This is a genomic window from Sphingomonas lacusdianchii, from assembly GCF_022664395.1.
GTDB classification, from domain to species: Bacteria; Pseudomonadota; Alphaproteobacteria; order Sphingomonadales; family Sphingomonadaceae; genus Sphingomonas; species Sphingomonas lacusdianchii.
On sequence record NZ_JAKRET010000002.1, the window covers coordinates 113,779 to 167,659 of the forward strand.

The 53,881-nt window shown below is 65.3% G+C and carries 66 protein-coding genes and 2 tRNA genes (2 of these 68 running past the window's edge); 51 read left to right on the forward strand and 17 right to left on the reverse strand.

The window, feature by feature from the left end:
* The 3 genes from MF607_RS03125 to MF607_RS03135 form a co-directional block, all read left to right on the forward strand.
* A protein-coding gene (locus MF607_RS03125; RefSeq protein ID WP_242116443.1) for a DUF1013 domain-containing protein crosses the window boundary here: on the forward strand, nt 1–481 show its 3' portion. Its footprint begins 182 nt before the window's first position; 481 of the gene's 663 nt are visible here — the last part of the coding sequence; the start codon falls outside the window, past its left edge; the stop codon is at nt 479–481.
* Nucleotides 482–589: 108 nt separating this feature from the next.
* Entirely contained in the window at nt 590–1,468 is an 879-nt protein-coding gene (locus MF607_RS03130) for a dienelactone hydrolase family protein (protein ID WP_242116010.1), read from the forward strand.
* Between the two features lie 41 nt (nt 1,469–1,509).
* Nucleotides 1,510–2,133, forward strand: a complete 624-nt coding sequence (locus MF607_RS03135; RefSeq protein ID WP_242116011.1) for a glutathione S-transferase family protein — start codon at nt 1,510–1,512, stop codon at nt 2,131–2,133.
* A gap of 25 nt (nt 2,134–2,158) precedes the next feature.
* Here MF607_RS03135 and MF607_RS03140 read toward each other — a convergent pair whose 3' ends face one another.
* Nucleotides 2,159–2,806 carry a peptidylprolyl isomerase gene (locus tag MF607_RS03140; protein WP_242116012.1) on the reverse strand — a complete coding sequence of 216 codons (648 nt, stop codon included), beginning with the start codon at nt 2,804–2,806 and terminating at the stop codon, nt 2,159–2,161.
* 40 nt (nt 2,807–2,846) lie between these two features.
* The gene (locus MF607_RS03145; RefSeq protein ID WP_242116013.1) at nt 2,847–3,305 is read right to left on the reverse strand and encodes a GFA family protein; all 459 of its coding nucleotides are present in this window, start codon (nt 3,303–3,305) and stop codon (nt 2,847–2,849) included.
* An 85-nt stretch (nt 3,306–3,390) separates the two neighbouring features.
* Between MF607_RS03145 and MF607_RS03150 the strand changes: the two genes are divergently transcribed.
* From MF607_RS03150 to guaA, 35 genes are all read left to right on the forward strand, one after another.
* A complete protein-coding gene (locus tag MF607_RS03150; RefSeq protein ID WP_242116014.1) occupies nt 3,391–3,822 on the forward strand; it encodes an MAPEG family protein in 432 nt (143 codons plus the stop codon).
* A gap of 64 nt (nt 3,823–3,886) precedes the next feature.
* Nucleotides 3,887–4,159: a hypothetical protein gene (locus MF607_RS03155; protein WP_242116015.1), complete on the forward strand. Its 273-nt coding sequence runs from the start codon at nt 3,887–3,889 to the stop codon at nt 4,157–4,159.
* Between the two features lie 272 nt (nt 4,160–4,431).
* Nucleotides 4,432–4,803, forward strand: a complete 372-nt coding sequence (gene rpsL, locus MF607_RS03160) for a 30S ribosomal protein S12 (RefSeq protein WP_055757399.1) — start codon at nt 4,432–4,434, stop codon at nt 4,801–4,803.
* Nucleotides 4,804–4,900: 97 nt separating this feature from the next.
* Nucleotides 4,901–5,371 (forward strand): 30S ribosomal protein S7, encoded by a 471-nt coding sequence (rpsG, locus tag MF607_RS03165; RefSeq protein ID WP_055763657.1) that lies wholly within the window; start codon nt 4,901–4,903, stop codon nt 5,369–5,371.
* A 95-nt stretch (nt 5,372–5,466) separates the two neighbouring features.
* Nucleotides 5,467–7,560, forward strand: a complete 2,094-nt coding sequence (gene fusA, locus MF607_RS03170; RefSeq protein WP_242116016.1) for an elongation factor G — start codon at nt 5,467–5,469, stop codon at nt 7,558–7,560.
* 201 nt (nt 7,561–7,761) lie between these two features.
* A complete protein-coding gene (tuf, locus tag MF607_RS03175) occupies nt 7,762–8,955 on the forward strand; it encodes an elongation factor Tu (RefSeq protein WP_242116017.1) in 1,194 nt (397 codons plus the stop codon).
* A 153-nt stretch (nt 8,956–9,108) separates the two neighbouring features.
* Nucleotides 9,109–9,417, forward strand: a complete 309-nt coding sequence (gene rpsJ, locus MF607_RS03180; RefSeq protein ID WP_033921125.1) for a 30S ribosomal protein S10 — start codon at nt 9,109–9,111, stop codon at nt 9,415–9,417.
* A 324-nt stretch (nt 9,418–9,741) separates the two neighbouring features.
* The gene (rplC, locus tag MF607_RS03185) at nt 9,742–10,467 is read left to right on the forward strand and encodes a 50S ribosomal protein L3 (RefSeq protein ID WP_242116018.1); all 726 of its coding nucleotides are present in this window, start codon (nt 9,742–9,744) and stop codon (nt 10,465–10,467) included.
* Between the two features lie 2 nt (nt 10,468–10,469).
* Nucleotides 10,470–11,096 (forward strand): 50S ribosomal protein L4, encoded by a 627-nt coding sequence (rplD, locus tag MF607_RS03190; protein WP_242116019.1) that lies wholly within the window; start codon nt 10,470–10,472, stop codon nt 11,094–11,096.
* Nucleotides 11,089–11,403, forward strand: coding sequence for a 50S ribosomal protein L23 (locus MF607_RS03195; protein ID WP_242116020.1), 315 nt, complete (start codon nt 11,089–11,091; stop codon nt 11,401–11,403). The genes rplD and MF607_RS03195 overlap by 8 nt, the downstream gene beginning before the upstream one ends.
* A gap of 1 nt (nt 11,404) precedes the next feature.
* Nucleotides 11,405–12,253 (forward strand): 50S ribosomal protein L2, encoded by an 849-nt coding sequence (rplB, locus tag MF607_RS03200; protein ID WP_242116021.1) that lies wholly within the window; start codon nt 11,405–11,407, stop codon nt 12,251–12,253.
* Nucleotides 12,254–12,256: 3 nt separating this feature from the next.
* A complete protein-coding gene (gene rpsS, locus MF607_RS03205; RefSeq protein ID WP_055996110.1) occupies nt 12,257–12,535 on the forward strand; it encodes a 30S ribosomal protein S19 in 279 nt (92 codons plus the stop codon).
* Nucleotides 12,535–12,912 carry a 50S ribosomal protein L22 gene (gene rplV, locus MF607_RS03210; protein ID WP_242116022.1) on the forward strand — a complete coding sequence of 126 codons (378 nt, stop codon included), beginning with the start codon at nt 12,535–12,537 and terminating at the stop codon, nt 12,910–12,912. Before rpsS ends, rplV begins: the two co-directional genes overlap by 1 nt.
* Nucleotides 12,912–13,622: a 30S ribosomal protein S3 gene (gene rpsC, locus MF607_RS03215; RefSeq protein WP_242116023.1), complete on the forward strand. Its 711-nt coding sequence runs from the start codon at nt 12,912–12,914 to the stop codon at nt 13,620–13,622. Before rplV ends, rpsC begins: the two co-directional genes overlap by 1 nt.
* 12 nt (nt 13,623–13,634) lie before the next feature.
* Complete coding sequence (rplP, locus tag MF607_RS03220; RefSeq protein WP_055790394.1) at nt 13,635–14,066, forward strand: 50S ribosomal protein L16; 432 nt, start codon at nt 13,635–13,637, stop codon at nt 14,064–14,066.
* 2 nt (nt 14,067–14,068) lie between these two features.
* On the forward strand, nt 14,069–14,272 hold the full coding sequence (gene rpmC, locus MF607_RS03225) for a 50S ribosomal protein L29 (protein WP_056456258.1): 204 nt from the start codon (nt 14,069–14,071) through the stop codon (nt 14,270–14,272).
* 11 nt (nt 14,273–14,283) lie between these two features.
* On the forward strand, nt 14,284–14,556 hold the full coding sequence (gene rpsQ / locus MF607_RS03230) for a 30S ribosomal protein S17 (protein WP_055763313.1): 273 nt from the start codon (nt 14,284–14,286) through the stop codon (nt 14,554–14,556).
* Nucleotides 14,557–14,889: 333 nt separating this feature from the next.
* Entirely contained in the window at nt 14,890–15,258 is a 369-nt protein-coding gene (gene rplN, locus MF607_RS03235) for a 50S ribosomal protein L14 (protein ID WP_055996097.1), read from the forward strand.
* Nucleotides 15,258–15,572 (forward strand): 50S ribosomal protein L24, encoded by a 315-nt coding sequence (gene rplX / locus MF607_RS03240; RefSeq protein ID WP_242116024.1) that lies wholly within the window; start codon nt 15,258–15,260, stop codon nt 15,570–15,572. The genes rplN and rplX overlap by 1 nt, the downstream gene beginning before the upstream one ends.
* Nucleotides 15,565–16,149: a 50S ribosomal protein L5 gene (rplE, locus tag MF607_RS03245; protein ID WP_066689621.1), complete on the forward strand. Its 585-nt coding sequence runs from the start codon at nt 15,565–15,567 to the stop codon at nt 16,147–16,149. Before rplX ends, rplE begins: the two co-directional genes overlap by 8 nt.
* A gap of 59 nt (nt 16,150–16,208) precedes the next feature.
* Nucleotides 16,209–16,514: a 30S ribosomal protein S14 gene (gene rpsN, locus MF607_RS03250; protein ID WP_055756896.1), complete on the forward strand. Its 306-nt coding sequence runs from the start codon at nt 16,209–16,211 to the stop codon at nt 16,512–16,514.
* 11 nt (nt 16,515–16,525) lie between these two features.
* Entirely contained in the window at nt 16,526–16,921 is a 396-nt protein-coding gene (gene rpsH / locus MF607_RS03255; RefSeq protein ID WP_033921102.1) for a 30S ribosomal protein S8, read from the forward strand.
* Entirely contained in the window at nt 16,921–17,454 is a 534-nt protein-coding gene (rplF, locus tag MF607_RS03260) for a 50S ribosomal protein L6 (RefSeq protein WP_055763327.1), read from the forward strand. The genes rpsH and rplF overlap by 1 nt, the downstream gene beginning before the upstream one ends.
* Nucleotides 17,454–17,810, forward strand: coding sequence for a 50S ribosomal protein L18 (gene rplR / locus MF607_RS03265; protein ID WP_242116025.1), 357 nt, complete (start codon nt 17,454–17,456; stop codon nt 17,808–17,810). Before rplF ends, rplR begins: the two co-directional genes overlap by 1 nt.
* Before the next feature lie 3 nt (nt 17,811–17,813).
* Entirely contained in the window at nt 17,814–18,527 is a 714-nt protein-coding gene (gene rpsE / locus MF607_RS03270; RefSeq protein ID WP_242116026.1) for a 30S ribosomal protein S5, read from the forward strand.
* Between the two features lie 6 nt (nt 18,528–18,533).
* Nucleotides 18,534–18,710, forward strand: coding sequence for a 50S ribosomal protein L30 (gene rpmD, locus MF607_RS03275; protein ID WP_055790366.1), 177 nt, complete (start codon nt 18,534–18,536; stop codon nt 18,708–18,710).
* A 98-nt stretch (nt 18,711–18,808) separates the two neighbouring features.
* Nucleotides 18,809–19,339: a 50S ribosomal protein L15 gene (gene rplO, locus MF607_RS03280; protein ID WP_242116027.1), complete on the forward strand. Its 531-nt coding sequence runs from the start codon at nt 18,809–18,811 to the stop codon at nt 19,337–19,339.
* Nucleotides 19,340–19,574: 235 nt separating this feature from the next.
* Complete coding sequence (gene secY / locus MF607_RS03285) at nt 19,575–20,942, forward strand: preprotein translocase subunit SecY (RefSeq protein WP_242116028.1); 1,368 nt, start codon at nt 19,575–19,577, stop codon at nt 20,940–20,942.
* A gap of 25 nt (nt 20,943–20,967) precedes the next feature.
* On the forward strand, nt 20,968–21,612 hold the full coding sequence (locus tag MF607_RS03290; protein ID WP_242116029.1) for an adenylate kinase: 645 nt from the start codon (nt 20,968–20,970) through the stop codon (nt 21,610–21,612).
* A gap of 347 nt (nt 21,613–21,959) precedes the next feature.
* Nucleotides 21,960–22,328, forward strand: a complete 369-nt coding sequence (gene rpsM, locus MF607_RS03295; RefSeq protein WP_242116030.1) for a 30S ribosomal protein S13 — start codon at nt 21,960–21,962, stop codon at nt 22,326–22,328.
* A 111-nt stretch (nt 22,329–22,439) separates the two neighbouring features.
* A complete protein-coding gene (rpsK, locus tag MF607_RS03300) occupies nt 22,440–22,829 on the forward strand; it encodes a 30S ribosomal protein S11 (RefSeq protein WP_055763349.1) in 390 nt (129 codons plus the stop codon).
* Between the two features lie 93 nt (nt 22,830–22,922).
* The gene (locus MF607_RS03305) at nt 22,923–23,987 is read left to right on the forward strand and encodes a DNA-directed RNA polymerase subunit alpha (RefSeq protein ID WP_242116031.1); all 1,065 of its coding nucleotides are present in this window, start codon (nt 22,923–22,925) and stop codon (nt 23,985–23,987) included.
* Nucleotides 23,988–24,203: 216 nt separating this feature from the next.
* Nucleotides 24,204–24,626 carry a 50S ribosomal protein L17 gene (rplQ, locus tag MF607_RS03310; RefSeq protein WP_242116032.1) on the forward strand — a complete coding sequence of 141 codons (423 nt, stop codon included), beginning with the start codon at nt 24,204–24,206 and terminating at the stop codon, nt 24,624–24,626.
* Nucleotides 24,627–24,828: 202 nt separating this feature from the next.
* Nucleotides 24,829–26,916 (forward strand): prolyl oligopeptidase family serine peptidase, encoded by a 2,088-nt coding sequence (locus MF607_RS03315; protein WP_242116033.1) that lies wholly within the window; start codon nt 24,829–24,831, stop codon nt 26,914–26,916.
* 329 nt (nt 26,917–27,245) lie between these two features.
* Nucleotides 27,246–28,802 carry a glutamine-hydrolyzing GMP synthase gene (guaA, locus tag MF607_RS03320; protein WP_242116034.1) on the forward strand — a complete coding sequence of 519 codons (1,557 nt, stop codon included), beginning with the start codon at nt 27,246–27,248 and terminating at the stop codon, nt 28,800–28,802.
* Between the two features lie 295 nt (nt 28,803–29,097).
* Here guaA and epsC read toward each other — a convergent pair whose 3' ends face one another.
* The 3 genes from epsC to MF607_RS03335 form a co-directional block, all read right to left on the reverse strand.
* Nucleotides 29,098–30,015, reverse strand: a complete 918-nt coding sequence (epsC, locus tag MF607_RS03325) for a serine O-acetyltransferase EpsC (RefSeq protein ID WP_242116035.1) — start codon at nt 30,013–30,015, stop codon at nt 29,098–29,100.
* Nucleotides 30,016–30,126: 111 nt separating this feature from the next.
* Nucleotides 30,127–30,378, reverse strand: coding sequence for a hypothetical protein (locus MF607_RS03330; protein ID WP_242116036.1), 252 nt, complete (start codon nt 30,376–30,378; stop codon nt 30,127–30,129).
* A gap of 203 nt (nt 30,379–30,581) precedes the next feature.
* Nucleotides 30,582–30,657: transfer RNA gene (locus MF607_RS03335), tRNA-Ala, on the reverse strand.
* 214 nt (nt 30,658–30,871) lie between these two features.
* Here MF607_RS03335 and MF607_RS03340 point away from each other — a divergent pair.
* Nucleotides 30,872–32,164, forward strand: a complete 1,293-nt coding sequence (locus MF607_RS03340; protein ID WP_242116037.1) for a DUF2171 domain-containing protein — start codon at nt 30,872–30,874, stop codon at nt 32,162–32,164.
* A 105-nt stretch (nt 32,165–32,269) separates the two neighbouring features.
* On the forward strand, nt 32,270–33,259 hold the full coding sequence (locus MF607_RS03345) for an NADP-dependent oxidoreductase (protein ID WP_242116038.1): 990 nt from the start codon (nt 32,270–32,272) through the stop codon (nt 33,257–33,259).
* 141 nt (nt 33,260–33,400) lie between these two features.
* On the opposite strand, the gene MF607_RS03350 is transcribed toward MF607_RS03345, so the two are convergent.
* Genes MF607_RS03350 through ypfJ form a run of 4 tightly spaced genes read right to left on the reverse strand, consistent with a single transcriptional unit; the run spans nt 33,401 to nt 35,379 of the window.
* The gene (locus MF607_RS03350) at nt 33,401–33,580 is read right to left on the reverse strand and encodes a hypothetical protein (RefSeq protein WP_242116039.1); all 180 of its coding nucleotides are present in this window, start codon (nt 33,578–33,580) and stop codon (nt 33,401–33,403) included.
* Nucleotides 33,581–33,590: 10 nt separating this feature from the next.
* Nucleotides 33,591–34,043, reverse strand: coding sequence for a YaiI/YqxD family protein (locus MF607_RS03355; RefSeq protein ID WP_242116040.1), 453 nt, complete (start codon nt 34,041–34,043; stop codon nt 33,591–33,593).
* Nucleotides 34,040–34,507 (reverse strand): GreA/GreB family elongation factor, encoded by a 468-nt coding sequence (locus tag MF607_RS03360; RefSeq protein ID WP_242116041.1) that lies wholly within the window; start codon nt 34,505–34,507, stop codon nt 34,040–34,042. Before MF607_RS03360 ends, MF607_RS03355 begins: the two co-directional genes overlap by 4 nt.
* Nucleotides 34,507–35,379 (reverse strand): KPN_02809 family neutral zinc metallopeptidase, encoded by an 873-nt coding sequence (gene ypfJ / locus MF607_RS03365; protein ID WP_242116042.1) that lies wholly within the window; start codon nt 35,377–35,379, stop codon nt 34,507–34,509. The genes MF607_RS03360 and ypfJ overlap by 1 nt, the downstream gene beginning before the upstream one ends.
* Nucleotides 35,380–35,507: 128 nt before the next feature.
* Here ypfJ and MF607_RS03370 point away from each other — a divergent pair, with 128 nt between their 5' ends.
* From MF607_RS03370 to MF607_RS03380, 3 genes are read left to right on the forward strand one after another with little or no spacing between them, the layout of a single operon-like run.
* Nucleotides 35,508–36,668: a patatin-like phospholipase family protein gene (locus MF607_RS03370; RefSeq protein WP_242116043.1), complete on the forward strand. Its 1,161-nt coding sequence runs from the start codon at nt 35,508–35,510 to the stop codon at nt 36,666–36,668.
* A gap of 2 nt (nt 36,669–36,670) precedes the next feature.
* A complete protein-coding gene (locus MF607_RS03375) occupies nt 36,671–37,456 on the forward strand; it encodes a 3-hydroxybutyrate dehydrogenase (RefSeq protein WP_242116044.1) in 786 nt (261 codons plus the stop codon).
* Nucleotides 37,457–37,463: 7 nt separating this feature from the next.
* Nucleotides 37,464–38,105, forward strand: coding sequence for a DUF4893 domain-containing protein (locus MF607_RS03380; RefSeq protein WP_242116045.1), 642 nt, complete (start codon nt 37,464–37,466; stop codon nt 38,103–38,105).
* A gap of 196 nt (nt 38,106–38,301) precedes the next feature.
* On the opposite strand, the gene MF607_RS03385 is transcribed toward MF607_RS03380, so the two are convergent.
* A complete protein-coding gene (locus MF607_RS03385) occupies nt 38,302–38,766 on the reverse strand; it encodes a hypothetical protein (RefSeq protein WP_242116046.1) in 465 nt (154 codons plus the stop codon).
* A gap of 101 nt (nt 38,767–38,867) precedes the next feature.
* Between MF607_RS03385 and MF607_RS03390 the strand changes: the two genes are divergently transcribed.
* Nucleotides 38,868–41,009, forward strand: coding sequence for a M3 family metallopeptidase (locus MF607_RS03390; RefSeq protein ID WP_242116047.1), 2,142 nt, complete (start codon nt 38,868–38,870; stop codon nt 41,007–41,009).
* Between the two features lie 137 nt (nt 41,010–41,146).
* Here the strand turns inward: MF607_RS03390 and MF607_RS03395 are convergent, their stop codons facing one another.
* The gene (locus tag MF607_RS03395) at nt 41,147–41,707 is read right to left on the reverse strand and encodes a PRC-barrel domain containing protein (RefSeq protein WP_242116048.1); all 561 of its coding nucleotides are present in this window, start codon (nt 41,705–41,707) and stop codon (nt 41,147–41,149) included.
* Between the two features lie 181 nt (nt 41,708–41,888).
* Between MF607_RS03395 and MF607_RS03400 the strand changes: the two genes are divergently transcribed.
* From MF607_RS03400 to MF607_RS03415, 4 genes are read left to right on the forward strand one after another with little or no spacing between them, the layout of a single operon-like run.
* Nucleotides 41,889–43,181: a 3-methyl-2-oxobutanoate dehydrogenase (2-methylpropanoyl-transferring) subunit alpha gene (locus MF607_RS03400; protein ID WP_242116049.1), complete on the forward strand. Its 1,293-nt coding sequence runs from the start codon at nt 41,889–41,891 to the stop codon at nt 43,179–43,181.
* A gap of 10 nt (nt 43,182–43,191) precedes the next feature.
* Nucleotides 43,192–44,196, forward strand: coding sequence for an alpha-ketoacid dehydrogenase subunit beta (locus MF607_RS03405; RefSeq protein WP_277925697.1), 1,005 nt, complete (start codon nt 43,192–43,194; stop codon nt 44,194–44,196).
* Nucleotides 44,197–44,201: 5 nt separating this feature from the next.
* Nucleotides 44,202–45,554, forward strand: coding sequence for a dihydrolipoamide acetyltransferase family protein (locus MF607_RS03410; protein ID WP_242116051.1), 1,353 nt, complete (start codon nt 44,202–44,204; stop codon nt 45,552–45,554).
* Nucleotides 45,555–45,613: 59 nt separating this feature from the next.
* Nucleotides 45,614–46,315, forward strand: coding sequence for a DUF4163 domain-containing protein (locus MF607_RS03415; protein ID WP_242116052.1), 702 nt, complete (start codon nt 45,614–45,616; stop codon nt 46,313–46,315).
* 136 nt (nt 46,316–46,451) lie between these two features.
* Here MF607_RS03415 and MF607_RS03420 read toward each other — a convergent pair whose 3' ends face one another.
* Both MF607_RS03420 and MF607_RS03425 read right to left on the reverse strand, forming a co-directional pair.
* Nucleotides 46,452–48,221: a DUF885 domain-containing protein gene (locus tag MF607_RS03420; protein ID WP_242116053.1), complete on the reverse strand. Its 1,770-nt coding sequence runs from the start codon at nt 48,219–48,221 to the stop codon at nt 46,452–46,454.
* A gap of 64 nt (nt 48,222–48,285) precedes the next feature.
* Entirely contained in the window at nt 48,286–48,972 is a 687-nt protein-coding gene (locus MF607_RS03425) for a uracil-DNA glycosylase (protein ID WP_242116054.1), read from the reverse strand.
* A 22-nt stretch (nt 48,973–48,994) separates the two neighbouring features.
* On the opposite strand from MF607_RS03425, the gene folK reads away from it, so the two are divergent.
* Complete coding sequence (gene folK, locus MF607_RS03430; protein ID WP_242116055.1) at nt 48,995–49,471, forward strand: 2-amino-4-hydroxy-6-hydroxymethyldihydropteridine diphosphokinase; 477 nt, start codon at nt 48,995–48,997, stop codon at nt 49,469–49,471.
* A gap of 15 nt (nt 49,472–49,486) precedes the next feature.
* Nucleotides 49,487–49,562: transfer RNA gene (locus MF607_RS03435), tRNA-Lys, on the forward strand.
* Nucleotides 49,563–49,575: 13 nt separating this feature from the next.
* Here MF607_RS03435 and MF607_RS03440 read toward each other — a convergent pair.
* Nucleotides 49,576–49,836 (reverse strand): hypothetical protein, encoded by a 261-nt coding sequence (locus MF607_RS03440; RefSeq protein WP_242116056.1) that lies wholly within the window; start codon nt 49,834–49,836, stop codon nt 49,576–49,578.
* Between MF607_RS03440 and MF607_RS03445 the strand changes: the two genes are divergently transcribed.
* Nucleotides 49,823–51,595 (forward strand): methyl-accepting chemotaxis protein, encoded by a 1,773-nt coding sequence (locus MF607_RS03445; protein WP_242116057.1) that lies wholly within the window; start codon nt 49,823–49,825, stop codon nt 51,593–51,595. The genes MF607_RS03440 and MF607_RS03445 overlap by 14 nt on opposite strands.
* Before the next feature lie 109 nt (nt 51,596–51,704).
* Here MF607_RS03445 and MF607_RS03450 read toward each other — a convergent pair whose 3' ends face one another.
* The 3 genes from MF607_RS03450 to aceA all read right to left on the reverse strand — a co-directional run.
* Nucleotides 51,705–52,487: an SDR family oxidoreductase gene (locus MF607_RS03450; RefSeq protein WP_242116058.1), complete on the reverse strand. Its 783-nt coding sequence runs from the start codon at nt 52,485–52,487 to the stop codon at nt 51,705–51,707.
* Between the two features lie 126 nt (nt 52,488–52,613).
* Nucleotides 52,614–52,763: a hypothetical protein gene (locus MF607_RS03455; protein WP_200909444.1), complete on the reverse strand. Its 150-nt coding sequence runs from the start codon at nt 52,761–52,763 to the stop codon at nt 52,614–52,616.
* Nucleotides 52,764–52,786: 23 nt separating this feature from the next.
* Nucleotides 52,787–53,881: the 3' portion of an isocitrate lyase gene (aceA, locus tag MF607_RS03460; RefSeq protein WP_242116059.1), read on the reverse strand. The gene runs 186 nt beyond the window's last position; the window shows 1,095 of its 1,281 coding nt (coding positions 187–1,281); the start codon falls outside the window, past its right edge — the gene reads right to left on this strand; its stop codon occupies nt 52,787–52,789.

Below are 53,881 nucleotides of genomic sequence, written 5' to 3' on the forward strand. Positions count from 1 at the left end.
GGGGCAGAAGAACCCCGATTACCGCCTGGTGATGATGAAGGGCCCGGAACAGGTCCGCCGGACCAAGGGGCCGCGCTACACCCCGGTCAGCAAGCGGCAGGACAAGCCCGACGGCATCGCGTGGATCATCCGCAACCATCCGGAAATCAGCGACGGCGCGATCGGCAAGCTGATCGGCACCACCCGCACGACCATTGCCGCGATCCGCGACCGTACCCATTGGAACATCGGCAACATCGTGCCGAAGGACCCGGTCACGCTGGGTCTCTGCTCGCAGCGCGAACTCGACGCGCTGGTCGGCAAGGCGGCGAAGGCCGCCGGGATCGAGGCTCCGACCGACACCCGACTGGAGGGCGATCGCGAGGCGCTGATCGAACAGCTGCGCAACGAACGGACCCAGGCGGCGCGCGATGCCGAACTGGCCGAGCGCGGCGAATTGCCGGAATCGTCGACCTCGTTCTTCGATCCGTTCAAGCGCTGAGCCGCACCCGACCGTACCGGACGGCCCGGTCGCTCCCATCGAGCGGCCGGGCCGTTTGCGTATCGGGGTCAATCGGTTAGGCTGCCGCCGTCCATCGGGAGAGCAGCCATGTCCGACCTTCGTGCCCGCGCGATCGCGCTCTACGACGCCTTTACCCACGAGCATCGCGACCGCCGCGCCTTCATGGCGGAGATGGTGGCGCTGGCCGGATCGGCCGCCGCTGCCGAAGCGCTGATCGCGGGCATCGCCGCCTCGCCGGCTGCCGCGCAACAGATCGCACCGGCCGACCCCCGGCTCGACACTGCGAAGCGCAGCGGCACCGAAGCCGGCAAATCGGCCACCGCCTATTTCGCTGCGCCCAAGGGCATGCAGCAACCATTGCCGGTCGTGCTGGTCATCCATGAAAATCGCGGGCTGAACGCGCATATCGAGGATGTCGCGCGCCGCGTGGCACTGGCCGGCTTCCGCGCGATCGCGCCCGATTTCCTTGCGCCGCAGGGCGGGACGCCCGCCGATGAGGATCGGGCCCGCGAACTGATCGGCACGATCGACTATGACCTCGCGCTGGCGCAGGCGAAGTCGTTCCTTGCCAAGGCGCGGGGCCAGCGCGGCGGTGCGCAGACCGGCGCGGTCGGCTTCTGCTGGGGCGGGGCGTTCGTCAACCGGCTGGCGGTGGCCGATCCGGCGCTGACCGCCGGGGTCAGCTATTATGGTCCGGCGCCCGATCCGGCCGAGGCGACCAAGGTCCGTGCCGCGCTGCTGCTGCAACTCGCCGAAAAGGATGCGCGGGTGAATGCGACCGCGCTTCCCTGGGGCGAGGCGCTGCGCAAGGCGGGCAAGGACGCGACGACCCATGTCTATCCGGGCGTCGATCATGCGTTCAACAACGACACCTCGGCAATGCGTTACGATGCTGCCGCGGCGAAGCTGGCATGGGAGCGGACGACCGCCTTCCTGCATCGCGAACTTGACGCGAAACGCGGCTAGGTTCCATCTTTGTTCCTGACGAATCGCAGGGGAGACATGAGATGGCCGGACTGACGCTGTACACCAATCCGATGTCGCGCGGACGGATTGCGCGCTGGATGCTGGAGGAAGTCGGCGCCGCTTATGCCGTCGAAATGCTCGGCTATGGCGGGACGATGAAGGCCGACGCCTATCTGGCGATCAATCCGATGGGGAAGGTGCCGGCGATCGTCCATGACGGTCGCATCGTCACCGAATGCGCCGCGATCTGCGCCTATCTCGCCGACGCTTTTCCCGATGCCGGCCTCGCTCCGACCGCGAATGAGCGCGCCGATTATCATCGCTGGATGTTCTTCGCCGCCGGACCGCTCGAACAGGCGATCACCAACCGCTCGCTGGGCGTGACGCCGACCGACGATCAGCAGCGCATGGTCGGCTATGGTGATTACGACCGCGTCGTGTCGGTCCTCGAAGCCGCGGTGTCGGCGCATCGCTATATCGCGAGCGATCGCTTCACGGCGGCCGATGTCTATGTCGGATCGCATGTGATGTGGGGCACGCAGTTCGGGACGCTGCCGAAGCGCGACGCGTTCACGGCCTATGTCGGACGGCTCGCCGATCGACCGGCGCATGTGCGGGCGAGCGAACTGGACGATGCGGCAATGGCGGAGATGCAGGCGGCTTGAGCCGTCCTGCCGGGTCGGACCACCCCTACCGCTTGATGTCGATCAGCCACGGCTTCGGTCCGCCGGTCGGTTTCGGCGTTCCGTCCAGCCGCCTTGCGCGCACGATGCGGACCGGGTCGAGGATCATCTGCCCCTTCATCGCGTCCGATCCGCCGCCGGTCGGTTTGGCGAGGATGCGCTTGACCGTCGCCATGCCGCCGACCACCCGGCCGAACGCGGCATAGCCGGGAAAGTCGCCCTTGGCGTCCATGCTCGGCATCGCGCCGACCAGCAGCACGAAATTGCCGCCCGCCGAATTGGGTTCGGGCCGCCGCGCCATCGAGATCGCGCCGTCGACATGTTTGACTCCGGTCCGGTCGGTGCGCTCGTGCGGGAAAGGTGGCAGGATGCGCCGCGCATCGGTGCGGATGCCGCCCTGTACGAAGCCGAGCGACGGTTCGGCCTTGCGCCGCGCCGACCGGTAGAAGACCGTACCGTCGAACCGTCCGTCATCGACATAGGCTAGGAAGTTTCTCGACGTGGCCGGCGCGCGCTTCACGTCGAGCGCGACGATGATCGGCCCGGCCGAGGTGTCGAACCGGACCCGGACATAGCCGGGGGTCGCGCGGATGGCGGACTGGGCGGATGCCGGCGCGGCAGAGACCAGCAGCAACAGGGCAAGCAGGATACGCATCGCCGCTTCCTATCGTCCGACGCCGCGCGGCGAAAGCGCCTCAGCCGGATTGACGTGCGGCAAACTCCGCCAGCAACGGTCCGAATGCCTCGGGCGGCGGGGATTGCGGATAGCGATGGCGGGCGGGCGTGGTCGCCCATGCCAGTGCCTCGTCGGTCCATGTCTCGATGAACGACGCGAAGGGCGCGGGGTCGTCGAGCGCGCCGACCCGGACGTTGGCAAAACCCGGATCGGGTTCGATCCGCGTGAACAGCCAGCTCTTGCAGTCGCCACAGTGATGATGGCGAATCTGTTCTCCCCGCAGCCCGCCGATCACGGTGTCGCCCTGCGTGATGGTTAGCGTGGTGCTCGGCACCGCGACGTTCAGCGAGAAGGCGCTGCCACTCATCTGCTGGCACCCGCGGCGATGGCACGCCATCGTCATCATCGGCTGCGCATCGATGCGGAACCGGACCTGTCCGCAGCGGCAGCCGCCTTCGATCGGCAGGGCAGGGGGCATTGTCACGCTCCAGTTCCAGGGACCGTCCGGCTGTACGCCGCCCATGCCCTCGGGTAATCGCGCAAAGGATGGATGGGGGACGGCGATGATGATGACGCGGGCGATCCTGTGGCCGACCTTTGCCCTGGTCGCACTGATCTTCGCCGTCAGCATCACGCTGCTCCGCGCCCGGGTCGGGCATATGCGACGCCAACCGCCGACCGCGCGGGACTTTGCCGATGCGGAGGCGAGTCGCGCCTATTTCCGGTCGGTCGAACGTCCCGCCGCGAATCTCGCCAATCTGTTTGAACTGCCGGTGCTGTATTTCGCACTGGTGCCGTTGCTGCTGATGACTGGGCTGGCGGGACTGGCGCAGGTGGCGCTGGCATGGATGTATGTCGCGCTGCGGGCCGGGCACAGCATCGCGCATATCGCCGGGCGGGTGCGGCTGCGATTCGCGTTGTTCCTCGGCTCGACCGGCATTCTGGCGGCGATGTGGATCGGCTTTGCGATCGATATCGGCTTCTCCGCGCGCTGACGGACCCAGGCGGAACGGGCGGGGGACTGTGACGTTGACCGGAAAATCCTTCCCGGAGACTGCCATGACCCGCTTCGCCGCCGCTGCCGCTCTCCCCGTCCTCGCGCTGCTCGGCGCCTGCGGGGGGCAGGAGATCACGACGACCAATGACGCGAACGTCGTGTCGAACGACGTCTATGCCAACGCCGCCTTCCGCAACGATGGCGAGGTCGGCAACGAGATGATCGCGATCAACCCGATGGAGACCGAGGCGAATTCGGTGACGACGGCGGGCGATGCGATGATGGGCAACACCCCCGACGCGATGAACGCGACGATGGGCAACGCCACCAACTGACGCGCCGGCGGGTAGAAAACATACGGGCGGTGCGGGGTCGCCCTCGCGCCGCCCATGTGCGTCGGCGCACCATTGACCGACCGGGCTACCGTCTATATAGGCCGCGCGTCCCGCTGGGTCGGCGTCGTAGCCGTCACTGGCCTGCATGTGGGTTCAAAGAGCTGAACATTGCTGGAGACATCGGCCCCGCGGGCGTTCGCTCACGTGGCCTTTGCGCATTTCTGACAGGAACGGCTCCGGCAAAGTAACCGCAAGATAAGGTGAAGGGCTTCATGCCGACGATCAACCAGCTGGTCCGCAAGGGCCGCGAACCGCAGAAGGCCAAGTCGAAGGTCCCTGCGATGGACCAGAACCCGCAGAAGCGCGGTGTCTGCACCCGCGTCTACACGACGACCCCGAAGAAGCCGAACTCGGCGCTGCGCAAGGTGGCCAAGGTTCGCCTGACCAACCAGCGCGAAGTCATCAGCTACATCCCGGGTGAAGGCCACAACCTCCAGGAGCACTCGGTCGTGCTCATCCGCGGCGGTCGTGTGCGCGATCTTCCCGGCGTTCGCTACCACGTCCTGCGCGGCGTGCTCGATACGCAGGGTGTCAAGGATCGCCGCCAGTCGCGTTCGAAGTACGGCGCCAAGCGTCCGAAGTGATCCCGCGCCGCGCGTGACCCGCGCGGCCTGAGGTCCACCTACCCCCAGTAAGCCCCGGACGGGTTCCGGAACCGGCTGAAGATTGAAGGAATATCTGATGGCTCGTCGTCGTCGTCCCGAAAAGCGGGAAATCCTGCCTGATCCCGTATACGGGGATGAGGTTCTGACCAAGTTCATGAATTCGGTGATGCTGGACGGCAAGAAGTCCGTCGCCGAAGGCATCGTCTATTCGGCATTCGAAACCGTCGAGAGCCGCGCGAAGCGCGATCCGCTGGGCGTGTTCCACGATGCGCTGAACAACGTAAAGCCGAACATCGAAGTGCGTTCGCGCCGCGTCGGCGGTGCGACCTATCAGGTCCCGGTCGAAGTCCGCTTCGAGCGTGCCCAGGCGCTGGCGATCCGCTGGCTGATCGCTTCGGCCCGCAACCGCAGCGAGAACACCATGTCGGCCCGCCTGTCGGGCGAGCTGATGGACGCTGCCAACAACCGCGGCAACGCGGTGAAGAAGCGCGAAGACACGCACCGCATGGCGGAAGCGAACCGCGCCTTCTCGCACTACCGCTGGTAAGCCGAGGCGGTGGCTTTTCACCGCTGACGCAACCGACTATATCGTGGGGAGCGGGCGTCATGCCTCGCTCCCCACATTGCTAAGGAAGCACGATCATGGCCCGCAGCCATCCGCTCGAACGGTATCGCAACATCGGCATCATGGCGCACATCGACGCCGGCAAGACGACGACCACCGAGCGTATTCTTTACTACACCGGCAAGTCCTACAAGATCGGCGAAGTGCATGAAGGCACCGCCACCATGGACTGGATGGAGCAGGAGCAGGAACGCGGCATCACCATCACCTCGGCGGCAACCACCTGCAAGTGGCGCGCCGAAGAGGGCAAGGGTGAAGAGCATCTGATCAACATCATCGACACGCCGGGCCACGTCGACTTCACCATCGAAGTCGAGCGTTCGCTGCGCGTGCTCGACGGTGCGGTCGCCTGTTTCGACGGCGTCGCCGGCGTGGAGCCGCAGTCGGAAACCGTGTGGCGTCAGGCCGACAAGTACGGCGTGCCGCGCATGTGCTTCGTCAACAAGCTCGACCGCACCGGCGCCGACTTCTATTTCTGCGTCGACTCGATCATCGAGCGTCTGGGCGCGCGCCCGGCGGTCCTGTATCTCCCGATCGGTATCGAAGGCGGCTTCAAGGGCCTGGTCGACCTGGTCGAGAACCGTGCGATCATCTGGCTCGAAGAGTCGCTGGGCGCGAAGTTCGAATATCAGGACATTCCGGACGATCTGAAGGAAAAGGCCGCGAAGTATCGCAGCGACCTGATCGAAATGGCCGTCGAGCAGGACGACGACCTGATGGAAGCCTATCTCGAAGGCAATGAACCGTCGGTCGCCGATCTGAAGAAGCTGATCCGCAAGGGTACGCTGGCGATGAACTTCGTGCCGATCGTCTGCGGTTCGGCGTTCAAGAACAAGGGCGTGCAGCCGCTGCTCGACGCTGTCGTCGACTATCTGCCTTCGCCGCTGGACATTCCGGACGTGCAGGGCGTGAAGCTCGACGGCGAGACCCCGGATTCGCGTCCGGCGTCGGACACTGCGCCGCTGTCGCTGCTGGCGTTCAAGATCATGAACGACCCGTTCGTCGGCTCGCTGACCTTCGCCCGCATCTATTCGGGGACGCTGACCAAGGGCAGCTACCTGAACTCGGTGAAGGACAAGAAGGAAAAGATCGGCCGTATGCTCCTCATGCACGCGAACTCGCGTGAGGACATCGACGAGGCGCGTGCGGGCGACATCGTCGCCATCGCGGGTCTGAAGGAAACGACGACCGGCGACACGCTGTGCGATCCGGCGAACCCGATCATCCTCGAGCGGATGGAGTTCCCGGAACCCGTCATCGAGCTGTCGGTGGAACCGAAGACCAAGGCCGACCAGGAAAAGATGGGCATCGCGCTCAACCGCCTGGCTGCCGAGGATCCCTCGTTCCGCGTGTCGACCGACCATGAATCGGGCCAGACGATCATCAAGGGCATGGGTGAACTTCACCTCGAAATCCTCGTCGATCGCATGAAGCGCGAGTTCAAGGTGGAAGCGAATGTCGGTGCGCCGCAGGTGGCGTATCGCGAATATCTCGCCAAGCCGGTCGAGCTGACCTACACCCATAAGAAGCAGTCGGGTGGTTCGGGCCAGTTCGGCGAAGTCAAGGTCAAGGTCGTCCCCGGCGAGCGTGGCTCGGGTTACCAGTTCTTCGACGAGATCAAGGGCGGCAACATCCCGCGTGAATATATTCCGTCGGTGGAAAAGGGCATGCGCGAGACGGCGCAGACCGGTTCGCTGATCGGCTTCCCGATCATCGACTTCGAAGTGCATCTGATCGACGGCAAGTATCACGATGTCGACTCGTCGGCGCTGGCGTTCGAAATCTGCGCCCGTGGCGCGATGCGCGAAGCGGCCCAAAAGGCCGGCATCAAGCTGCTCGAGCCGATCATGAAGGTCGAGGTCGTGACCCCGGAAGACTATCTGGGCGACGTCATCGGCGACATGAATAGCCGTCGTGGCCAGATCCAGGGCACCGACAGCCGCGGCAACGCGCAGACCGTCGAAGCGATGGTCCCGCTTGCCAACATGTTCGGCTATGTGAACCAGCTCCGCTCGTTCACCCAGGGCCGCGCGCAATACTCGATGCAGTTCTCGCACTATGACGAAGTGCCGCAGAACGTTGCGGATGAGGTCAAGGCGAAGATGGCCTGAGGCGCACGGAGCTAAGGCGACTTAGCTCCGAGACGCCGAAAGGCCGGCCGGCGGGGCGGTCGCAGGACAGCCCCGTCCGACGACGAATTTACTTCGTCGTCCGCTCCCCGGTTCGGGGGCTGGCATTACGAAACAACACCCGCTAAAGGGCCGCGTTCGCGTGGCCCCGGCGGCACCGAATTCGAATCAGAAGGTAGGAAAATGGCTAAGGCAAAATTCGAGCGGAACAAGCCGCACCTCAACATCGGCACCATCGGTCACGTCGACCACGGCAAGACCTCGCTGACCGCCGCGATCACGAAGGTGCTGGCGGACACGATGGGCGGCGTCGCCGTCGATTTCGCCAACATCGACAAGGCCCCGGAAGAGCGCGAGCGCGGCATCACCATCTCGACCGCGCACGTCGAGTATGAGACCGCCAACCGCCACTATGCGCACGTCGACTGCCCCGGCCACGCCGACTATGTGAAGAACATGATCACCGGCGCGGCGCAGATGGACGGCGCGATCCTGGTCGTGTCGGCCACCGACGGCCCGATGCCGCAGACCAAGGAGCACATCCTGCTCGCCAAGCAGGTCGGCGTTCCCACCATGGTCGTCTTCCTGAACAAGGTCGATCTGGTCGACGACGAGGAAATCCTCGAACTCGTCGAAATGGAAATCCGCGAAGAACTGTCGAAGCGTGAATTCGATGGCGACAACATTCCGATCATCCGCGGCTCGGCCACCTGCGCCCTGTCGGGTTCGGACGCCAAGCTGGGCCAGGAAGCGATCCTGGAACTGATGAAGGCGGTCGACGAGTCGATCCCGCAGCCGGAGCGTCCGCTGGACAAGCCGTTCATGATGCCGATCGAAGACGTGTTCTCGATTTCGGGTCGCGGCACCGTGGTCACCGGCCGCGTCGAAACCGGCGTTGTGAAGGTCGGCGAGGAAGTCGAAATCGTCGGCATCCACGAATCGGTCCGCAAGACCGTCGTCACCGGCGTCGAAATGTTCCGCAAGCTGCTCGACCAGGGTCAGGCCGGCGACAACATCGGCGCGCTGATCCGCGGCGTCGCCCGTGACGAAGTGGAGCGTGGTCAGGTTCTGGCGAAGCCGGGTTCGATCACCCCGCACACCGACTTCCAGTCGTCGGTGTACGTGCTGTCGAAGGACGAAGGTGGCCGTCACACGCCGTTCTTCGCCAACTATCGTCCGCAGTTCTACTTCCGCACGACCGACGTGACCGGCACCATCGAACTGCCGGAAGGCACCGAAATGGTCATGCCGGGCGACGAAGTCGCGCTGGGCGTGAAGCTGATCGCACCGATCGCCATGGACGTCGGCCAGCGCTTCACCATCCGTGAAGGCGGTCGTACCGTCGGCGCAGGGGTTGTCAGCGGCATCGACAAGTAATATAGCGACTCGAACAGGCGGCCGCCCCCGGCAACGGGGGCGGCCGTTTGCTATTTAATGAGGGCACCTCGCTTGTAGCTGGGGTATCCACTAAGCCATTCGTTGTTAATCAAGAGCCGTCCCAACGGCCCGCTCTTTCGCATCGGTAGGACCATGGACAACAATATTCGTATTCGCCTGAAGGCGTTCGACCATCGCGTGCTCGACCAGGCGGCCGGCGATATCGCCGACACCGCGCGTCGCACCGGCGCCCTGATCCGTGGACCGATCCCGCTGCCCACGCACATCGACAAGTTCACGGTCAACCGCGGCCCGCACATCGACAAGAAGTCGCGCGAGCAGTTCGAGACCCGCACCTACAAGCGTCTGCTCGACATCGTGCAGCCGACCCCGCAGACCGTCGACGCGCTGATGAAGCTCGACCTCGCGGCAGGGGTGGACGTAGAGATCAAGCTGGCGTAATAGCCGGCTTCCGCGACGTAGGGTGATTCCGCCCTGCGTCGCGCTTTCGCTTCCCGCCGGTTCGTTCTGGACAGCGGCGGTAGAGGCCGGGAAAGCAACCATAGGGATACCGAACGGCACGATGTCTGCGGGCGAAGTGCCGTTGTCCGCGTCCCCGCTATCGTCGATGCAGCCCTTCAGTGGGGGAATATCGGCGATGTCTGGCCCTGGCGGGGGCGTGCAGATCGCAAGGGCTGGGGCTTCGGAGGCGGGTGACCGCGCACCGGGGCCTTTTTCGTTAGGCAAGCTCGTCGTCAAGACGAGCCTCTGTTGGAGGAGTGGGTCATGCGCACTGGCGTGATCGCGAAGAAAATGGGAATGACCCGGTTGTTCCAGGACGATGGGCGTCACGTGCCCGTCACGGTCCTGCAGCTGGAAGACGTGCAGGTCGTCGCCCGTCGTGAGAAGGATCGTGACGGGTACGTCGCGGTGCAGCTCGGCGCCGGCGTCGCCAAGGCGAAGAACGTTGCCAAGCCGCAGCGCGGCCATTTCGGCAAGGCCGAAGTGACCCCGAAGGCGCGGGTTGTCGAGTTCCGCGTGGCGGAAGACGCGCTGCTGGACGTCGGTGCCACCATCGGTGCCGACCACTATGTCGCCGGGCAGCTGGTCGACGTTTCGGGTCGTACGCAGGGCAAGGGCTTTGCGGGCGCCATGAAGCGTTGGGGCTTCGGTGGTCTGCGCGCCACGCACGGCGTGTCGGTGTCGCACCGTTCGCACGGTTCGACCGGTCAGCGTCAGGATCCGGGCAAGGTCTTCAAGAACAAGAAGATGGCCGGCCATATGGGCGACCGTAACCGCACGCAGCAGAATCTGCAGGTCGTGTCGACCGACGTCGAGCGCGGGCTGATCTTCATCAAGGGTTCGGTGCCCGGTCACAAGGGCACCTGGCTGACGGTCAAGGACGCGGTGAAGGTCGCGCGCCATGCCGACGCGCCGTACCCCGCTGGTCTGAAGAGCGCCAACAGCAACGACGCCGCCGCATCGGCAGCGACCGACGGCCAGGAGGGCTGATCATGAAGGTCAAGGTACAGACCCTCGACGCCGTCGAAAACGGCGATATCGAGCTGAACGACGAGGTGTTCGGCCTCGATCCGCGTGCGGACATCCTGCACCGGGTCGTGACCTGGCAGCTCGAAAAGCGTCGCGGCACCGCTCGCGGCACCCGCGAGCGCGCCGATGTCGCGCGTTCGGGCAAGAAGCTGGGCCGCCAGAAGGGCGGCGGTGTCGCCCGTCACGGCGATCGCCGCGCGCCGGTGTTCATCGGCGGTGGTAAGGCGCACGGCGCCCGCGTCCGCGACTTCAACCCGGGCCTGAACAAGAAGGTTCGCGCGCTCGGTCTGAAGATGGCGCTGTCGAGCCATGCCAAGGCGGGTTCGCTGGTCGTTCTCGACGGGCTGACGGTTGCGGACGGCAAGACGCAGGTCCTGCTCGGCAACCTGTCGAAGCTCGGCTTCGGCAAGACGTCGCTGGTGATCGATGGCGACGCCGTCGAGAACAGCTTCGCGCTGGCCGCCCGCAACCTGCGTCAGGTCAATGTCCTGCCCGCCGGTGGCGCGAACGTCTATGACATCCTGAAGCACGACACGCTGGTGCTGACCCGCGCCGCCGTCGAAAAGCTGGAGGCCCGCTTCAATGGCTAAGCAGCAGCAGGCGATCGACATCCGTCATTACGACGTGGTGCTCGCGCCGCACATCACCGAAAAGTCGACGATGCTCTCCGAGCATAACGCCGTCGTCTTCAAGGTCGCGAACAAGGCGTCGAAGCCGGAGATCAAGGCAGCGGTCGAAGCGCTGTTCAACGTCACCGTCACCGGCGTGAACACGATCGTGACCAAGGGCAAGACCAAGAAGTGGAAGGGCGCGCCCTACACTCGGTCGGACTTCAAGAAGGCGATCGTGACCCTGGCCGAAGGCCAGTCGATCGACATTACCGAGGGGGCCAAGTAACATGGCACTCAAGCAGTATAATCCGACCACGCCGTCGCAGCGTGGCCTGGTCCTGATCGACCGTTCGGCCCTGTACAAGGGTCGTCCGGTCAAGTCGCTGACCGAAGGCAAGACCAAGTCGGGCGGCCGCAACAACAAGGGCCATGTGACCTCGCGCGGCATCGCCGGCGGTCACAAGCAGCGCTACCGCATCATCGACTTCAAGCGTCGGCTGTGGGATGTCGAAGGCACCGTGGAGCGGATCGAATATGATCCCAACCGCACCGCGTTCATCGCGCTCGTCAACTATGGCGAGACCGAGGGCAAGGCCAACGTCGCCTACATCATCGCGCCGCAGCGTCTGAACGTCGGCGACAAGGTGATCGCCGGCAAGAAGACCGACGTGAAGCCGGGCAACGCGATGGAACTGGGCCAGGTGCCGGTCGGCACGATCGTCCACAATGTCGAGATGAAGCCGGGCAAGGGCGGTCAGATCGCGCGTTCGGCCGGCACCTATGTGCAGGTCGTCGGTCGCGACAAGGGCATGGTCATCGTCCGCCTGAACTCGGGTGAGCAGCGCTACATCCACGCCGCCTGCATGGCGACGATCGGTGCGGTGTCGAACCCCGACAACCAGAACCAGAATCTGGGCAAGGCCGGTCGCAACCGCTGGCTGGGCAAGCGTCCGCTGACCCGCGGCGTCGCCAAGAACCCGGTCGACCACCCGCACGGCGGTGGTGAAGGCCGGACCTCGGGCGGCCGTCATCCGGTCACCCCGTGGGGCAAGCCGACCAAGGGCGCGCGCACGCGGCACAACAAGGCGACGGACAAGATGATCATCCGTAGCCGTCACGCGAAGAAGAAGGGCTAAGCGATGGCTCGTTCCGTATGGAAGGGTCCGTTCGTGGACCTCAATCTGCTGAAGAAGGCGGAAGTGGCGCAGGACGCCGGCACCCGTTCGGGTCCGATCAAGACCTGGTCGCGCCGTTCGACCATCCTGCCGCAGTTCGTCGGCCTGACGTTCAACGTCTATAACGGCCGCAAGTTCGTGCCGGTTTCGGTCAACGAGGACATGGTGGGCATGAAGCTCGGCGAGTTCGCGCCGACCCGCTTCTTCCCCGGCCACGCCGCCGACAAGAAGGGCAAGCGCTGATGAGCAAGCAGGCAGCACCCCGCCGCGTTGGTGACAAGGAAGCTCTGGCAGTCGCGACGCAGGTTCGCGGCTCGGCCCAGAAGCTGAACCTCGTCGCAGCGCTGATCCGCAACAAGAATGCCGGCGATGCGATGAACATCCTGGCGTTCTCGAAGAAGGCGATGGCGGTCGATGTCCGCAAGTGCCTCGCTTCGGCGATCGCGAATGCGGAAAACAATCACAACCTCGACGTCGACGCACTCGTCGTCAAGGAAGCCTCGGTCGGCAAGTCGATCACGATGAAGCGTTTCGCGACCCGCGGTCGCGGCAAGTCGACGCGCATCCTGAAGCCGTTCAGCCGCGTGCGCATCGTCGTGTCCGAGGTGGAGGAAGCGTAATGGGTCACAAGTCCAATCCCATCGGTCTGCGTCTGCAGATCAACCGCACCTGGGACAGCCGTTGGTATGCCGAAGGCGCCGACTATGGCCGTCTGCTGCTGGAGGATCTCAAGATCCGCCAGTTCATCATGAAGACGCTGCCGCAGGCGGCGATCTCCAAGGTGGTGATCGAGCGTCCGGCCAAGCTGTGCCGCATCTCGATCTTCGCAGCCCGTCCGGGTGTGATCATCGGCAAGAAGGGCACCGACATCGAAAAGCTTCGCAGGAAGCTGGGTTCGATGACGTCGTCGGACGTGTCGCTGAACATCGTCGAAATCCGCAAGCCGGAAATCGACGCGAAGCTCGTCGCACAGGGCATTGCCGATCAACTCGAGCGTCGTATCGCCTTCCGCCGCGCCATGAAGCGTGCGGTGCAGTCGGCGATGCGCCTGGGTGCCGACGGCATTCGCGTCGCTTGCGGCGGTCGTCTGGGCGGTGCGGAAATCGCCCGTTCGGAAGGCTATCGCGAAGGTCGCGTGCCGCTGCACACGCTGCGTGCGAACCTCGACTATGCCGAGGCCGAAGCGCACACCGCGTATGGCGTCTGCGGCGTCAAGGTCTGGATCTTCAAGGGTGAGATCCTCGGCCATGACCCGATGGCGCAGGACCGGCTGATGATGGAGGCCCAGACCTCCGGCGTGCGCCCCGCGCGCGACGATCACCGCCGCTAAGGATGATTTGAGATGCTGCAACCAAAGCGCACCAAGTTCCGCAAGGCCTTCAAGGGCCGCATCCATGGCGATGCCAAGGGCGGTACGTCGCTGAACTTCGGGTCGTATGGCCTGAAGGCGATGGAGCCCGAGCGGATCACCGCCCGCCAGATCGAAGCGGCCCGCCGCGCGATCACGCGTCATATCAAGCGCCAGGGTCGCCTCTGGATCCGGATCTTCCCGGATCTGCCGGTGTCGTCGAAGCCTGCCGAAGTCCGCATGGGCTCGGGCAAGGGTTCGCCCGAATTCTGGGTTGCCCGCGTCAAGCCGGGTCGTATCCTGTTCGAACTGGACGGCGTGCCCGGTCCGCTCGCCGCGGAAGCGTTCTCGCGCGCCGCGATGAAGCTGCCGATCGCGGTCAAGGTCGTTGCCCGCCTGGGCGACACCTCGCACCTGGAGGGTTGATAATGACGAAGGCAACCGATCTTCGCGCCAAGAGCGACGACCAGCTGGTCGAGGAACTGTCGAGCCTGAAGCGTGAGGCGTTCAACCTCCGTTTCCAGGCGGCGACCAGCCAGCTGGAAAAGCCGACCCGCGTGAAGGAAGTCCGTCGCGACATCGCGCGGATCAAGACGCTGCAGGGCGAGCGTTCGCGCTCGGCCGACAAGTAAGGACGAGAGACATGCCGAAGCGTGTGCTGACCGGGATGATCGTCTCGGACAAGACCGACAAGACGGTGGTGGTCAAGGTAGAGCGGAAGGTCAAGCACCCCCTCTACGGCAAGATCATCCGCCGTTCGAAGAAGTATCATGCCCATGACGAGGGCAATGAGTATCGCGAAGGCGAGACCGTGCGCATCGAAGAGACCGCGCCGATCTCGAAGCTGAAGACCTGGAAGGTGATCGAGCGGGTGAACACCCACGCGACGCCGGCGGAAGTCGCAGCCGAGGCGTAAGCCTTGGGGGTGGGGCAGTCGTGAAAAGCCTCGCCGTACACCGTCGCCCCGGCGCAGGCTGGGGCATCCTTCCACGAGAGCGCGCTCCCGTGGATTGAGATTCCAGCCTTCGCTGGAATGACGGGATGCGGTTGATGGAATTGCGCCTGTCCCATCCCACCCAATTCCGGGGTCGGACCCGGATGTAACGAACATTCGCGGGGAGGCTTGCCTTTTCGCCATGGGGCGGTTAATGGGCCGCTCCCCCCGGCGCGGTATGCCCGCAGCCGGGGGTTCATTTTTAGCAGGCGGGGTCCGGTCGGAATCGGCCCCATAGGGTAAGGAATCGCATCCATGATTCAGATGCAATCCAATCTCGACGTCGCAGACAACAGCGGCGCGAAGCGGGTGCAGTGCATCAAGGTGCTGGGCGGCTCGAAGCGCCGCACGGCCGGTGTCGGCGACGTCATCGTCGTCAGCATCAAGGAAGCCGCTCCGCGCGGCCGCGTGAAGAAGGGTGACGTGCATCGCGCCGTCATCGTCCGCACCGCCAAGGACATCCGTCGCACCGACGGTTCGGTGATCCGCTTCGACGGCAATGCCGCCGTGCTGGTCAACAAGAACGAGGAGCCGATCGGCACCCGTATCTTTGGCCCGGTGGTCCGCGAGCTGCGCTCGAAGGGCTTCATGAAGATCATCTCGCTCGCCCCTGAGGTGCTGTAATGGCTGCTGCCAAGATCAAGAAGGGCGACACCGTGATCGTCCTGTCGGGCAAGGACAAGGGCAAGACCGGTCAGGTCACCCAGTCGCTGCCGAAGGACGGCAAGGTCGTCGTTGCCGGCGTCAACATCGCCGTTCGCCACAAGAAGCCGAACCAGGCCGACCCGCAGGGTGGTCTGGTGCGCTCGGAAGCGCCGCTGCACGTCAGCAAGGTCGCGCATGTCGTCGACGGCAAGCCGACCCGCGTGCGCTTCGAAGTGCGTGACGGCAAGAAGGTCCGGGTCGCCGTGAAGGGCGGGGAGGTCATCAATGGCTGATAAGTACACGCCGCGCATGAAGTCGATCTATGACGATCGCATCGTGAAGGCGATGACCGAGAAGTTCGGTTACAAGAACGCGCTCGAAGTGCCCCGGATCGAAAAGATCGTCCTGAACATGGGCGTGGGCGAAGCGACGCAGGACAAGAAGAAGGTCGAGCAGGCCAGCTCCGAAATGGAACTGATCGCGGGCCAGAAGCCTGTCGTCACCAAGGCGAAGAAGTCGATCGCGCAGTTCAAGCTGCGTGAAGGCATGGCGATCGGCTGCAAGGTCACGCTGCGCCGCGAGCGGATGTACGAATTCCTCGATCGCTTCATCACCATCGCGCTGCCCCGCGTCCGCGACTTCCGTGGCCTGAACCCGAAGTCGTTCGACGGCCGCGGCAACTATGCCTGCGGCATCAAGGAACAGATCGTGTTCCCCGAAATCAACTATGACCGCATCGACAAGGTGCGCGGCATGGATGTGATCGTGACCACCACCGCCAAGACCGACGACGAAGCTCGCGAGCTTCTGCGTCTGTTCGGTTTCCCCTTCCCGCAGGAAGCGGAAGCCGAGGAAAAGAAGGCGGCCTAATCCGGTCCGCCCCCGGCCACGGGGGCGGCCGTTCGCTTTAACGAAGAGAGCTTAAGTCCATGGCGAAACTGAGTTCCGTGAACAAGAACGAGCGCCGTCGCGCGCTCGTCAAGAAGTTCGCACCCAAATATGCGAAGCTGAAGGCGATCGCAGCCGACCAGTCGCTCGACGAAACCGAGCGTCTGATCGCGCGGCTGAAGATGGCCGAGATTCCCCGCAACGGGAATCCGACCCGCATCCGCAACCGTTGCGAGCTGACGGGGCGTCCCCGCGGCTATTATCGCAAGTTCCGTCTCGCCCGCGTCATGCTGCGTGAACTGGCCAACAAGGGCCTGATCCCCGGCGTCACGAAGTCGAGCTGGTAAGGAACACAGCAATGGCATTGACCGATCCCCTGGGTGACATGCTCACCCGCATCCGCAACGGCCAGCGCGCGCGCAAGGACAGCGTCCTGACGCCCGCCAGCAAGTTGCGGGCCCGTGTCCTCGACGTGCTGCAGCGCGAGGGCTATATCCGTGGCTACAGCGAAGAACAGATGGGCCCCGCGGCCGGCATCCGCATCGAGCTGAAGTATTTCGAAGGCCAGCCGGCGATCAAGCACGTCGCGCGCGTCTCGAAGCCGGGCCGCCGCGTCTATTCGGGTTCGCAGGAACTGCCGAAGGTCCGCAACGGCCTCGGCATCACCATCGTCTCGACGCCGCGTGGCGTTCTGTCCGACGCCGAAGCGCGCGAACAGAATGTCGGTGGCGAAGTGCTCGCGGAGGTCTTCTGATGAGCCGCATCGGTAAGAAGGCAGTCCCGGTTCCGGCCGGCGTGACCGCCAACATTGCAGGGCGCGAGCTGAGCGTTAAGGGGCCGAAGGGCACGCTGACGCTGCCGCTGGCCGACGACATCGCCTATGCCGTCGAAGGCGACACCATCTCGGTGCAGCCGGCGAACGACACCAAGCGCGCGCGCGCGTTCTGGGGCATGCAGCGTACGCTCGTGCAGAACCTGATCACCGGCGTGACCACCGGCTTCACCAAGAAGCTGCTGATCACCGGCGTCGGCTATCGCGCCGCAGCGCAGGGCAAGAACCTGAAGCTGCAGCTCGGCTACAGCCACGACGTCAACATCGACGTGCCGGAAGGCATCGAGATCAAGACGCCCGATCAGACCACGATCGAAATCAGCGGGATCGACAAGCAGAAGGTCGGTCAGATCGCTGCCGAGATCCGTCGTTGGCGTAAGCCCGAGCCGTACAAGGGCAAGGGCATCAAGTACGACGGCGAGTTCATCTTCCGCAAGGAAGGGAAGAAGAAGTAATGACCAAGGGTCTCTCCCTCTTCGAGAAGCGCCGTCGGCGCAATCGCACCGCGCTGAAGGCGCGTTCGGGCGGCCGTGCGCGGCTGTCGATCCATCGTTCGGGCAAGCACATCTATGCCCAGGTCATCGACGATGCAGCGGGTCGCACCGTTGCCTCGGCGTCGACGCTGGAAAAGGACGTGCGGGGCACCTCGGGCGCGAACATCGCTGCCGCGACGGCAGTCGGTACCCGCGTTGCCGAAGCGGCGAAGGCCGCCGGCGTGACGCAGGTCGTGTTCGACCGTGGCGGCTTCCTGTTCCACGGGCGCGTCAAGGCGCTGGCCGAGGCCGCCCGCGAAGCCGGATTGGAGTTCTAAGACATGGCTGACGAAAACAATCAGGCCGAAGCACCCGCCGTCGAGGCGACGGGTGGCGAGCAGCCGCAGGGCCGCGGGCCCCGTGGTGGCCGTGGTCGTGGCGGCCCCGGCGGCGACAACCGTGGCCGTGGCGGCCGTGACGGCAACCGTGGCCGTCGCGACGATCGTCGCGGCGCCGAGGATGGTGGCGAGGAGCTGATCGAAAAGCTCGTGCACATCAACCGCGTGTCGAAGACCGTGAAGGGCGGTAAGCGCTTCGGTTTCGCGGCGCTGGTCGTCGTCGGCGACGGCAAGGGCCGCGTCGGTTTCGGGCATGGCAAGGCGCGCGAAGTGCCGGAAGCCATTTCGAAGGCGACGGCCGCTGCCAAGAAGGCGATGGTCCGCGTTCCGCTGCGCGACGGTCGCACGCTGCACCATGACGGCAACGGGCACTTCGGTGCCGGCCGCGTGACGCTGCGTTCGGCTCCGGCCGGTACCGGCATCATCGCCGGCGGTCCGATGCGCGCCATCTTCGAATCGCTCGGCGTCGCCGATGTCGTGACGAAGTCGGTCGGTACGTCGAACCCGTACAACATGATCCGCGCGACCTTCGAAGCGCTGAACGACCAGTCGTCGCCGAAGGCGGTGGCCCAGCGTCGCGGCAAGAAGATCGCCGACCTGCTGGGTCGTGGTGGATCGCAGACCGCCGAGGCTGATGCCGCGGCGATCGTGGAGTAACGAGCGATGGCAACCGTCAAGATCACCCAGACCGGGTCGCCGATCCGCCGGACCAAGGATCAGCGCGCGACGCTGATCGGTCTCGGCCTCAACAAGATGCACAAGACTGTGGAACTGACCGACACCCCCGAGGTGCGCGGCATGATCCGCAAGGTGCAGCACATGGTGTCGGTCGAGGGCTGAGGCCTTCCACCTTTACCGGTGACAAAGATGGGGAAGGGGGCTAAGCGGCCCCCTTCCTCTTTTCTCAAGCGCGAACATAGCGAAAGCGAGTGCAACACATGAAACTCAACGAAATCCGCGACAATGAAGGCGCCCGCAAGAGCAAGATGCGCGTCGGACGCGGCATCGGCTCGGGCAAGGGCAAGACCGCCGGTCGCGGCCAGAAGGGCCAGAAGAGCCGTGAAGGCGTGTCGATCGCCGGGTTCGAGGGCGGTCAGATGCCGCTCCACATGCGGATCCCGAAGCGCGGCTTCAACAACATCTTCGCCAAGGACTATGCCGAAGTGAACCTCGGCGCGATCCAGAAGGCGGTCGACGCCGGCAAGATTGAAGCCGGTGCTGCGCTCGACCATGCCGCGCTGAAGGCCGCGAACCTCGCCCGTGGTGGCAAGGACGGCGTCCGTCTGCTCGGCAAGGGCGAGCTGACCGCCAAGCTGACCTTCACCGTCGCCGGTGCGTCGAAGTCGGCGATCGAAGCGGTCGAAAAGGCCGGTGGTTCCGTGTCGGTAATCGAAGTCGTGCCCGCGCACGAAAAGGCCGCTGCCAAGAAGGGCAAGACGCTCGCCGCCAAGAAGGCTGCGCACGCGTAAACCCGCTTCCGTTTGGTTCGAGTAGCGATCGAGCCTGTCGAGAGCGCGTATCGAGAACGCGGTTCCGCTGGACGGGAGTTCTCGACGGACGCTTCTCGACTGCGCTCGAAGCTGCTCGAACCGAACGGTTTCCTAGGGGGTGAGTACGCTCCCCCTTAGACATCCCGGCCGCAACCCCTATATGGTCGCCCGGGGGGTGGGCTGACGGCCCGCCAGCATCATTCGGGACATATCCATGGCAGCCGCCTCAGACGGTCTTGCGACCAATCTCAATCTGTCGAAATTCGGCCAGGCGACCGAACTCAAGAAGCGCCTGTGGTTTACGCTCGGCGCGCTGATCGTGTTCCGCATGCTGAGCTATGTGCCGCTGCCGGGGATCGACCCGACGCAGCTGGGCCTGCTCGCCAATCAGACGCAGGGCGGCGTTCTCGACTTCTTCAACACCTTTTCGGGCGGTGCGCTGACGCGCATGTCGGTTGTCGCGCTGGGCGTCATGCCCTATATCACCGCGTCGATCGTCGTGCAGCTCGCCACCTCGCTCAGCCCGCAGCTCGCCGCCATCAAGAAGGAAGGCGAGTCGGGCCGCAAGAAGCTCAACCAATATACCCGCTACGGCACGGTCGCGCTGACCGCGATCCAGGGCTATACCATTGCTGTCGGGCTGGAGGCGTTCGGCGCCTCGGCCGGCGCGCAGGCGGTGATCGAGCCTGGCATGACCTTCCGCATCGCGGCGGTCATCTCGCTGATCGGCGGCACCATGTTCCTGATGTGGCTGGGCGAACAGATCACCAGCCGCGGCATCGGCAACGGCATCTCGCTCATCATCATGGCCGGCATCGTCGCGCATCTGCCGACGACGCTGTTGCAGCTGTTCGAAGGCAGCCGCTCGGGCACGATGAACCCGCTGACGCTGATCGGCATCATCGCCGCCGTCGCCGGCCTCGTCCTGTTCATCTGCTTCATGGAGCGTGCGCAGCGCCGCATCCTGATCCAGTATCCCAAGCGCCAGACCGCGCGCGGCGTACAGGCCGATCGCAGCCATCTGCCGCTCAAGATCAACACTGCGGGTGTCATTCCGCCGATCTTCGCCTCCTCGCTGCTGCTGATGCCGGTGACGATCACCCAGTTCGCCGGGCAGGCGACGGCGGGCGAGAGCCGCTGGGGCGATTTCATCATCACGCTGAACCAGTATCTGGCGCATGGCCAGCCGCTCTACATGCTGCTGTACGGCGCGGGCATCGTGTTCTTCTCGTTCTTCTACACCGCCATCGTCTTCAATCCCGAAGAGACCGCGGACAATCTGAAGCGCTATGGCGGGTTCATTCCCGGCATCCGCCCGGGCAAGAATACCGAGAATTATTTCGACTATGTTCTGACCCGGATCACGGTGATCGGCGCGGCCTATCTGGTCATCATCTGCCTGTTGCCCGAATATCTGGTATCGGCGCTGTCGATTCCCTTCTATCTCGGCGGGACCAGCCTGCTCATCGTGGTCAACGTCACGATGGACACGGTAACGCAGATCCAGTCGCACTTGCTGGCCCACCAGTATGGCGATCTCATCAAGAAGGCGAAGCTCAAGGGCGGTCGCCTGCGCGGCTGAGCGCAACAGGACTAAAGGGGCAGCAATGGACATCATCCTTCTTGGACCGCCGGGGGCAGGCAAGGGCACGCAGGCTGCGAGGCTCGAATCGACCCGTGGCATGGTCCAGCTGTCGACCGGCGACATGCTGCGCGCGGCGGTAAAGGCCGGCAGCCCGGTCGGGCTGCAGGCGAAGGCGGTGATGGATGCCGGCGAACTGGTGTCCGACGCGATCGTATCGGCGCTGATCGGCGAACGGCTCGACCAGCTGGGCGATCAGGGTGCGATCTTCGACGGCTATCCGCGCACTGCCGCCCAGGCCGACGCGCTCGACCTGCTGCTCGAACATCGCGGTCGTCAGTTGACCCATGTGATCGAACTGGTCGTCGACGAGGACGCGCTGGTCGAACGCATCGTTGGCCGTTTCACCTGCGCCAATTGCGGTGCGGGCTATCACGACCGTTTCAAGCAGCCGGTCGTGGCCGGGGTCTGCGACGCCTGCGGCTCGACCGAGTTCAAGCGCCGCCCGGACGACAACGAAGCGACGGTGCGGACCCGCATGGTCGAATATCGTGCCAAGACCGCGCCGATCCTGCCGCTCTACGAATCGCGCGGGATCGTCCACCGCGTCGACGGCATGGCGGACATGGACGACGTGACTGCGCAGATCGGTTCGATCCTAGGCGCATAAGGGCAGGGAAGCTTCGCGCTTCCCCGTCACATAAACGTCACCCCAGCGCAGGCTGGGGTCTCCCGGTTCGGGGGCGCAAGGCCTGCCCCATGGAGACCCCAGCCTGCGCTGGGGTGACGTATGTCGGAGCAGGTTCCAGGCGAGTATCGCTCACGCCCGACCCGGAATTTGGTTCCGCCCGCCGGTTGACACTGCTCGAATCGGTCCTTATCAGCACAACACCCCGACATACCGGTTTACGGCGGCGCTTTCGCGCGTTCGCCGCGATCGTGCGTTATGGGGCGCAACGCTACGAGATGAGGGGCCGCTGCCATGCGGCGCCTCGTGGAGCTGGGAGAATTTAGTTCATGGCACGTATCGCGGGTGTTAATATCCCGACCAACAAGCGCGTCGTCATCGCGCTGCAGTATATCCACGGCATCGGCCCGGCCAAGGCCAAGGAACTCACCGACCAGCTCGGCATCACCGCCGAACGTCGCGTGCAGGACCTGAGCGACCAGGAAGTTCTGCAGATCCGCGAAGCGATCGACGCGAACCACACCGTGGAAGGTGACTTGCGTCGCCAGACCGCGATGAACATCAAGCGTCTGATGGACCTCGCCTGCTATCGCGGCCTGCGTCACCGCAAGGGCCTGCCGGTCCGCGGCCAGCGCACGCACACCAACGCGCGCACCCGCAAGGGCAAGGCGAAGCCGATCGCGGGTAAGAAGAAGTAAAAATCGGTCCGGGGGACCGATTTTAACTTCTTCTCCGTCGGAGACAGGTTCGAGGCTGACCGCCTCCCGATCTCCGTACCACGCACGATACTCAGGTCAGGATTACCAACAATGGCACGTGAACCGCAGCGCCTTCGCCGTCGCGAGCGCAAGAACATCACCGCCGGCGTCGCGCATGTGAACGCCAGCTTCAACAACACCATGATCACCATCACCGACGCGCAGGGCAACGCGATCTCGTGGTCGTCGGCCGGCATGATGGGCTTCAAGGGCTCGCGCAAGTCGACGCCCTATGCCGCGCAGGTCGCTGCCGAGGACGCCGGCCGCAAGGCTGCCGATCACGGCGTGCGTACGCTCGAAGTCGAAGTGAAGGGCCCGGGTTCGGGTCGTGAATCGGCGCTCCGTGCGCTCCAGGCCGTCGGTTTCCAGATCACGTCGATCCGCGACGTGACCTCGATCCCGCACAACGGCGTGCGTCCGTCGAAGCGTCGTCGCGTCTGATCCGTGCCTGCCGCCTCGCCGGGTTCGTCCGGCGGGGCCGTTCTTTCATGGCGCGGACCCGTCCTTTCCGCGCCGCCAAGCTAGGGGAAGCCCGTGTCCGTCAACGCTAAGAACTGGCAGGAACTCAAGAAGCCGAGCGGCCTCGAGAAGAAGCCGGGCGGCGATCCCAAGCGCCGTTCGACCTTCGTCGCGGAGCCGCTGGAGCGTGGGTTCGGCCTGACGCTCGGCAACGCGCTGCGTCGCGTGCTGCTGTCGTCGCTGCAGGGCGCCGCCGTTACCTCGATCAAGATCGAGAATGTCCTTCACGAATTCTCCAGCCTTGCCGGCGTCCGCGAGGACGTGACCGACATGGTGCTGAACGTGAAGCAGATCGCGCTGAAGATGCAGGGCGAAGGCCCGAAGCGTCTCCAGCTGTCCGTCACCGGCCCGGCCGAAGTGAAGGCCGGCGACATCGCCGTCACCGGCGATATCGAGGTGATGAACCCCGATCTGGTCCTGTGCCACCTCGACGATGGCGCGACGCTCAACATGGAACTGACCGCGGATGTCGGTAAGGGCTATGTGCCCGCCGCCGGCAACCGTCCGGCCGATGCGCCGATCGGTCTGATCCCGGTCGACGCGCTGTATTCGCCGGTCCGTCAGGTCAGCTACAAGGTCGAGAACACCCGCGTCGGGCAGGAACTCGATTACGACAAGCTGACGCTGACCGTCGAAACCGATGGCACCGTGACCCCGGAAGACGCGCTGGCCTATGCCGGTCGCATCCTTCAGGATCAGCTCGCGCTGTTTGTCCACTTCGACGATTCGGCCCTGCCGCGCGCGGCCGTCGTCGGCACGCAGGTGGCAGCGCCGCAGAGCGAAGGTCAGGGCGATACCGCGCAGATCAACCGCTACCTGCTCAAGAAGGTCGACGAGCTCGAACTGTCGGTCCGCTCGGCCAACTGCCTGAAGAACGACAACATCATCTATATCGGCGATCTGGTCCAGAAGACCGAAGCCGAGATGCTGCGCACCCCCAATTTCGGCCGCAAGTCGCTGAACGAAATCAAGGAAGTGCTGTCGTCGATGGGCCTTCGTCTCGGCATGGACATCCCCGGATGGCCGCCCGAGAACATCGAAGAGATGGCGAAGAAGCTCGAACAGGAGATTATGGGCTGATTTCGGACCGGGGCAGGCGAGCCTGCCCCGGAGACCAAGCAGCCCGGACGGCGGGCCGGCTTTCAGCCGACCCGACCGACGACACGGCAAACGAATACGTGGCAAGTGTGAACTTCGTGAACTTTGCCGCGAGCAGGCCACCCGGTGGCAGCCTCTAAACCGCCACCAGCTCTGGGGATTCCGTGACACGGCCCCTTAACGAACGAAGGAACTACCATGCGTCATCGCGTCGGCGGCCGTAAGCTGCAGCGTACCTCGGCCCATCGTGCGGCCCTGTTCCGCAACATGTCGGCCGCGCTCATCAAGCATGAGCAGATCACCACCACCGTCGCCAAGGCGAAGGAACTGCGTCCCTACGTCGAAAAGCTGATCACGCTGGCGAAGAAGGGCGGTCTCTCGAACCGTCGTCTGGCCCATGCCCGTCTGCTCGACGATGCGCAGTTGACCAAGCTGTTCGACGTGCTGGCCACCCGCTATGCCGATCGGAACGGCGGCTATACCCGCATCATCAAGGCCGGCATCCGCGCGTCGGACGCCTCGCCGATGGCGATCATCGAATTCGTCGACCGCGACGTGTCGGCGAAGGGCCAGGATTCGGGTCCGGTGCTGAGCGAAGAGGATTTCGACGAAGCCGCCTGATCGGCGTTTCGGTCGAGTGACAGGGAGGGGCGGTCGTACTTCGGTACGGCCGCCCTTTTTCGTTTGCCTGGGTAACATTGTATCGCGGGGTTGCGCGGGACGAAGCAGGGCCTATCGTAGTCGGTAACACCGGATACCGGTCCGGCCGCCTGCCCATGGAGCAACGATGTACCGCCATGCCCTTGTCGCGATTGCCTGCCTGATGACCAGCACGACCGCCCTTGCCCAAAGCATCGCCTATCCCCAGACCCGCACCGTCGATCAGGTCGACGAACAGTTCGGGGTGAAGGTCGCCGACCCCTATCGCTGGCTCGAAAACGACGTCCGCAACGATCCCGAGGTCGCGGCATGGGTCGCGGCACAGAATAAGGTGACCGACGCCTATCTGGCGACGCTGCCCGGCCGCGACATCTTCAAGCAGCGCCTGACGAAGCTGTTCGACTATGAACGCTTCGGCGTGCCGGCGCGGGAGGGCGGCCGCTATTTCTACAGCCGCAACTCGGGACTCCAGAATCAGTCGGTGCTCTACGTTCGCGACAGCCTGAACGGGCAGGGGCGGGTGCTGATCGATCCCAATGGCTGGTCGAAGGACGGTGCGACCGCGCTTGCCGAATGGGCCCCGTCGAAGGACGGCAAGCGGCTGCTCTATTCGATCCAGGACGGCGGCAGCGACTGGCGCAAGCTGCGCGTGCTCGACGTCGATACCGGAAAGACGCTCGACGACCAGATCGACTGGGTGAAGTACGGCCTGTCCGCGTCGTGGGTGAAGGACGGATCGGGCTTCTACTATGCCCGCTTCCCGACCCCGGAAAAGGGGCAGGAATTCCAGAGCCAGAACCTGAACGCGCAGGTCTATTTCCACAAGCTCGGCACGCCGCAAAGCGCCGATCGGCTGATCTACGAACGGCCCGACCAGCCGCGCTACACCTTCTATCCCGGCATCACCGATGACGGCCGCTGGCTCGTCATCTCGACGAGCGGCCCCGGCGATCATACCGAGATCGCGGTGCTCGACCTCACCAAGCCCAACGACAAGCCGCGGACGATCGTCAACACCGACAATGTCGACTGGTCGACGATCGGATCGAAGGACAGCACGCTGTACCTGACGACCACGCAGGGCGCACCGCGGCTGCGCATCGTCACGCTCGACATGGCGGCTGCGAACCCGACGCCAAAGGAAGTGGTGGCCGAAGACAAGGCGGTGCTGAACGGCGCGTCGCTGGTCGGCGGGCGGATCATGGCGGCCTATCTGGTCGACGCCAAGACCGAGGTGAAGCGCTTCACGCTAGACGGGAAGCCCGACGGCAGCATCCAACTGCCGGGCATCGGCACGGTCGGTGGCGTCGGCGGCGAACTCGACAACAACGAGGGCTTCTTCGCCTTTTCGAGCTTTGCCACACCGACCACCATCTACCGCTACGACGTCGCGACCCGCGCGGTGACGCCATGGGCTACTCCGAAGGTCGCCTTCGACCCGGCGCAATATGATGTCCGCCAGCGCTTCTATGCGTCGAAGGACGGGACGAAGGTCCCGATGTTCATCGTCAAGCGCAAGGATGTGAAGGGGCCGGCGCCGACGCTGCTCTACGCCTATGGCGGGTTCAACGTGCCGATCCTGCCGGGGTTCTCCGCCGGGCGGATCGCGTGGCTCGAACAGGGCGGCGTGCTCGCCGTCGCCAATATTCGCGGCGGCAGCGAATATGGCAAGGAATGGCATGACGGCGGCAAGCTGCTGAACAAGCAGAATGTGTTCGACGACTTCATCGGTGCCGGCGAAGACCTGATTGCACAGGGCGTGACGTCCAAGGGACAGCTGGCGATTCAGGGCGGGTCGAATGGCGGTCTGCTGGTCGGTGCTGTCGTCAATCAACGTCCTGACCTGTTCGCCGCCGCCCTGCCGGCGGTGGGCGTCATGGACATGCTGCGCTTCGACCGCTTCACCGCCGGGCGCTACTGGGTCGATGATTATGGTGTGCCCGCCAAGGAAGCCGATTTCCGCAACCTGCTCAGCTACTCGCCCTATCACAACGTCAAGGCGGGCGTGACCTATCCGGCGATCCTCGCGACCACCGCCGATACCGACGACCGCGTCGTGCCCGGCCACACCTTCAAATATACCGCGATGATCCAGTCGAAGGACCTGGGGCCGAAGCCGCATCTGGTCCGGATCGAAACCCGCGCCGGCCACGGATCGGGCAAGCCGACCGACAAGGTGATCGAGGAAACCGCCGATCTGTGGGCGTTCATCGCCAAATGGACCGGCATGCAGGTGAAGCCGATCGGGTAGGGCGAAGGCTTGTTTTCACGCGAAGGCGCGAAGGCGCGGAGAGAAGAAATTTGGTTCGCGCAGAGGCGCAAAGGGCGCAGAGGGGTTGCGGTCGTGACAGCTCTGTGCCGCGACAGCGGCCTTCAACGCCGTGACAGCGCGAACCTGTTTCCTGATCTCGGGAGGATCGCTCGGAGCGTAACCCCTCTGCGCCCTTTGCGCCTCTGCGCGAAAACTACCTTCTTCTCCCTTCGCGTCTCCGCGCCTTCGCGTGAACCCACCCCCTTCTTCGCCGAAAGCACGAACCCCAAAGGGCTGGCACACCCCCCAAGCTCTGCTATCGGGTGCGGATGAACGAGACCCCCGACTCCATCCTGATCGTCGATTTCGGCAGCCAGGTGACGCAGCTCATCGCGCGTCGCGTGCGCGAGGCCGGCGTCTATTCCGAAATCGCCCCGTTCCAGAAGGCCGAGGAAGCGTTCGCCCGGATGCAGCCCAAGGGCGTGATCCTGTCGGGCGGTCCCGCATCGGTGTGCGACGAAGGCTCCCCCCGCGCGCCGAAGCCGATCTTCGATTCGGGCGTGCCGGTGTTCGGCATCTGCTACGGCCAGCAGGTCATGACCCAGCAACTGGGCGGCAATGTCGAGAAGGGGCATTCGGGCGAGTTCGGCGAAGCCTATATCGAAGTCGGCGACGACTGCGCGATGTTCGACGGGCTTTGGGCGAAGACCGACCGGCATCAGGTGTGGATGAGCCATGGCGACAAGGTCACCGCGCTCGCCCCCGGCTTCCGCACCGTCGCGACCAGTCCCGGCGCACCCTATGCGGTCGTCGCCGATGACGAACGGCGCTATTATGGCGTGCAATTCCATCCGGAAGTCGTCCACACCCCCGATGGCGGCAAGCTGATCGCCAATTTCGCTCGCCACGTCTGCGGTCTGACCGGCGACTGGACGATGGCCGAATTCCGTCAGGCGAAGATCGCCGAAATCCGCGAGCAGGTCGGGGACGGCAAGGTCATCTGTGGCCTGTCCGGCGGGGTAGACTCCTCGGTCGCGGCGCTGCTGATCCATGAAGCGATCGGCGACCAGCTGACCTGCGTATTCGTCGACGGCGGCATCCTGCGCGCGGGCGAGGCCGAACAGGTCGTCAGCCTGTTCCGCGGCCACTACAATATCCCGCTGGTCCATGTGGATGCGCAGGACCTGTTCATGGACGGTCTGGCCGGCGTCACCGACCCGGAGGCCAAGCGCAAGTTCATCGGCAAGACCTTCATCGACGTGTTCGAGGCGGAGGCGAACAAGCTGGGCGGCGCGCAGTTCCTCGCGCAGGGCACGCTCTACCCCGATGTGATCGAAAGCGTCAGCTTCACCGGCGGTCCGTCGGTGACGATCAAGAGCCATCACAATGTCGGCGGCCTGCCCGAGCGGATGAACATGGCGCTGGTCGAACCCTTGCGCGAACTGTTCAAGGACGAGGTCCGCGCGCTGGGTCGCGAACTGGGCCTGCCCGATGTGTTCGTCGGCCGCCACCCGTTCCCGGGACCGGGCCTCGCCATCCGTATCCCGGGCGAAGTGACCCGCGAACGCTGCGATATCCTGCGCAAGGCGGATGCGATCTACCTTGAGGAAATCCGTAACGCGGGGTTGTACGATACGATCTGGCAGGCGTTTGCGGTGCTGCTGCCGGTACGCAGCGTCGGGGTGATGGGCGACGGCCGCACCTATGACAATGTGCTGGCGTTGCGGGCGGTCACCTCGACCGACGGCATGACCGCGCAGGCGTTCCAGTTCCCCGGCGACTTCCTGCCGCGCGTGGCGACCCGGATCATCAACGAGGTGAAGGGCATCAACCGCGTCACCTACGACTATACGAGCAAGCCGCCCGGCACGATCGAATGGGAATGACGCGGACTCAAATCGTCCGGTGGACGATTTGTGCCGTGTCATTCGGCCGGCGATAGCCGGTCGCTGCACAGAAAGACGATCGTCCGGGGGACGATCGGCCCCGGATCATTCGCCCCGCGCAAGCGGGGTGCTGACGTTAGAGACTGATCCATCTAAATCGAACCAGACGTCATCCCAGCGCAGGCTGGAATCTCCCGGTGATGGCGCGGGACAAGAGCCGCACAATGTGCCGGCCTCCGCTGGGGCGACGTTTCCGGTCAGCTCGATCAGGCGCGTGGCGATCGACGCCCGGACCCTATCCGACCGCCACCGCCTCCGGCTGCATGAGGATGGTGTTCGCTGCCACGTCCTGCAACAGCCAGACATTGCCGCCGATCACCGCGCGGTCGCCGATCGTCACCCGGCCGAGGATCGTCGCCCCGGCATAGATGACGACATCGTCGCCGACGATCGGATGCCGCGCGATCCGCTCGGCGAACGGGCCGCTCTGGGTGCGGGGTTGCGAGCGATGGGGGGTGCGGGCGCCGAGCGTGACATGCTGGTACAGCCGCACCCGCGCGCCGATGACCGCGGTCTCGCCGATTACCACGCCGGTGCCGTGATCGATGAAGAAGCCCGGACCGATCGTGGCGCCCGGATGGATGTCGATCCCGGTGCGTTCATTCGCGATCTCCGACAGGATCCGCGCGACGATCGGCACGCCGAACGCATCGAGTTCATGTGCCAGCCGGTGGTGCAGGATCGCGATCGCGCCGGGATAGCAGATCAGGATTTCGTCGACGCTGCGCGCCGCCGGATCGCCGCGAAAGATCGCCGCGACATCGGTATCGATCAACGCCCGCACCCGCGACAGCGTACCCGCGAACAGGCGCAAGATCTCCGCCGGACGGTCGGGCGCGAAATCGATCGCCGACACGTCCTGCCAATAGGCGAATTCCGCGCGGATCGCTTCGTCCAACAGGGCGAATGCTTTATCCAGTCGGCCGGCGACGAACCCGTCCTCCGCTGCCGCCCCGCCGGCAAACCCGCCAATCCGTCCCGGGAAAAGGGCATGCGACAATAGCTCGACCGCCTGCTGCAGCGTCGCCCGCGAGGGAAAGATCGCCGGCTGCTGTCGGCTGGGCTGCGCCTGTCGCCAAGCCATGCGCGCGCTCGACAGGGCGCGGGTCGCGTGATCGATGATGCGGCGGCGGTCGTCGTCTGCTTGGGCCATGCGGATCGCTTCGAAACAAAAAGGGCCGGGCGACATGACGACGCCCGGCCGGAGGTTACGCTTAGGGAGCTACCAAAGCGTCACGGGCACCGCGCCGGAGCGCGGCGAAACTCAGAAGCTGTTGCCGGTGGTGTTCAGCGTGGGTTCGACACCCGATGCGTTCAGCGTCGGATCGGTCGCGAGCGTGGTATCGTTCGACAACAGGGCTTCGTTGCCAAATGCGGCATCGTTCGTCAGCGGCTCGTCCACCGAGGTTAGGTTGCTCTCGAACGATGCGTTGGCGTCGCTGGTCGGCTCGTTGCCCGAACAGCCGGCCAGCCCGACCAGCGCGAAAGCCGCCAGCGGTGCGATGAATTTGGTCAAACCTGATCTCCCTGTTCGCCGCCCGGAAGCGACCGTTGCAGCGCCTGTTGTATCCAGCGGAACCGGGGAGACTATAATCCCATTACTTTAGTAGGGTAATGTTCGGCTATCATCGCGGCGCGCATATGCGCATCGGATACTGGCCGGTACGGTGCGATCGATGACGCGAGTAATGGTGCCGGGGGATCCGTGGCGGTTCGGGGTGGTGGAGCTGAGGGGAATCGAACCCCTGACCTCTGCAGTGCGATTGCAGCGCTCTCCCATCTGAGCTACAGCCCCGCCCCTCATCCGGCTAAGCCGGGGCCGCTCCCTTAGCTGGCCGTTTCGACCGATGCAACGGGTCTCGCGCATCGTCTCCTACAAATTATCGGACGGCGACCGATCGTGCCGAAGGCGCTCTTCGTCGTGACCCATATCTGGGGCTGGAACCAACCGCAGGGTCGAAGCTTGTTCGCGTACGACATGGCAGCCCGCGCTGCTGCGCCGCGATAACATGAACCATCTGCAGGAGATTTTCATGGGCTATGATCGCTATTCGGGACGTGACGATTCGTCGTCGAACGACCGGTCGGGAGACGAAGGCCGCTGGCGGGACCGCGACGATCGATCGCGCGGCAGCTATGGCGGGTCGCAGGGATACGGCGCGCGTGGCTACGGCTCGGGCCGGTCGCAGGGCTATGGCGAGCAGAATTATGGCGGATCGTCGTGGCAGCGCGACGACCGTGACGACAACCGCGGTCGCGACTATTATGGCGGTTCGTCGGGCGGCAGCCGTTCCTATGGATCGACCTATGGTGCCGACCGCAACCGGGGCTATGGCAGCCGCGACTTCGACCAGAACGATCGCGGCTCCAGCAGCTACGGATCGCAGGGCGGTCGCTATCAGGGCAGCTATGCCAGCGACGGCCATCGTTTCGCCGATTATCGTGACAATGACAACAATCGCTTCGGTGGCGACGACCGGTATCGCGAACGCAATCGCGGCGACGATCGTTATCGGACCGACCGTAACCAGAACCGCGACAATCTCGACTATGATGCCGACGATCGCGGCTTCCTGGCGCGGGCAGGCGACGAGGTTCGCTCGTGGTTCGGCGATGAGGATGCCGAGCGCCGTCGCGAACGCGACCAGCAATATGACGAGCGCATGGCCCGCTATGACGACCGGCACAGCGACCATGCATATCGTTCGTGGCGCGATACGCAGGTCAGCGCCTTCGACCGCGATTACGACGAATATCGGCAGGAAAACGCGACGCGTTTCCAGAACGAGTTCACCGCATTCCGGACCGAACGTCAGACGCAGCGCGACAGCCTGACCAAGGTCACCGAGCATATGGAAGTGCTGGGCTCAGACGGCGAACATGTCGGCACGGTGGACAAGGTCCGTGGCGATCGTATCATCCTGACCAAGAATGATGTCGACGCTGGTGGTCATCATCACTCGATCCCGTCGCGTTGGGTCGAATCGGTCGATGACAAGGTGAAGCTGCGCAAGAGCGCCAGCGAAGCCAAGAAGGCGTGGCGCGACGAGGAAGAGCAGCAGGCGATGTTCGGCAACCAGTCGTCGCAGCGCGCCTATGGCAACGACCGGTTCGGCAGCGACCGGAACAGCGATACCAACCGCACTGCAGGCCAGACCGGCGGTGGTTCGACTGCGACCACCGGCCAGGCGCTGGGGGCGGGGACGTCGACCAGCGCGGGCACCGGACTCGGCGGCACGAACACCAATGCGTCGAGCGACAGCGAGACGAACCTCAATCGCAGCTTCCCCGGAACCTATTGATCGGTTCGCAGCGGCGACAGGCGGAGGGGGTCGGGAAACCGGCCCCCTTTGCTTTGCCTGTCGTTCGCGTTAGTTGCTCATCGAAACTGATTTGGAGATACGAGCATGGCAAAGGCGTGGCATCTGGTGCGGCGGCCGAACGGAATGCCGGTGGCGGACGATTTCGCGTTGCGCGATCTGCCGGTACGCGACTTGGCGGAGGGAGAGGTTCGCATCGCCAATCGCTGGTTGTCGGTCGACCCGTATATGCGGGGGCGGATGAACGATGTGAAAAGCTATGTGCCGCCCTTTGCGCTGGACGCGCCGATGGACGGCGGTGCCGTGGGCGAGGTGATCGAAAGCCGGGCAACCGACCTGCCGGTCGGCACGCATGTCCAGCATATGGCGGGATGGCGTGACGAGGCGATCGTCCCGGCCAAAGGCGTGCAGAAGCTACCCGACCTTGGCATTCCCGATCAGGCGTTCCTCGGCGCGCTCGGCATGCCGGGCATGACGGCGTGGTTCGGACTGCTGGCCGTTGCCGAGGCGAAGGCCGGCGACACGGTGTTCGTCTCGGCAGCGGCAGGTGCGGTCGGTTCGACCGTAGTGCAGATTGCCAAGGCGAAGGGTATGACGGTCGTCGGTTCGGCCGGCGGCAGCGACAAGACGGCGTGGGTCCGCTCGCTCGGCGCCGACCACGTCATCGATTACAAGGGCGACGTGCCGCTGGTAAAGGCACTGGGTGCTGCCGCGCCGGACGGTATCGACGTGTATTTCGACAATGTCGGCGGCGACCATCTCGATGCGGCCTTGGCCCATGCCAGACAGGGCGCGCGTTTCGCCATTTGCGGGATGATCGATGGCTATAACGCGTCGGAACCGACCAGCCTGCGCTATCTGATGCGCGTCATCGCGGCGCGGATTCGCGTACAGGGATTCATTGTCAGCGACTTTATGGGCCGGATCGGCGAGTTCCATCAGGGCATGGGCGAGATTGTCGCCGGCGGTACCTTCCAGCGCGAGGAAACGGTGGTCGAGGGGCTGAAGGCGACGCCCGACGCGTTCCTCGGCCTGTTCAGCGGCAAGAACAAGGGCAAGATGCTGGTCCGCCCCTAAAATCCTCCCCGAAACGGGGAGGGGGACCATGCGTAGCATGGTGGAGGGGGTTGGCCGCAACTACTACGGTTCCGAAACTCGGATAGCCCCCTCCATCGTCCTGCGGACGGTCCCCCTCCCCGTGCCGGGGAGGATTTGTAATCAATGCAGCTTGGCGATCTTCAGTCCATCTTCCTTCGCCCGCTGCTTGATCGATTCCTCGCTGCGCGTCAGCGCCTTGGCGAGTGCCTTCAACGCCATGCCCTTGCCGGCGAGTTGATGGAGCTTCTGGATTTCATCGGGCCGCCACGGCTGGCGGTGACGTTCGAATTTTTCGGCCATGCCGTCTCTCCTATCGCCCCCGTGCCAACCGGACCAGTGCAGTGTCGAGCGATTGCAGGAAGCGCGAGCGATCGGTCTTCGCAAATGGCGGCGGTCCGCCCAGTTGCTCGCCGCCCGCGCGCAGGTCGGCCATGATTGCCCGCGTCGCGATCGCGCCGCCGATCGATGCGCCGGTGAACGCTTTGCCGTTCGGCGCAAGGACCGTCGCCCCCGCTTTCAGGCAGCGATCGGCGAGCAGGATGTCGGCGGTCACCACCACGCAGTCCTTGTCGGCAGCCTCGGCAATCCAGTCGTCGGCGGCATCGAACCCGTCCGACACCACGACCCGTTCGACCCATGGCACCAGCGGTACGCGCATATGGCTGTTGCTGACGATCGCCACATTGGCACCGTGCCGTTCGGCAACACGGTACACTTCGTCCTTCACCGGGCAGGCATCGGCATCGACTAGGATGCGGATCATGGCTCGATCGGACCGGTCTCGATCACTTCGATCGCATCGGCCCGCCCGCCGAAACCGGCCGTCTCGCCCGCCATCAACCCGGTGAGCGCCACGGCGAGCGGCGCGGTGAACGGGATGCGGCCCGCCGCCGGATCGGCTTCGTCGCTGCCGACCAGTTCGATCGTCTTCACCTGCCCGTTCAGCCGATAGGTCACCCGCGATCCGAATGCGACCTCGTCCTCGGGAACCGGCGCGATCTCGGCGGTCGAATGGCGTGTCCGCCAATAGCGCAGGTCGCGCTTGATTGCGGTCGTCCGTTCGGCATCGCCCTCGACCGCGGCCAGTTCGGCCTCCAGCCGTGCGACCTGCCCTGCCATCGCCTCCAGCCCCCGCCGCGTGACCAGATTGGGCCCGGGCGGCAGCGGCAGTTCGAACCGCGGTTCCTTGTGTTCGTCATCGTCTTCCCGGCGGAACGCAACGCTCATCAGATCGCGCCCGAGAAGGTATCGCACTGCGCCGGATCGCCGCTGTCATAGCCGCGCTTCAGCCAATAGGCGCGCTGTGCGGAGGTTCCATGGGTGAAGGTCTCCGGCGAGGCCGCGCTACCCTGCAACGTGTCGTCGCCGATCGCTTCGGCAGCGGTCAGCCCTTCCTGAAGATCGCCCGGCTCCATCCGGCTGCTCCGCTTGCCCCATACCCCGGCATAGCAGTCCGCCTGCAATTCGAGCCGGACCGACTGCGCGTTGCCTTGCGCCTTGGGCAGCGTCTGCTGCGCGCGGCTGACCGCTTCGGCCTGTCCGGTCAGGTTCTGGATATGATGGCCGACCTCATGCGCCACGACATAGGCCTGGGCGAAATCGCCACGCGCGCCGAACTTCTGCGACAATTCGCGGAAGAAGCTGGTGTCGAGATACACTCCGCGATCGGGCGGGCAATAGAATGGTCCCATTGCCGACTGCGCCGCGCCGCAGCCCGATTGCGCGCCACGCTGATAGAAGTTCAGCGTCGGGGCGGGGTAGCGTTGCCCCTGCTGCTGGAAAATCTGGCCCCAGACCTGTTCGGTCGATGCCAGTACTCGACAGGCGAACAGTTCCTCGGCGGTGTCGCACGGGACGTTGCCCTGCGCCGATCCCTGTTGCGCTGTCGGCGCCTGACTGCCACCCGTCAGCAAACCGCCACCACCGGAAAACATCAGGAAGGCGATGGCGATGACGGCGATGACGCCGATCGTGCCGCAACCCAGCCCGCGTCCGAGCAACAGCGGCAGGAATCCCAGCAGGTTCAGCCCACCGCCGCCGCCACCGCCTTGGCCAAGGTCCCGCACGTTGCTGGATGGATCGAGATCGTCGAGGCGCATGGGCGGCGGTCCGTTCGTTGAAGCTGCGTACTGAAATGCGCGAAACGCCGCCTGCGTTGCAACCGGTCTGCATGAATTCGGTTGTACGGGCGTTGAACCCGGTTCGTATAACGCGCAAAGTGTCCAGAATGGCCGAAGCCGATCCCCGCCTGCGCCGAGTATCCCCGCCCGGCCTGCCGCTCCCCGACTGCGTCGCGCTTGTGTTGCAGGGGGGCGGTGCGCTTGGCAGCTATCAGGCCGGGGTGATCGAACGGCTCGACGAAACCGGGATCGAGGTCGATTGGGTCGCGGGCATTTCGATCGGCGCGATCAACGCCGCGATCTTTGCCGGCAACGCGCCCGAATGTCGCGTCGCGCGGCTGCGTGCCTTCTGGCAACAGGCGGCAAGCGTGCTGCCATGGTTTCCGATCCTGCCCGACGACCGCGTGCGTGAATGGGTGCATGAATGGTCGGCCGGCGTGGTGCTCGCGACCGGCGTACCCGGCTTCTTCCGTCCGCGCGGGACGGCGCCGCAATTCGCCGCACCGGGCACCGCCGCCGCGCTCAGCTATTATGATACGACGCCCCTGCGCGATACGCTCGACCGGCTGGTCGACTGGGACCGGGTCAATGACGGGCCCGTCCGGCTGTCGGTCGGCGCGGTCGATATCGAAAGCGGCAATTTCGTCTATTTCGACAGCGCGCGCGAACGGTTGGACGCGCGGCACGTCATGGCGTCGGGCGCGTTGCCGCCGGGCCTGCCGCCGGTCGAGATCGACGGGCGCTGGTATTGGGACGGTGGATTGGTGTCGAACACCCCGCTGACCCATATCCTCGACCATCAGCGCGATCCGATGCTGGTGTTCCAGGTCGATCTGTTCTCCGCCGAAGCGACCCTGCCGCGTACGATCGGCGACGTGGTGGCGCGCGAAAAGGAAATCCGCTTCTCCAGCCGTACGCGACAGGTGACTGCCGAGCGGCTGCGCCTGCGGCAGGAACGCGAGTTGATCCGGCGGCTGGTCGCCAAGCTGCCGGTCGAGCTACGCGACGATGCCGATGTCCGCGCGCTGGAGGCGATGGCCGACGAACATCCCCTGAGCCTCGTCCACCTGATCTACCGCGCCAATCGCTGGGAGGGCGGGGCGCGCGACTATGAATTTTCGGCACGTGCGATGGAGGAGCATTGGGCGGCGGGCCGCGCGGCGATCGCCGACACCCTCGCCAATGCCCGCGTCGTTGCCGAGAACATCCTCGATGGCCGGACCGCCGCGTTCGACCTGACCCCGCATCTCCATCAACGCCAAGGATAGCCATGTTCCTGAAAGGCAAGACCGCGATCGTCACCGGTTCCACCTCCGGCATCGGCCTCGCCTATGCCAAGGCATTTGCCGCCGAGGGTGCGACCGTCGTCATCAACGGCTTCGGCGATGAAGCGAAGATCGAGGCCGAACGCGCCGCGCTGGCCGATGCGAGCGGTGCCGAAGCCCGCTACGACCCGGCCGACATGACCAGGCCCGACCAGATCGCGGCGATGGTCGACAAGGCGGCGGCGGAATTCGGTTCGGTCGATATCATCGTCAACAATGCCGGTATCCAGCATGTGGCGAAGATCGAGGAGTTCCCGATCGACAAATGGGATGCGATCCTCGCGATCAACCTGTCGTCGGCCTTCCACATGATCCGTGCGGCGGTCCCGCATATGAAGAAGGGCGGCTGGGGCCGGATCATCAACACCGCCTCGGCGCACAGCCTCGTCGCCAGTCCCAACAAATCGGCCTATGTCACCGCCAAGCACGGTCTGGCCGGGCTGACCAAGACGGTCGCACTCGAAGTCGCGACCTTCGGCATCACCGCCAACTGCATTTCGCCGGGCTATGTCTGGACGCCGCTGGTCGAGCAGCAGATCCCCGATACCATGGCGTCGCGTGGGCTCACGCGCGAGCAGGTGATGAATGATGTGCTGCTGGCGGCGCAGCCGACCAAAGAGTTCGTGACGTCCGAACAGGTCGCCAGCCTCGCGCTGTACCTGTGCCGCGACGAAGCCAAGGCGATTACCGGCGCGAACCTGTCGATCGACGGCGGCTGGACCGCGGCATGATCGCGGCATGAAGCGCAGCGCGTGCATCGCCGGCCTGATGCTCGGCCTGTCGACCGGCGGCTGTGGTGGCGGGGCAGGGGTGGCGTCCGCCGGTTCTGCGCCGCCACAGACACCGGCCGCCGCCGATGACTGGCGGCGCGTGGCGACGCCGGCCGATCGCGACCGGTTGCGGCGTTGGCGGGACGCGTGGCTGACCGCCTTGCCCCGTGCCCGCGCCGCCGATCCGACGGCGGTGGCGGAACAGGGGGCACTGTTCCAGCCCGACCTTGCCCTCGCCGGCGCGGCGCCCGCGGGGCGCTATCGCTGCCGCGTGTTCAAGCTGGGCGCGGCGGGCAGTGCGATGCGCGACTTCACCGCCTATCCCGCCTTCGACTGCCGCATCGTCGATGAAGGGCGGGTGCGCAGCTTCTATAAGGAGACGGGGTCGCAGCGGCCGGTCGGCCTGTTGTTCGGCGATGGCGATCGGACGATCTTTCTCGGCACGTTGCTGCTCGGCGACGAGCGCGCGCCGCTGCAATATGGGCAGGACCGCGACCGCGACATGGCCGGCGTGCTGGAACGGGTCGGCGAACGGCGCTGGCGGCTGGTGCTACCTTATCCCCGGTTCGAATCGTTGCTGGATGTGATCGAACTGGTGCCGGCGGACTGATCCCCCTGCCCAAGACCTATGCGAAAGCTCTTTATTGTACCCCGGCGAAGGCCGGGGCCCAGCCGGGGGACGTCGGTAGGCACGGAAGGGCCTGCCCAAACATACCCCGGCCTTCGCCGGAGTACGGGAGTTTCCAGCGGTCGAGCGACGCTCCCCGAAGTCTCCCCGACGTGGGAATGACCACCATTATTAGGTCCTACGCCACCAGCGTCCGCCGCACCGTCTCGTAACAATCGTCGATATGCGAATTGCCGACCAGCTTCATCGCGCCGAAGCTGATGCCGGCCGCCGCGACCTGTCCGGCGAAGGGCACGAACCGCAGCAACGACTTGCTGGCATAGCGCGCGCCGACCCGCCGGATCAGCATCGTCACCACCCGACGCGTGATCGACCGCCCGATGACGCCGTTGCCCAGATTGGCGGCGATCAGCAGTACCTGCTTCGCACGATCGGGTTCGAGCGCCTGCACCTGCTTCTCGCTAAGGCCGAAACGGCTGCTGATGTCGGGCAGCAATTTGGTCAGGATATTGGCATCGACGATCAGGTCGGCGCCCGGCACCGGCACCGCCGATGCGCCCGCCGATACCAGCGCGCGCTTGGTCACCAGCTTGCGCGCTTCGTCGCGGACGCGGTCGAGTTCGGCGATGGACGTGATCTGCATGATGGCCCCGTATCGTTTCGTTGCCGCATCAACGCCGTTCTTGCCAAGCGGCTCCCGATCTTTCAGTTTGCTGATATTCGATATTTAGGACGGACCTGTTGATGATCGTACGTCTCGGCCCGTTGCTTGCCACGACTGCTCTTGCCCTCCCGGCCCATGGTGCCGCCATGCCGCAAACCGCCAATACCAGCGCTGCCGCGATCGACGCCACGCCGCTCACCGCGAAATGGGCCGGCCCGTATCAGGGGGTGCCGCCATGGGACAAGGTGACCCCGGCGATGTTCCCGGTCGCCTTCCCGGTGGCGACGGCGGAGATGCGTCGCGAAATCCACGCGATCCGCGACGACAAGCGGCCGGCGACGTTCAAGACGGTCATCGAACCGCTGCAACTTGCCGGGGACATGATGGACCGGGTCGGGTCGATGTGGGGTGTCTATACCAGCAACCTCGCGACCAAGGAGGTGCAGGCGATCGACCGCGAATGGTCGCCGAAGTTGTCGGCGTTCAACGACGAACTGTTCCTCGACCCGAAGCTCTTCGCCCGAATCAAGGCGGCCTACGACACCCGCGCGAAACAGAATCTCGACCCGCAGCAATTGCGGTTGCTCGAGCGCACCTATCGCAGCTTCGTGCGGCGCGGCAGCCTGCTGACCGATGCGCAGCGGCAGCAGGTCAGCGGCCTCAACCAGCAATTGTCGGTCGCCTATAATGATTTCAGCCAGAAGGTGCTGGCCGATGAGGAGACGTGGATCGTCGTCGACGATGCGAAGCAACTGGCGGGACTGCCCGACAGCTTCGTCGCATCGCTGAAGGCCGCCGCCGACGAACGCGGCCTTGCTGGCAAATGGGCGATCGTGAACACCCGCTCGTCGGTCGCACCGGTGCTGACCTATGCCACCGACCGGGCATTGCGGGAAAAGGTCTGGCGCGCCTTCACCATGCGCGGCGACAACGCCAACGCCAACGACACCAAGGCGACGATCGCCACCATCCTGAAATTGCGGCAGGAGCGGGCGAAGCTGCTCGGTTTCCGCAACCATGCCTATCTCCGCATGGACGACACCATGGCCGGCACGCCCGCCAATGCGAAGGCGCTGATGATGCGCGTCTGGCCCGCCGCCGTCGCGCGCGTCCGCGAGGAAGTGACCGACATGCAGGCGCTGGCGGCAAAGGACGGCACCAACATCACCATCGAACCGTGGGACTATCGCTTCTACGCGGAGAAGGTCCGCAAGGCGAAATACGACCTCGATGAAAGCGAGGTGAAGCCGTATCTGCAACTCGACAATATCCTTGACGGTGCCTTCTACGCGGCGGGCCGGTTATACGACCTGAAGTTCACGGAAAATACCGGTCAGATCCCGGTGTTCGAAAAGAATGTCCGCACCTTTGTCGTCACCGACGCGCGCACGGGGAAGAATGTCGGCATCTTCTATTTCGATGCCTTTGCCCGCAGCGGCAAGCGGTCGGGCGCATGGGCTACGCGCTATCGCGGTCAGCAGAAGCTGGGCGGCGAGCGCAACGTGCTGGCGTCGAACAACAACAACTTCGTGAAGGGTGCGGCCGGACAGCCGACGCTGATCAGCCTCGACGATGCGTCGACGCTGTTCCACGAATTCGGCCATGCCATCCATTCGCTGTTGCAGGACGTGACCTATCCGGGCCTTGCCGGCACGCCGCGCGACTTCGTCGAATATCCTAGCCAGGTGAACGAAAACTGGCTGCTGACGCGCGACGTGCTCGACCGCTATGCCAAGCATTACCAGACCGGCCAGCCCATGCCGCAGGCGCTGGTCGACAAGATTGAGAAGTCGTCGACCTTCAATCAGGGCTTCGACACCGTCGAATATCTGTCCTCGGCCATCGTCGACATGGAGTTGCATGATCGCGAGACGCCGGTGACCGATGTCGCGGCGTTCGAACGCGATACGCTGGCCAAGCTCGGCATGCCGAAGGAGATCGTGATGCGGCACCGCCTGCCGCAGTTCAATCACCTGTTCGCTTCCGACGCCTATTCGGCGGGCTATTATTCCTATCTGTGGTCGGAAACGATGGACGCCGACACCTGGGCAGCGTTCGAGGCCACCGGCAATGTCTGGGACAAGGCGACGGCGGACCGGTTCCGCAAGACGCTGCTATCGACCGGCAACGAAACCGATCGGAAAGATGCCTATCGCGCCTTCCGCGGCCGCGACCCGGATGTGACCGCACTGTTCAAGCGCCGCGGCTTCCCTGTCCAGTAATTCCTCCCCGCTCTGCGGGGAGGGGGACCAGCCGAAGGCTGGTGGAGGGGGGCGTCCGCGTAGGCAACGGTTCCGTATGCCGACCGCCCCCTCCACCATGCTGCGCATGGTCCCCCTCCCCAAAAATGGGGAGGATTTTACAGCGCCTCGGGCCAATGGTTCGCCTGCACCACCGGCTTCCGTCGGATGGCATCGACGCCAAGCTCCGTCCGCACCCCATCCTTGCCGAACACCAACTCTGCGGGCGTGAGTGCGTGCAACGTTTCGCCCACGCCACCGACGCCACCGGTACTGACCACGACATAGGCGATGGCATTGTCGCCACAGCCCAGCATCGCATCGACGACGGTACCGACCGCCTCACCGCCCGGCCCGGTCAGCTTGGCGCCGATGACCCCGCCGGCCGGATATAGGGACGGTACCGGATGCCGCGCGCTTGCGTCCGCCGCTGCGCTGCTGCCCTTGTCGTACGTCGCCTGTCGCCCAAGCCAGCGCCAGATGCCGACGAGATTGACGACCGTCAAAAATGCGTTCGACAGCACGAGATTCGTTTGCCCGCTGGTTAGTCCGACCGTCGTCCACGCAACCGATCCCACCGAAAAGACGACGAATCCCCAGCCGGTTACCCGCGCGCCGAGGTTCGCGGCGGTCATCATCGCGGCGATCATCGTCGCCGCCGGGGCGATCCATCCCGCCATTTCCTCCACGAAATTCTCCCAGCTTTGTCAGCGTGATACGGGCGAAGTGGGCCGTGGTTCCGACGAAAGCGAACGGCCCGGCCTTCGCCCCTCTCGCCAAGCGCGTTGAAATTATATAACAAGGCGTTGAAACGAGTCTGCGCGACCGAAACCGGCGACGTGGAAGCGACATGGAGAGTGCATGACCGGCGACAGCCGCACCAATTTGCCGCGCCTCGCGCTGCATGTGCCCGAACCCAAATTCCGTCCCGGCGACGCGGTGGACTTCGCCGACGTCGCCGTGCCCGCTGCCGGGGCGCAGCCGCGCCCCGACACCACCGCCGCCCCCGACAGCTTCCACGACCTCGCCTATACGCTGGTCCGGGTGCTCGATGAACAGGGGCAGGCGGTAGGCCCATGGAACCCGCGCCTCGATCCGGAAGTGCTGCGGCGGATGTTGCGCCACATGGCAACGGTGCGTGCGTTCGACGAACGCATGTTCCGCGCGCAACGGCAGGGCAAGACCAGCTTCTATATGAAATGTACCGGGGAAGAGGCGATCGCGGTTGCCGGAACCATGGCACTCGACCGCGACGACATGACCTTCCCCAGCTATCGTCAGCAGGGCATCTTAATCGCGCGCGATTACCCGATCGTCGAGATGATGAACCAGATCTACTCGAACCGGGGCGACAAGCTGCAGGGCAAGCAGTTGCCGATCATGTATTCGTCGAAGGATTTCGGGTTCTTCTCGATCTCCGGCAACCTGACGACGCAATATCCGCAGGCGGTCGGCTGGGCGATGGCGTCGGCGTCGAAGGGCGATACCCGGATCGCGGCGACCTGGTGCGGGGAAGGGAGCACCGCCGAGGGCGACTTCCACTCGGCGCTGACCTTCGCCACCGTCTATCGCGCGCCGGTCATCTTCAACGTCGTCAACAATCAATGGGCGATCAGCAGCTTTTCGGGGTTCGCAGGTGCAGAGGCGACGACCTTTGCCGCGCGAGCGATCGGCTACGGCATCGCCGGGTTGCGCGTCGACGGCAACGATGCATTGGCGGTCTATGCGGCGACCGCGTGGGCGGCGGAGCGGGCACGGACAAATGCCGGCCCGACGCTGATCGAGCATTTCACCTATCGTGCCGAGGGGCACTCCACCTCCGACGATCCGTCGCAATATCGTTCGGCTGGCGAGCCGACGGCATGGCCGCTGGGCGACCCGGTCGCGCGCTTGAAGGCCCATCTGATCGCGATCGGCGAGTGGGACGAAGACGCCCATGCCGCGATGGACCGCGAGGTCGCCGAGCGCGTCCGCGCCGCGCAGAAGGAAGCGGAAGGCAATGGTATCCTCGGCCATGGTTTGCATCAGCCGCTCGACACGCTGTTCGACGGCGTGTTCGAGGAGATGCCGTGGCACCTCCGCGAACAACAGGCGCAGATGATGGCCGAAGAGGAAGCCTCCGGCCGGCCCTGGGCGCGCAAGGAGGGCCATTGATATGGCGCGGATGAACATGATCCAGGCGATCAATTCCGCCATGGACGTGATGATGGATCGCGATCCGAACGTGATCGTGATGGGCGAGGATGTCGGCTATTTCGGCGGCGTATTCCGCGCGACCGCCGGGCTGCAGACCAAATACGGCAAGACCCGCGTGTTCGACACGCCGATCACCGAATGCGGCATCATCGGCGTAGCGGTCGGCATGGGCGCCTATGGCCTGCGCCCCGTGCCCGAAATCCAGTTCGCCGATTACATCTACCCCGCGCTCGACCAGCTGGTCAGCGAGGCGGCACGGCTGCGCTATCGCTCGGCGGGCGACTTCACCGCGCCGATCACGGTGCGCTCGCCGTTCGGCGGCGGCATCTTCGGTGGGCAGACGCACAGCCAGTCGCCCGAAGGCATCTTCACCCATGTCAGCGGCATCAAGACGGTGATCCCTTCGACGCCCTATGATGCCAAGGGGCTGCTGATCGCCGCGATCGAGGACAATGACCCCGTTCTCTTCTTCGAACCCAAGCGCATTTATAACGGCCCGTTTGACGGCAATTGGGACAAGCCGGCGCAGAACTGGTCGAAACACGCTGGCGGCGAGGTGCCCGAGGGCTATTACCGCATCGAACTGGGCAAGGCGAAGGTCGTGCGCGAAGGCGGCGACCTGACCATCCTCGCCTATGGCACGATGGTCCATGTCGCGCAGGCGACCGTCGAAGCGGCCGGGATCGATGCCGAAATCCTCGACCTGCGCACGCTGGTCCCGCTCGATATCGAGGCGATCGAGGCGTCGGTGAAGAAGACCGGTCGCTGCATGATCGTCCACGAAGCGACCCGGACGGGCGGCTTCGGCGCCGAGCTGTCGGCGTTGGTGCAGGAACGCTGTTTCCACCATCTCGAAGCGCCGATCGAGCGCGTGACCGGCTTCGACACGCCGTATCCGCACAGCCTCGAATGGGCCTATTTCCCGGGGCCGGTCCGCATCGGACAGGCGCTCAAGAAAATCATGCAGGACTGACCGCCATGGCACGTTTCTCTTTCCGCCTGCCTGATATCGGCGAAGGCATTTCCGAGGCCGAGATCGTCGCGTGGCACGTGGCGGTCGGCGACCGCGTCGAGGAAGACGGCCGGCTGGCCGACATGATGACCGACAAGGCGACGGTCGAAATGGAAAGCCCGGTGGCGGGCACGGTCGTCGAACTGGCGGGCGAGCCGGGCGATCAGGTGGCGATCGGCGCGACGCTGGTGGTGATCGAGACCGAGGGCGAGGTGGTGCAGCCGGCGGAACCCGAGCGGGTCGAAGCAGAGAATCCGGGTGTCGAGGAAGTCGCGACCTCGCCAGTAGCGGAACGGCAAGATCCTCCCCGGCACGGGGAGGGGGACCATGCGCAGCATGGTGGAGGGGGAGCGCCGCTGGACGCAACGCCCGCCGATGTTCCGCACCAGGCCACCCCCCTCCACCATCCGGCGACGCCGGATGGTCCCCCTCCCCGTGAACGGGGAGGAGCATTGGCGTCCCCCGCCGTCCGTGCTCGCGCCGCCGACCTCGGCATCGATCTGTCCGCCGTCCGCCATGACGGCCCGCATATCCGTCACGCGGACCTCGACGCCTATCTCCGCTACGGCAGCGCCCAGGGCTATCGTGCCCCCAACGCCAGCCGCGCCCGCCCGGACGAAACGGTCAAGGTCATCGGCATGCGCCGCCGCATCGCCGAGAACATGGCGGCGGCCAAGCGCCACATCCCGCACTTCACCTATGTCGAGGAAATCGACGTCACCGCGCTGGAGGCGATGCGGGCCGACCTGAACGACGCGCGCGGCCAGCGGCCCAAGCTGACCATGCTGCCGCTGCTGATCGTCGCGATCTGCCGGACGCTGCCCGACTTCCCGATGCTCAACGCGCGCTATGACGACGATGCCGGTGTGGTCACGCGGTTCGGACGGGTGCATCTGGGCATGGCCGCACAGACCGATGCCGGGCTGATGGTGCCGGTGATCCGGGACGCGCAGGACATGAATCCGTGGCAGCTAGCGACCGAGATAGCGCGGCTGGCCGAGGCGGCGCGAACCGGCAAGGCGAAGTCGGAGGAACTGTCGGGTGGCACGATCACCGTCACCTCGCTGGGGCCACTGGGCGGGATCGCGACCACGCCGGTCATCAATCGACCGGAGGTCGCGATCATTGGCCCGAACCGCATCGTCGAACGCCCGGTATTCCGCGCGCGCCCGGGCGGCGGCGAGGAGATCGTGAAGGCCAAGCTGATGAACCTGTCGATCAGCTGCGATCACCGGGTCGTCGATGGCCATGACGCCGCCAGCTATGTCCAGGCGTTGAAGCGGCTGATCGAAACGCCGGTGCTGCTGTTCGCGGACTGATCGGTCAGCCTGTGGTCATCTCTCCTGCGGCATGATCGTCGGGTCGAAGGGAGCAGGGTATGCGGGCAGGGTGGCTGATCGGGACGGCGATGCTGTCGGTGGTACCGACGGCATCGGGGCAGTCGGCGGATTACGACTTCGCCTATCGCTATCCGCCGCAAGCCGCACGGATCGCGCCGCTCAGGGCTTGGCTGGAAGCGGACAAGGCGAAGCAACGCGCGGCGATCGCGCGCGACGCCGCGACCTTCCGCCGCGAGGCCAAGCGCGACGGGTTCCCGTTCCGCAAATATGAGGCGCAGAAGGAATGGAAGGTCGTGGCGGATACGCCACGCTTCCTCAGCCTGTCGGTCAGCGACTACAGCTATAGCGGCGGCGCGCACGGCGGAACCGCGTCGGGCGGGCTGTTGTGGGACAAGCGCGCCGGGCGGCGTGTCGACCCTAAGGCGGTGTTCGTATCGACTGCCGCATTACAGGCGGCGGTCATGCCCGGCTGGTGCCGCTGGATGACCGCCGAGCGGACGCGGCGGGTCGGGGGTGTGGAGGGGACGGACGCGGTTTTCGGCAAATGCCCCGCAATCAAGGATGTGACGGTGCTGCTCGGCTCGTCGAACGGCCGGGCATTCGACCGGATCGGGGTGATCGCAAACCAATATGTCGTCGGCTCCTATGCCGAGGGGCAGTATGAGCATACGCTGCCGGTGACGGCAGCCGTTCTGCGGGCGGTGAAGCCGGAATATCGCGGGGCGTTTGCGGTTCGATAAAATCCTCCCCGGCACGGGGAGGGGACCGCCGCGACGCGGTGGTGGAGTAGGTTCGCCACGCAGCGCGACGGTTCCGTATGCGGGGACCCCCCTTCCACCAGCTTCGCTGGTCCCCTCCCCGCGGAGCGGGAAGGAGTTACGCGATCGGTTCGTCGAACATCAGCGCACGGACGAACCGGACCGGCGGCGATCCGTGCGAGATCGCGGCGTTGTTGTAGCGCATCAGGTCGAACTTGCTCCCTGCGCGCCGCTCGGCTTCGCGACGCATGTCCATATGCTCGCTATATCCGACGAAATAGCTGAGCAGCTGCGTCGAGCCCAGCCGGGCGCGGGTCCATTTGCCGGCGGCCTCGCGCTCTTGCTGGAAGGCACCTTCCATCATCAGCTTCATCGCCTGTGCCTCGGTCAGCCCCTCCGTATGGATGCCGATGTCGAGCAGCGTGTTGGTTATCGAGCGCATCCGCATCTTGAGTACGGTCAGCTTGAACAACGGATCGCCGTCGAGATAGTCGGCATCGGCCATCACCCGCTCGGCATAGACCGCCCAACCCTCGACGAACGGCCCCGACGACAGCACCGCGCGCAACACCGACTCGTTCTCGTTGCTGTGCGCAATCTGCAGATAATGGCCGGGCATCGCCTCATGGATCGACAGGTCGTGCAGCATATAGTCGTTATATTCGCGCAGGAACGAGGTCGTCTGCGCCTCGGTCCAGTCGGCCGGGATCGGCGACACCGCATAGAAGGTACCCAGATTCTTCTCGAGCGGGCCGGGGCTGTCGCAATAGGCGACGGCGACCCCCTGCTGGAACTTCGGCATCTCGATGATCTGGACGGGGGTGGACGGCACCCGCACCAGCTTCTTCTCGCGGACGAAGGCGGTTGCCTGTTCGAGTGTCGCGCGCGCCTTTGCCATCACACCCAAACGGGTCGGCCGGCGGGCATAGCTCATCTCCAGCGCGGCCTCGATCGCCTTTTGCTGCTGCGCAGGTGTGGGCTTGGCCGGCGTCGCCGGAGCCTTGGGCCGGCCACGCAGGACGATGCGCGCCTGTTCGTACATTTCTGCACGGGTATCGGCGGCGGCACGGACGGCGCGCGCCTTGATCTCGGTCCGCGACAGCGGCGAGAGCAGCGCGAATTTCACCTTCTGGTCGTACAGTTCGGGCGACAAACGGAAATCACCCTTGGCCGCGGGCACCAGCACCGTGTCGAGCCAGCGCTGCTGTTGGGCAGTCGCGGTCTTCAGCGTCGCGACGGCACGGTCGAACTTCGCCCGGTCGCGGCGGTTCAACGTCGCGCGATGCGGGGCCAGCATCGTCTCGACGATCTGGAGGATGCCGTCATTCTGCTTTGCGACGGTAGTGGCATAGATGGCGGGCACGCGTTCGGGGACGATGCTCTCGCGCATCTGCGCATACATGGTCGGCACCTGTTCCATCCGCCGCGTCGCCGCGCGCAGCCGCTGCGGCCATGGTGCGAAGTCGCGTGCCGCGAGCGCATAAAGACCGCCAGAGATCGTACCGGCCGCCCCCTGCGGATCCCACGCAAAGGGTTGCAGCACCTCCAGCGTCCACAATTGATAGCGCAGGTCGTTGTCGAGCAGCGCGGCATCGACCTGATCGTCGCGCGACAGCGTGTCGCGGGGAATCGCGTTCAGTTCGAGCAGCGTCGCGCGAAGGAACTCCGCATCGCGGGCGCGCCCGGCGGCGGACAGGTCCTCGACCTCGCTGTCATGCGCATGGTTGCCGAGCGCGGTGGCATAGCCCGGGTGCAACCGCGCGATGCCGTCGAGATAGCGTTTCGACAGCCGAGCGAAATCGCCGGCCGGCCCATTCTGCGCCAGCGCCGGAAAGCTGCCAGCCAGCGGCGCGAGCGCCATCAGCGCGACGAAATGGCGGCGATACATGCGGCAATCCCCCTTCATTCTCTGCCGGCCACGCTACCGGGCCGGGGCCGCTGCACAAGCGGATTCAGCGTGTCTCGCGCAGTTCGATCGCGCGCGCGAACACTGCCGCGAACATCTCCGGCGTCAGGCGCTTGGTATTCTGGTTGTAGCGCGAGCAGTGATAGCTATCGATCAGCGTCCGTTCGCCGGGCATGGCATGTTCGGCAAGATGCCCGAACGGCGCCTTGGGCAGGCGGCCGCCGAGCACTTTCACCGCCGACTGGTGCGCGATCGCCCCCAGTGCGACGACGACGCGCAGCGACGGCATCGCCGCCAGATCGGCGTCGAGGAACGGGCGGCAGGTGCGGATTTCCTCTGGCGACGGCTTGTTCTCCGGCGGCAGGCAGCGGACGGCGTTGATGATAGCGATACCCCTTGGCACCGGTGCGTCCTCTACCCGGCCGGTATAGACGCCCTCGGCAAGACCGGCAGCGATCAGCGTGCCCCAGAATAGCGGCCCCGAACGGTCGCCGGTGAAGGGGCGGGCGGTACGGTTGGCACCCTGCAGCCCCGGCGCGAGGCCGATGATCGCCAGCCAGGGATCGGCGTCGGCCAAGATGGGAACGGGGGCGTTCCACCAGTTCGGGTGGTCGACACGAAGCTGTTCGCGCAAGCCGACGAGACGGGGGCAGCGCGGGCAGTCGCGCGACGGTTCGGTGACGGCGGCGGCGGCGGCTTCGAGGTCCAGCGGGGCGGGGGTGGTGCTTTCCATTGGCGGGCGATAGGCGCGGGCGATGGCGACCTCAACCTATGCGATTGCGATCGGATCGAACCGGCGGGGACGGCATGGCGCGCCGGCAAGCGAGGTGCGTGCGGCGATCGCGGCGCTCGACGGAGTGCGGGCGGTCGCGCCGATCATCGGCAGCGCGCCGCTGGGACCGTCGCTCAGGCGCTATGCCAATACGGCCCTGCTGCTCGACAGCGACCTGTCGCCGCCACAGTTGCTGGCGCGGCTGAAGGCGATCGAGCGGCTGTTCGGGCGGCGGCGCGGGCGGCGCTGGGGATCGCGGGTCATCGATCTCGACGTCGTGCTGTGGTCGGGCGGCTGCTGGTCGGGGCCGGGACTGACCGTGCCGCATGTGGCGTTTCGTGCGCGCGACTTCGTGTTGCGTCCCTTGGCCCGGATCGCCGCCGGCTGGCGCGATCCGGTGACCGGGCGGACGGTCCGGCAACTGCACCAACTGGTTGACCGCGCTCGCCCGCGGGACTAGGGGGCGGGGCTTCGTGGGCCCGTAGCTCAGTTGGTAGAGCAACGGACTTTTAATCTGTAGGTCTCGGGTTCGAATCCCGACGGGCTCACCACCGTACCGTTTCATCATCCGCGCGACGTCGGCCGATATCGGCTGCGGTCGTCAAACCATTGATCCGTTAAGCGCTTCTTAGCCATGGCCGCATATTCTGTCGGCCGTAGCGGCATCGCAAGATCGACGTCCGAACCGGCCCGGTAGGCGTCGACGGCACCATTGCCGGCGAAGGGGATAGGTCGGTCGATGCGGGTACGAAGAGCGCTCATCCGGTTCCGGGACGGCTCCACGCGCGCAAAACTGACGATCGCGTTCGGAATGCTGGTGGTCATGGCGATCCTGTTGATCGGCATGGTCGTCGGGCAGATCGGCTCCATCCGCCACGCGGTCGAACTGAACCAGCAAAGCGCGCGGATCATTCGCCTGTCGCACGTCGCCGAAAAAGGCGTGATCCGCGTGAATTCGCAGATGCGCGGCGTGCTGCTGACCGGCAATTTCGACTATCTCGACACCTATTACGAAGGGCGCGCGCAATTCGTTCAGTCGATGGCGAGCCTCGCGACGCTCGTCGACCTGCCCGAACAACGCGCGCTGGTGCAGCAGGCGGTCGCCGCGCAAGCCGACTGGACCCGGCAGTTTGGCGATCCGTTGATCGCGCTCGCGCGGCGGCCGGGCGGGCGGACGCAGGCGACCGACATATTGGTCGCCGCCGGGCCGAAAGTCCGCGTCACCTATATCAACCGCATGATCGCGTCGCTGCGCGAGATCGAGGAACGGCGTATCGCCGAGCGCGAGGACGAACTGTACGAAACGATGGCGCACGCCTTTCTGGCGCTGGGGACCGGCGGCGTCTGCCTGCTGGCGATCGCGGTTGCGATGGCATGGCTGCTGACCCGATCGATCGCGATCCCCCTTGCCCGGCTGGGCGACATCGTCGATCGCCTGACGGGACGCGACTTCACCGTGACGGTGCCGGTCGACCAGCGCCGCCGCCGCGACGAGATCGGCCGGATCGCCCGCTCCCTCGAGGTGTTCCGGGTAGCGGGAATCGAGAACCAGCGGCTGGAAGCCGAGGCGCAGCGGCTGATCGAGGCCCGCGCGAGCGACGCGGAGGACGCGGCGCGACGGGTGCGGATCGATGCCGAACGCGACCGCGCGACGATCCGTATCATCGGCGCCGGGCTGGCGGCGATCGCGCGCGGCGACCTGACCTTCCGCCTGTCCGGCGGACTGTCGGGCGATGCCACGGTGTTGAAGCAGGATTATGATTCGGCGCTGGCGCAGCTCGGCGGGCTGCTGGGGCGAGTACAGAAGATGGTCGGTGCGGTCGATCGCGATACGCGCAGCATCGTCTTTGCCGGCGAGCAACTGACCCAGCGGACCGTCGAGCAATCGGCGGCGATCGCCATCGTCGGCGACCGGTTGACGCAGGTCACGGCATTGATCGACCGCAACACCACGGGCGTGCGGCGTGTCGCCGAAGTGGCGCAGTCGACCGGCGACGCCGCCGAACAATCGCGTCGGACGGTGGCGGAGGCGGTGCGGGCAATGGCGCGGATCGACGAGAGTTCGGAGCAGATCGGCGCGATCGCCGGACTCGTCCGCTCGATCGCCGAACAGACGCATCTGCTGGCGCTGAACGCCCAGATGGAGGCGGCGCGCGCCGGGGCGGCGGGCAATGGCTTCGCGGTCGTCGCGAGGGAGGTGAGCCAGCTTGCCGCCCGGCTGCGCGCGGCAAGCCACGATATCGCCCAGTCGCTGGCATCGGCGCGAGCATGCGCGATCGAGGGCGTCGATCTGGTCGGAACCGCCAGCGGCAAGCTGGGGCTGATCCTGCGCGATGTGAAGGAGATGTCGACGCTGGTCACCGATCTGGCCGGCGCGGCCGAACGGCAGGCGGACGAGGTCCAGGATGTCGATGCACGGATGCGCGACATCGCCCGGGTCACCGAACGCAACGCGGTGGCGGCGGGCGAGGCGGGCGAAACGCTGGCACGGTTGCTGACCGGGGCGGACGCGCTGGCGCGGTCGCTGGCACAGTTCCGCATTCCCGACGCGAGCGATGCGATGGCCTTGCCGGCTGCGGCCTGAATTTGGGGAGGGATTGTCGCACAGGCCCGGATGAAATTCGGGGCCACATATTTGTCGCATGCTCCGAAACGGATCGGCATGGGCGAATCCGATCGCTCCGACACCACTCCTATCCGTCGATCGATCCGCCGAGCGACGCGTTGACCAGTCCGCCATCGACCGTAATCGTCTCTCCCACCACATAGTCCCCGCCGCGCGAGGCGAGGTAGATCGCCGCCGCCGCCATATCCTCGTCCACCCCGATCCGTCCGGCCGGGATGCGCTTCGCCACGCCGTCGCCATGGTCGCGTGCCGCCTTGTTCATGTCGCTGGCGAACGCCCCCGGCGCGATCGAGGTGACGTGGATCGCGTCCGCAACCAGCCGCGCTGCCATCCGCCGGGTCAGGTGGATCAGCGCCGCCTTCGACGCCTGATAGCTGTACGTCTCCCACGGATTGACCCGCTGTCCGTCGATCGAGGTGATATTGATGACCTTGGCCGGCCGCGCGCGCGATGCCGCCGCCTTGAGCATCGGGTGCAGCGCCTGCGTCAGGAAGAAGGGCGATTTGACGTTCAGGTCCATGACCTTGTCCCACCCCGCTTCGGGGAACGTCTCGAACGCCTCGCCCCATGCCGCGCCGGCATTGTTGACGAGGATGTCGAGCCGGTCGGTCTGCGCCGACAGGCGATCGGCCAGCGCGCGGCACCCCTCGATGCTTGACACGTTCTGCGGCAGCGCCGTCGCGCCGATCTCTTCCGCCGTCGCGATGCACTGGTCGGCCTTGCGCGCCGACACGAACACCTTCGCGCCCTGCGCCACGAACCCCGCCGCGATCATCCGCCCAATGCCGCGCGATCCGCCGGTGATGAGCGCGACGCGTCCGTCGAGGCGGAACAGGCTGGCGGTGTCCATAAACTCTCCTGCAACAAACCGGATCTTCGAATCGTCCGGTTCGTCAGGATGACAGCCGATACCCGATCACGCAATCGGGCGCGCCGTCAACCGGCGACGCGCCCGTCCGCGCTTAGGGAGCGTGGATCAGATCCGGCCCAGCCGGTGGTAGAGATGGGCGAACTTGCTCGATTGCGGCTGATCGGCGATGGTCTGGATATGCGTCGCCAGCGCTTCCTTGAGCAACCGGAAATCCTCGGTCGAGAAAACGGCGCGGCTGCGGGTCGGTTCGGGCATCCTACTTCTCCTCTCGTTCTGGTTCAGGCGGCCTTGTCGAACTGGGCCGTTTCGGTGGATTCCTTGAGTGCGGTGGTCGAGCTGCTGCCCCCGGCCAGCGTCGTCGCGACGCGGTCGAAATAGCCGGTGCCCACCTCGCGCTGATGGCGGGTCCCGGTATAGCCATCGGCCTCGGCGGCGAATTCGGCCTGTTGTAACTCGCTATAGGCCGCCATGCCCCGGTCACGATATCCGCGCGCCAGTTCGAACATGCCGTAATTCAGTTGGTGGAAGCCGGCCAGCGTCACGAACTGGAACTTGTAGCCCATCGCCCCGATCTCGCGCTGGAAGCGGGCGATGTCGTCGCGGTCGAGATTCTTCTCCCAGTTGAACGACGGCGAACAATTATAGGCGAGGAGCTTGTTCGGGTATTTCGCCTTGATCGCCTCGGCAAAGCGCCGCGCATCGTCGAGGTTCGGCTTGCTCGTCTCCCACCACAACAGATCGGCATGTTCGGCAAAGGCGAGGCCGCGTGCGATGCAATGATCGACCCCGGTCCCGTCCTTCAGCCGGAAAAAGCCCTCCGGCGTCCGCTCGCCCGTCAGGAACGGATGGTCGCGCTCGTCGATATCCGAAGTAATCAGCCGCGCGCTCTCGGCATCGGTCCGGGCGCAGAGGATCGTCGGCACCCCCGGCACATCCGCCGCCAGCCGCGCCGCGTCGAGGTTGCGGATATGCGCCTGGGTCGGAATGAGCACCTTCCCGCCCAGATGCCCGCATTTCTTCTCCGACGCCAGCTGGTCCTCATAATGCACGCCCGCCACCCCGGCGGCGATATAGGCCTTCATGATCTCGAAACAGTTGAGCGGCCCGCCGAACCCGGCCTCGGCATCGGCGACGATCGGCGCATACCAGTCGCGGGTCGCGCCGCCCTCCATATGCTCGATCTGGTCGGCGCGGCCCAGCGTCGCGTTGATCCGCTTCGCCAGTTCCGGCCCGGCGTTCGACGGATAGAGCGACTGGTCGGGATACATCTGCCCGGCGGTGTTGGCGTCGGCCGCCACCTGCCAGCCCGACAGATAGATCGCCTTCAGCCCGGCGCGCACCATCTGCATCGCCTGATTGCCCGACAGCGCGCC

Coding starts and splice junctions, on each gene's coding strand:
- MF607_RS03130 (WP_242116010.1), top strand. CDS start 590: ATGTCCGACCTTCGTGCCCGCGCGATCGCGCTCTACGACGCCTTTACC.
- MF607_RS03135 (WP_242116011.1), top strand. CDS start 1,510: ATGGCCGGACTGACGCTGTACACCAATCCGATGTCGCGCGGACGGATT.
- MF607_RS03140 (WP_242116012.1), bottom strand. CDS start 2,806: ATGCGTATCCTGCTTGCCCTGTTGCTGCTGGTCTCTGCCGCGCCGGCA.
- MF607_RS03145 (WP_242116013.1), bottom strand. CDS start 3,305: ATGCCCCCTGCCCTGCCGATCGAAGGCGGCTGCCGCTGCGGACAGGTC.
- MF607_RS03150 (WP_242116014.1), top strand. CDS start 3,391: ATGATGATGACGCGGGCGATCCTGTGGCCGACCTTTGCCCTGGTCGCA.
- MF607_RS03155 (WP_242116015.1), top strand. CDS start 3,887: ATGACCCGCTTCGCCGCCGCTGCCGCTCTCCCCGTCCTCGCGCTGCTC.
- rpsL (WP_055757399.1), top strand. CDS start 4,432: ATGCCGACGATCAACCAGCTGGTCCGCAAGGGCCGCGAACCGCAGAAG.
- rpsG (WP_055763657.1), top strand. CDS start 4,901: ATGGCTCGTCGTCGTCGTCCCGAAAAGCGGGAAATCCTGCCTGATCCC.
- fusA (WP_242116016.1), top strand. CDS start 5,467: ATGGCCCGCAGCCATCCGCTCGAACGGTATCGCAACATCGGCATCATG.
- tuf (WP_242116017.1), top strand. CDS start 7,762: ATGGCTAAGGCAAAATTCGAGCGGAACAAGCCGCACCTCAACATCGGC.
- rpsJ (WP_033921125.1), top strand. CDS start 9,109: ATGGACAACAATATTCGTATTCGCCTGAAGGCGTTCGACCATCGCGTG.
- rplC (WP_242116018.1), top strand. CDS start 9,742: ATGCGCACTGGCGTGATCGCGAAGAAAATGGGAATGACCCGGTTGTTC.
- rplD (WP_242116019.1), top strand. CDS start 10,470: ATGAAGGTCAAGGTACAGACCCTCGACGCCGTCGAAAACGGCGATATC.
- MF607_RS03195 (WP_242116020.1), top strand. CDS start 11,089: ATGGCTAAGCAGCAGCAGGCGATCGACATCCGTCATTACGACGTGGTG.
- rplB (WP_242116021.1), top strand. CDS start 11,405: ATGGCACTCAAGCAGTATAATCCGACCACGCCGTCGCAGCGTGGCCTG.
- rpsS (WP_055996110.1), top strand. CDS start 12,257: ATGGCTCGTTCCGTATGGAAGGGTCCGTTCGTGGACCTCAATCTGCTG.
- rplV (WP_242116022.1), top strand. CDS start 12,535: ATGAGCAAGCAGGCAGCACCCCGCCGCGTTGGTGACAAGGAAGCTCTG.
- rpsC (WP_242116023.1), top strand. CDS start 12,912: ATGGGTCACAAGTCCAATCCCATCGGTCTGCGTCTGCAGATCAACCGC.
- rplP (WP_055790394.1), top strand. CDS start 13,635: ATGCTGCAACCAAAGCGCACCAAGTTCCGCAAGGCCTTCAAGGGCCGC.
- rpmC (WP_056456258.1), top strand. CDS start 14,069: ATGACGAAGGCAACCGATCTTCGCGCCAAGAGCGACGACCAGCTGGTC.
- rpsQ (WP_055763313.1), top strand. CDS start 14,284: ATGCCGAAGCGTGTGCTGACCGGGATGATCGTCTCGGACAAGACCGAC.
- rplN (WP_055996097.1), top strand. CDS start 14,890: ATGATTCAGATGCAATCCAATCTCGACGTCGCAGACAACAGCGGCGCG.
- rplX (WP_242116024.1), top strand. CDS start 15,258: ATGGCTGCTGCCAAGATCAAGAAGGGCGACACCGTGATCGTCCTGTCG.
- rplE (WP_066689621.1), top strand. CDS start 15,565: ATGGCTGATAAGTACACGCCGCGCATGAAGTCGATCTATGACGATCGC.
- rpsN (WP_055756896.1), top strand. CDS start 16,209: ATGGCGAAACTGAGTTCCGTGAACAAGAACGAGCGCCGTCGCGCGCTC.
- rpsH (WP_033921102.1), top strand. CDS start 16,526: ATGGCATTGACCGATCCCCTGGGTGACATGCTCACCCGCATCCGCAAC.
- rplF (WP_055763327.1), top strand. CDS start 16,921: ATGAGCCGCATCGGTAAGAAGGCAGTCCCGGTTCCGGCCGGCGTGACC.
- rplR (WP_242116025.1), top strand. CDS start 17,454: ATGACCAAGGGTCTCTCCCTCTTCGAGAAGCGCCGTCGGCGCAATCGC.
- rpsE (WP_242116026.1), top strand. CDS start 17,814: ATGGCTGACGAAAACAATCAGGCCGAAGCACCCGCCGTCGAGGCGACG.
- rpmD (WP_055790366.1), top strand. CDS start 18,534: ATGGCAACCGTCAAGATCACCCAGACCGGGTCGCCGATCCGCCGGACC.
- rplO (WP_242116027.1), top strand. CDS start 18,809: ATGAAACTCAACGAAATCCGCGACAATGAAGGCGCCCGCAAGAGCAAG.
- secY (WP_242116028.1), top strand. CDS start 19,575: ATGGCAGCCGCCTCAGACGGTCTTGCGACCAATCTCAATCTGTCGAAA.
- MF607_RS03290 (WP_242116029.1), top strand. CDS start 20,968: ATGGACATCATCCTTCTTGGACCGCCGGGGGCAGGCAAGGGCACGCAG.
- rpsM (WP_242116030.1), top strand. CDS start 21,960: ATGGCACGTATCGCGGGTGTTAATATCCCGACCAACAAGCGCGTCGTC.
- rpsK (WP_055763349.1), top strand. CDS start 22,440: ATGGCACGTGAACCGCAGCGCCTTCGCCGTCGCGAGCGCAAGAACATC.
- rplQ (WP_242116032.1), top strand. CDS start 24,204: ATGCGTCATCGCGTCGGCGGCCGTAAGCTGCAGCGTACCTCGGCCCAT.
- MF607_RS03315 (WP_242116033.1), top strand. CDS start 24,829: ATGACCAGCACGACCGCCCTTGCCCAAAGCATCGCCTATCCCCAGACC.
- guaA (WP_242116034.1), top strand. CDS start 27,246: ATGAACGAGACCCCCGACTCCATCCTGATCGTCGATTTCGGCAGCCAG.
- epsC (WP_242116035.1), bottom strand. CDS start 30,015: ATGGCCCAAGCAGACGACGACCGCCGCCGCATCATCGATCACGCGACC.
- MF607_RS03340 (WP_242116037.1), top strand. CDS start 30,872: ATGAACCATCTGCAGGAGATTTTCATGGGCTATGATCGCTATTCGGGA.
- MF607_RS03345 (WP_242116038.1), top strand. CDS start 32,270: ATGGCAAAGGCGTGGCATCTGGTGCGGCGGCCGAACGGAATGCCGGTG.
- MF607_RS03350 (WP_242116039.1), bottom strand. CDS start 33,580: ATGGCCGAAAAATTCGAACGTCACCGCCAGCCGTGGCGGCCCGATGAA.
- MF607_RS03355 (WP_242116040.1), bottom strand. CDS start 34,043: ATGATCCGCATCCTAGTCGATGCCGATGCCTGCCCGGTGAAGGACGAA.
- MF607_RS03360 (WP_242116041.1), bottom strand. CDS start 34,507: ATGAGCGTTGCGTTCCGCCGGGAAGACGATGACGAACACAAGGAACCG.
- ypfJ (WP_242116042.1), bottom strand. CDS start 35,379: ATGCGCCTCGACGATCTCGATCCATCCAGCAACGTGCGGGACCTTGGC.
- MF607_RS03370 (WP_242116043.1), top strand. CDS start 35,508: ATGGCCGAAGCCGATCCCCGCCTGCGCCGAGTATCCCCGCCCGGCCTG.
- MF607_RS03375 (WP_242116044.1), top strand. CDS start 36,671: ATGTTCCTGAAAGGCAAGACCGCGATCGTCACCGGTTCCACCTCCGGC.
- MF607_RS03380 (WP_242116045.1), top strand. CDS start 37,464: ATGAAGCGCAGCGCGTGCATCGCCGGCCTGATGCTCGGCCTGTCGACC.
- MF607_RS03385 (WP_242116046.1), bottom strand. CDS start 38,766: ATGCAGATCACGTCCATCGCCGAACTCGACCGCGTCCGCGACGAAGCG.
- MF607_RS03390 (WP_242116047.1), top strand. CDS start 38,868: ATGATCGTACGTCTCGGCCCGTTGCTTGCCACGACTGCTCTTGCCCTC.
- MF607_RS03395 (WP_242116048.1), bottom strand. CDS start 41,707: ATGGCGGGATGGATCGCCCCGGCGGCGACGATGATCGCCGCGATGATG.
- MF607_RS03400 (WP_242116049.1), top strand. CDS start 41,889: ATGACCGGCGACAGCCGCACCAATTTGCCGCGCCTCGCGCTGCATGTG.
- MF607_RS03405 (WP_277925697.1), top strand. CDS start 43,192: ATGAACATGATCCAGGCGATCAATTCCGCCATGGACGTGATGATGGAT.
- MF607_RS03410 (WP_242116051.1), top strand. CDS start 44,202: ATGGCACGTTTCTCTTTCCGCCTGCCTGATATCGGCGAAGGCATTTCC.
- MF607_RS03415 (WP_242116052.1), top strand. CDS start 45,614: ATGCGGGCAGGGTGGCTGATCGGGACGGCGATGCTGTCGGTGGTACCG.
- MF607_RS03420 (WP_242116053.1), bottom strand. CDS start 48,221: ATGTATCGCCGCCATTTCGTCGCGCTGATGGCGCTCGCGCCGCTGGCT.
- MF607_RS03425 (WP_242116054.1), bottom strand. CDS start 48,972: ATGGAAAGCACCACCCCCGCCCCGCTGGACCTCGAAGCCGCCGCCGCC.
- folK (WP_242116055.1), top strand. CDS start 48,995: ATGGCGACCTCAACCTATGCGATTGCGATCGGATCGAACCGGCGGGGA.
- MF607_RS03445 (WP_242116057.1), top strand. CDS start 49,823: ATGCTGGTGGTCATGGCGATCCTGTTGATCGGCATGGTCGTCGGGCAG.
- MF607_RS03440 (WP_242116056.1), bottom strand. CDS start 49,836: ATGACCACCAGCATTCCGAACGCGATCGTCAGTTTTGCGCGCGTGGAG.
- MF607_RS03450 (WP_242116058.1), bottom strand. CDS start 52,487: ATGGACACCGCCAGCCTGTTCCGCCTCGACGGACGCGTCGCGCTCATC.
- MF607_RS03455 (WP_200909444.1), bottom strand. CDS start 52,763: ATGCCCGAACCGACCCGCAGCCGCGCCGTTTTCTCGACCGAGGATTTC.